General features: G+C 64.2%; 55 protein-coding genes (2 of these 55 cut by a window edge). 24 read left to right on the plus strand and 31 right to left on the minus strand.

The features are described 5' to 3' along the window. On the minus strand, positions 1-439 hold the 5' portion of the coding sequence (locus tag ACSYDV_RS19405) for a hypothetical protein (protein WP_438325589.1). 113 nt of this gene lie to the left of the window's left edge; only the first 439 of its 552 coding nucleotides appear in the window; it begins with the start codon at positions 437-439; the stop codon falls past the left edge of the window. A gap of 189 nt (positions 440-628) precedes the next feature. Here ACSYDV_RS19405 and ACSYDV_RS19410 point away from each other — a divergent pair, with 189 nt between their 5' ends. Beyond that, complete coding sequence (locus ACSYDV_RS19410) at positions 629-1,765, plus strand: beta-ketoacyl-ACP synthase III (protein ID WP_438325590.1); 1,137 nt, start codon at positions 629-631, stop codon at positions 1,763-1,765. 31 nt (positions 1,766-1,796) lie between these two features. Here the strand turns inward: ACSYDV_RS19410 and ACSYDV_RS19415 are convergent, their stop codons facing one another. The 5 genes from ACSYDV_RS19415 to hisB form a co-directional block, all read right to left on the minus strand. Then, positions 1,797-2,885, minus strand: a complete 1,089-nt coding sequence (locus ACSYDV_RS19415; protein ID WP_438325591.1) for a calcium:cation antiporter — start codon at positions 2,883-2,885, stop codon at positions 1,797-1,799. A gap of 63 nt (positions 2,886-2,948) precedes the next feature. Beyond that, on the minus strand, positions 2,949-3,713 hold the full coding sequence (gene hisF / locus ACSYDV_RS19420; protein ID WP_438325592.1) for an imidazole glycerol phosphate synthase subunit HisF: 765 nt from the start codon (positions 3,711-3,713) through the stop codon (positions 2,949-2,951). 115 nt (positions 3,714-3,828) lie between these two features. Then, the gene (gene hisA, locus ACSYDV_RS19425) at positions 3,829-4,575 is read right to left on the minus strand and encodes a 1-(5-phosphoribosyl)-5-[(5-phosphoribosylamino)methylideneamino]imidazole-4-carboxamide isomerase (protein WP_438325593.1); all 747 of its coding nucleotides are present in this window, start codon (positions 4,573-4,575) and stop codon (positions 3,829-3,831) included. Further along, complete coding sequence (gene hisH, locus ACSYDV_RS19430) at positions 4,563-5,171, minus strand: imidazole glycerol phosphate synthase subunit HisH (RefSeq protein WP_438325594.1); 609 nt, start codon at positions 5,169-5,171, stop codon at positions 4,563-4,565. Before hisH ends, hisA begins: the two co-directional genes overlap by 13 nt. Before the next feature lie 8 nt (positions 5,172-5,179). Continuing rightward, a complete protein-coding gene (gene hisB / locus ACSYDV_RS19435; protein WP_438325595.1) occupies positions 5,180-5,767 on the minus strand; it encodes an imidazoleglycerol-phosphate dehydratase HisB in 588 nt (195 codons plus the stop codon). An 87-nt stretch (positions 5,768-5,854) separates the two neighbouring features. On the opposite strand from hisB, the gene ACSYDV_RS19440 reads away from it, so the two are divergent. The 5 genes from ACSYDV_RS19440 to ACSYDV_RS19460 are packed head-to-tail and all read left to right on the plus strand — an operon-like array spanning position 5,855 to position 8,833. Beyond that, entirely contained in the window at positions 5,855-6,337 is a 483-nt protein-coding gene (locus tag ACSYDV_RS19440; protein ID WP_438325597.1) for an SspB family protein, read from the plus strand. Positions 6,338-6,341: 4 nt separating this feature from the next. Continuing rightward, a complete protein-coding gene (locus tag ACSYDV_RS19445; RefSeq protein ID WP_438325599.1) occupies positions 6,342-6,653 on the plus strand; it encodes a hypothetical protein in 312 nt (103 codons plus the stop codon). Further along, entirely contained in the window at positions 6,650-8,047 is a 1,398-nt protein-coding gene (gene fumC / locus ACSYDV_RS19450) for a class II fumarate hydratase (protein WP_438325601.1), read from the plus strand. The genes ACSYDV_RS19445 and fumC overlap by 4 nt, the downstream gene beginning before the upstream one ends. A 40-nt stretch (positions 8,048-8,087) precedes the next feature. After that, a complete protein-coding gene (locus ACSYDV_RS19455) occupies positions 8,088-8,456 on the plus strand; it encodes a hypothetical protein (RefSeq protein WP_438325602.1) in 369 nt (122 codons plus the stop codon). A 26-nt stretch (positions 8,457-8,482) separates the two neighbouring features. After that, positions 8,483-8,833: a VOC family protein gene (locus ACSYDV_RS19460; protein WP_438325603.1), complete on the plus strand. Its 351-nt coding sequence runs from the start codon at positions 8,483-8,485 to the stop codon at positions 8,831-8,833. Between the two features lie 11 nt (positions 8,834-8,844). Here the strand turns inward: ACSYDV_RS19460 and ACSYDV_RS19465 are convergent, their stop codons facing one another. Further along, positions 8,845-9,408, minus strand: coding sequence for a DUF2585 domain-containing protein (locus ACSYDV_RS19465; RefSeq protein WP_438325605.1), 564 nt, complete (start codon positions 9,406-9,408; stop codon positions 8,845-8,847). Positions 9,409-9,460: 52 nt separating this feature from the next. On the opposite strand from ACSYDV_RS19465, the gene gmk reads away from it, so the two are divergent. Further along, entirely contained in the window at positions 9,461-10,123 is a 663-nt protein-coding gene (gmk, locus tag ACSYDV_RS19470; RefSeq protein ID WP_438325606.1) for a guanylate kinase, read from the plus strand. A gap of 184 nt (positions 10,124-10,307) precedes the next feature. On the opposite strand, the gene ACSYDV_RS19475 is transcribed toward gmk, so the two are convergent. The 4 genes from ACSYDV_RS19475 to ACSYDV_RS19490 all read right to left on the minus strand — a co-directional run bounded on the left by ACSYDV_RS19475 (position 10,308) and on the right by ACSYDV_RS19490 (position 14,162). Further along, complete coding sequence (locus ACSYDV_RS19475) at positions 10,308-10,745, minus strand: acyl-CoA thioesterase (RefSeq protein ID WP_438325607.1); 438 nt, start codon at positions 10,743-10,745, stop codon at positions 10,308-10,310. A 1-nt stretch (position 10,746) separates the two neighbouring features. Next, positions 10,747-11,529: an SDR family NAD(P)-dependent oxidoreductase gene (locus tag ACSYDV_RS19480; RefSeq protein WP_438325609.1), complete on the minus strand. Its 783-nt coding sequence runs from the start codon at positions 11,527-11,529 to the stop codon at positions 10,747-10,749. Between the two features lie 104 nt (positions 11,530-11,633). Continuing rightward, positions 11,634-12,803: an acetyl-CoA C-acetyltransferase gene (locus ACSYDV_RS19485; protein ID WP_438325610.1), complete on the minus strand. Its 1,170-nt coding sequence runs from the start codon at positions 12,801-12,803 to the stop codon at positions 11,634-11,636. A gap of 204 nt (positions 12,804-13,007) precedes the next feature. Continuing rightward, a complete protein-coding gene (locus ACSYDV_RS19490) occupies positions 13,008-14,162 on the minus strand; it encodes an acyl-CoA dehydrogenase family protein (RefSeq protein WP_438325611.1) in 1,155 nt (384 codons plus the stop codon). 299 nt (positions 14,163-14,461) lie between these two features. Here ACSYDV_RS19490 and ACSYDV_RS19495 point away from each other — a divergent pair, with 299 nt between their 5' ends. The 11 genes from ACSYDV_RS19495 to purH all read left to right on the plus strand — a co-directional run bounded on the left by ACSYDV_RS19495 (position 14,462) and on the right by purH (position 29,217). Then, a complete protein-coding gene (locus tag ACSYDV_RS19495) occupies positions 14,462-15,331 on the plus strand; it encodes an SMP-30/gluconolactonase/LRE family protein (RefSeq protein WP_438325612.1) in 870 nt (289 codons plus the stop codon). A gap of 281 nt (positions 15,332-15,612) precedes the next feature. Then, positions 15,613-17,811 carry a M3 family metallopeptidase gene (locus tag ACSYDV_RS19500; RefSeq protein ID WP_438325613.1) on the plus strand — a complete coding sequence of 733 codons (2,199 nt, stop codon included), beginning with the start codon at positions 15,613-15,615 and terminating at the stop codon, positions 17,809-17,811. 113 nt (positions 17,812-17,924) lie between these two features. Then, the gene (locus ACSYDV_RS19505) at positions 17,925-18,827 is read left to right on the plus strand and encodes an SPFH domain-containing protein (RefSeq protein ID WP_438325614.1); all 903 of its coding nucleotides are present in this window, start codon (positions 17,925-17,927) and stop codon (positions 18,825-18,827) included. A gap of 10 nt (positions 18,828-18,837) precedes the next feature. After that, positions 18,838-19,041 carry a type II toxin-antitoxin system antitoxin gene (locus tag ACSYDV_RS19510; protein WP_438325615.1) on the plus strand — a complete coding sequence of 68 codons (204 nt, stop codon included), beginning with the start codon at positions 18,838-18,840 and terminating at the stop codon, positions 19,039-19,041. A gap of 2 nt (positions 19,042-19,043) precedes the next feature. Then, the gene (locus ACSYDV_RS19515; protein ID WP_438325616.1) at positions 19,044-19,286 is read left to right on the plus strand and encodes a hypothetical protein; all 243 of its coding nucleotides are present in this window, start codon (positions 19,044-19,046) and stop codon (positions 19,284-19,286) included. Positions 19,287-19,389: 103 nt separating this feature from the next. Further along, on the plus strand, positions 19,390-20,061 hold the full coding sequence (gene rpe, locus ACSYDV_RS19520; protein ID WP_438325617.1) for a ribulose-phosphate 3-epimerase: 672 nt from the start codon (positions 19,390-19,392) through the stop codon (positions 20,059-20,061). A 2-nt stretch (positions 20,062-20,063) separates the two neighbouring features. After that, the gene (locus ACSYDV_RS19525; protein ID WP_438325618.1) at positions 20,064-21,833 is read left to right on the plus strand and encodes a heparinase II/III family protein; all 1,770 of its coding nucleotides are present in this window, start codon (positions 20,064-20,066) and stop codon (positions 21,831-21,833) included. A gap of 193 nt (positions 21,834-22,026) precedes the next feature. Next, positions 22,027-24,858: a TonB-dependent receptor gene (locus ACSYDV_RS19530; RefSeq protein ID WP_438325619.1), complete on the plus strand. Its 2,832-nt coding sequence runs from the start codon at positions 22,027-22,029 to the stop codon at positions 24,856-24,858. 39 nt (positions 24,859-24,897) lie between these two features. Then, on the plus strand, positions 24,898-26,334 hold the full coding sequence (locus tag ACSYDV_RS19535; RefSeq protein WP_438325996.1) for a purple acid phosphatase family protein: 1,437 nt from the start codon (positions 24,898-24,900) through the stop codon (positions 26,332-26,334). Positions 26,335-26,349: 15 nt separating this feature from the next. Further along, a complete protein-coding gene (locus ACSYDV_RS19540; protein ID WP_438325620.1) occupies positions 26,350-27,372 on the plus strand; it encodes a phytase in 1,023 nt (340 codons plus the stop codon). Positions 27,373-27,624: 252 nt separating this feature from the next. Further along, positions 27,625-29,217 (plus strand): bifunctional phosphoribosylaminoimidazolecarboxamide formyltransferase/IMP cyclohydrolase, encoded by a 1,593-nt coding sequence (gene purH, locus ACSYDV_RS19545; RefSeq protein ID WP_438325621.1) that lies wholly within the window; start codon positions 27,625-27,627, stop codon positions 29,215-29,217. A gap of 35 nt (positions 29,218-29,252) precedes the next feature. On the opposite strand, the gene ACSYDV_RS19550 is transcribed toward purH, so the two are convergent. The 6 genes from ACSYDV_RS19550 to ACSYDV_RS19575 form a co-directional block, all read right to left on the minus strand. After that, on the minus strand, positions 29,253-29,804 hold the full coding sequence (locus tag ACSYDV_RS19550; protein ID WP_438325622.1) for a VOC family protein: 552 nt from the start codon (positions 29,802-29,804) through the stop codon (positions 29,253-29,255). Positions 29,805-29,850: 46 nt separating this feature from the next. After that, positions 29,851-30,936, minus strand: coding sequence for a 4-hydroxyphenylpyruvate dioxygenase (hppD, locus tag ACSYDV_RS19555; protein ID WP_438325623.1), 1,086 nt, complete (start codon positions 30,934-30,936; stop codon positions 29,851-29,853). 185 nt (positions 30,937-31,121) lie between these two features. After that, entirely contained in the window at positions 31,122-32,996 is a 1,875-nt protein-coding gene (locus ACSYDV_RS19560) for an ABC-F family ATP-binding cassette domain-containing protein (protein WP_438325625.1), read from the minus strand. A gap of 66 nt (positions 32,997-33,062) precedes the next feature. Further along, complete coding sequence (locus tag ACSYDV_RS19565; protein WP_438325626.1) at positions 33,063-34,610, minus strand: DHA2 family efflux MFS transporter permease subunit; 1,548 nt, start codon at positions 34,608-34,610, stop codon at positions 33,063-33,065. Between the two features lie 4 nt (positions 34,611-34,614). Next, positions 34,615-35,766 carry an HlyD family secretion protein gene (locus tag ACSYDV_RS19570; protein WP_438325627.1) on the minus strand — a complete coding sequence of 384 codons (1,152 nt, stop codon included), beginning with the start codon at positions 35,764-35,766 and terminating at the stop codon, positions 34,615-34,617. Next, on the minus strand, positions 35,763-37,190 hold the full coding sequence (locus ACSYDV_RS19575) for an efflux transporter outer membrane subunit (RefSeq protein WP_438325628.1): 1,428 nt from the start codon (positions 37,188-37,190) through the stop codon (positions 35,763-35,765). The genes ACSYDV_RS19570 and ACSYDV_RS19575 overlap by 4 nt, the downstream gene beginning before the upstream one ends. A 53-nt stretch (positions 37,191-37,243) precedes the next feature. Between ACSYDV_RS19575 and ACSYDV_RS19580 the strand changes: the two genes are divergently transcribed. Continuing rightward, positions 37,244-37,900: a TetR/AcrR family transcriptional regulator gene (locus ACSYDV_RS19580; RefSeq protein ID WP_438325629.1), complete on the plus strand. Its 657-nt coding sequence runs from the start codon at positions 37,244-37,246 to the stop codon at positions 37,898-37,900. A gap of 12 nt (positions 37,901-37,912) precedes the next feature. Here ACSYDV_RS19580 and ACSYDV_RS19585 read toward each other — a convergent pair whose 3' ends face one another. Next, positions 37,913-38,782 (minus strand): oxygenase MpaB family protein, encoded by an 870-nt coding sequence (locus tag ACSYDV_RS19585; protein WP_438325631.1) that lies wholly within the window; start codon positions 38,780-38,782, stop codon positions 37,913-37,915. 14 nt (positions 38,783-38,796) lie between these two features. Continuing rightward, positions 38,797-41,253 carry a TonB-dependent receptor gene (locus tag ACSYDV_RS19590; RefSeq protein ID WP_438325633.1) on the minus strand — a complete coding sequence of 819 codons (2,457 nt, stop codon included), beginning with the start codon at positions 41,251-41,253 and terminating at the stop codon, positions 38,797-38,799. A 133-nt stretch (positions 41,254-41,386) separates the two neighbouring features. Here ACSYDV_RS19590 and ACSYDV_RS19595 point away from each other — a divergent pair, with 133 nt between their 5' ends. Together ACSYDV_RS19595 and ACSYDV_RS19600 are read left to right on the plus strand one after the other, a co-directional pair. Continuing rightward, positions 41,387-42,145, plus strand: a complete 759-nt coding sequence (locus ACSYDV_RS19595; protein WP_438325635.1) for a helix-turn-helix transcriptional regulator — start codon at positions 41,387-41,389, stop codon at positions 42,143-42,145. Positions 42,146-42,193: 48 nt separating this feature from the next. Beyond that, positions 42,194-43,336, plus strand: coding sequence for an acyl-CoA dehydrogenase family protein (locus ACSYDV_RS19600; protein ID WP_438325637.1), 1,143 nt, complete (start codon positions 42,194-42,196; stop codon positions 43,334-43,336). Positions 43,337-43,342: 6 nt separating this feature from the next. On the opposite strand, the gene ACSYDV_RS19605 is transcribed toward ACSYDV_RS19600, so the two are convergent. After that, positions 43,343-44,365 (minus strand): acyl-CoA dehydrogenase family protein, encoded by a 1,023-nt coding sequence (locus ACSYDV_RS19605; RefSeq protein ID WP_438325638.1) that lies wholly within the window; start codon positions 44,363-44,365, stop codon positions 43,343-43,345. Positions 44,366-44,462: 97 nt separating this feature from the next. Next, on the minus strand, positions 44,463-44,924 hold the full coding sequence (locus ACSYDV_RS19610; protein ID WP_438325640.1) for an Lrp/AsnC family transcriptional regulator: 462 nt from the start codon (positions 44,922-44,924) through the stop codon (positions 44,463-44,465). A 124-nt stretch (positions 44,925-45,048) separates the two neighbouring features. Here ACSYDV_RS19610 and ACSYDV_RS19615 point away from each other — a divergent pair, with 124 nt between their 5' ends. Further along, entirely contained in the window at positions 45,049-46,101 is a 1,053-nt protein-coding gene (locus ACSYDV_RS19615) for a Leu/Phe/Val dehydrogenase (RefSeq protein ID WP_438325641.1), read from the plus strand. After that, positions 46,101-46,364: an ACT-like domain-containing protein gene (locus ACSYDV_RS19620; RefSeq protein ID WP_438325643.1), complete on the plus strand. Its 264-nt coding sequence runs from the start codon at positions 46,101-46,103 to the stop codon at positions 46,362-46,364. Before ACSYDV_RS19615 ends, ACSYDV_RS19620 begins: the two co-directional genes overlap by 1 nt. Here the strand turns inward: ACSYDV_RS19620 and hemN are convergent. The 10 genes from hemN to ccoN all read right to left on the minus strand — a co-directional run bounded on the left by hemN (position 46,331) and on the right by ccoN (position 55,661). Continuing rightward, positions 46,331-47,638 carry an oxygen-independent coproporphyrinogen III oxidase gene (gene hemN, locus ACSYDV_RS19625; RefSeq protein ID WP_438325998.1) on the minus strand — a complete coding sequence of 436 codons (1,308 nt, stop codon included), beginning with the start codon at positions 47,636-47,638 and terminating at the stop codon, positions 46,331-46,333. The two genes, ACSYDV_RS19620 and hemN, sit on opposite strands and share 34 nt — an antisense overlap. 65 nt (positions 47,639-47,703) lie before the next feature. Further along, positions 47,704-47,937 carry a hypothetical protein gene (locus ACSYDV_RS19630; RefSeq protein ID WP_438325644.1) on the minus strand — a complete coding sequence of 78 codons (234 nt, stop codon included), beginning with the start codon at positions 47,935-47,937 and terminating at the stop codon, positions 47,704-47,706. Next, positions 47,934-48,089, minus strand: a complete 156-nt coding sequence (gene ccoS / locus ACSYDV_RS19635; RefSeq protein ID WP_438325645.1) for a cbb3-type cytochrome oxidase assembly protein CcoS — start codon at positions 48,087-48,089, stop codon at positions 47,934-47,936. The genes ACSYDV_RS19630 and ccoS overlap by 4 nt, the downstream gene beginning before the upstream one ends. Next, on the minus strand, positions 48,086-50,209 hold the full coding sequence (locus ACSYDV_RS19640) for a heavy metal translocating P-type ATPase (protein ID WP_438325647.1): 2,124 nt from the start codon (positions 50,207-50,209) through the stop codon (positions 48,086-48,088). The genes ccoS and ACSYDV_RS19640 overlap by 4 nt, the downstream gene beginning before the upstream one ends. Beyond that, positions 50,206-50,676, minus strand: a complete 471-nt coding sequence (locus ACSYDV_RS19645; RefSeq protein WP_438325648.1) for a FixH family protein — start codon at positions 50,674-50,676, stop codon at positions 50,206-50,208. Before ACSYDV_RS19645 ends, ACSYDV_RS19640 begins: the two co-directional genes overlap by 4 nt. Continuing rightward, entirely contained in the window at positions 50,673-52,130 is a 1,458-nt protein-coding gene (ccoG, locus tag ACSYDV_RS19650; protein ID WP_438325650.1) for a cytochrome c oxidase accessory protein CcoG, read from the minus strand. Before ccoG ends, ACSYDV_RS19645 begins: the two co-directional genes overlap by 4 nt. Then, positions 52,117-53,064: a cytochrome-c oxidase, cbb3-type subunit III gene (gene ccoP / locus ACSYDV_RS19655; protein WP_438325652.1), complete on the minus strand. Its 948-nt coding sequence runs from the start codon at positions 53,062-53,064 to the stop codon at positions 52,117-52,119. The genes ccoG and ccoP overlap by 14 nt, the downstream gene beginning before the upstream one ends. Beyond that, positions 53,057-53,215, minus strand: coding sequence for a cbb3-type cytochrome oxidase subunit 3 (locus ACSYDV_RS19660; RefSeq protein WP_438325653.1), 159 nt, complete (start codon positions 53,213-53,215; stop codon positions 53,057-53,059). The genes ccoP and ACSYDV_RS19660 overlap by 8 nt, the downstream gene beginning before the upstream one ends. Then, positions 53,212-53,991, minus strand: a complete 780-nt coding sequence (gene ccoO, locus ACSYDV_RS19665; protein ID WP_438325655.1) for a cytochrome-c oxidase, cbb3-type subunit II — start codon at positions 53,989-53,991, stop codon at positions 53,212-53,214. The genes ACSYDV_RS19660 and ccoO overlap by 4 nt, the downstream gene beginning before the upstream one ends. A gap of 11 nt (positions 53,992-54,002) precedes the next feature. Beyond that, complete coding sequence (ccoN, locus tag ACSYDV_RS19670; RefSeq protein ID WP_438326000.1) at positions 54,003-55,661, minus strand: cytochrome-c oxidase, cbb3-type subunit I; 1,659 nt, start codon at positions 55,659-55,661, stop codon at positions 54,003-54,005. A 166-nt stretch (positions 55,662-55,827) separates the two neighbouring features. Here ccoN and ACSYDV_RS19675 point away from each other — a divergent pair, with 166 nt between their 5' ends. After that, positions 55,828-56,169, plus strand: partial view of an OmpW/AlkL family protein gene (locus ACSYDV_RS19675; RefSeq protein ID WP_438325657.1) — the 5' portion only. The gene runs 330 nt beyond the window's last position; 342 of the gene's 672 nt are visible here — the first part of the coding sequence; the start codon lies at positions 55,828-55,830; the stop codon falls past the right edge of the window.

Here is a 56,169-nt window from a genome sequence, read left to right on the forward strand (position 1 = left end):
ATATCCTGCGCTTGTCGGGGTGCAGGTGCGGCAGCGATGCTGCCGCGCAGAAGGCCGCCGGCAACCATGGCCGCGCATGACCGCCGAGCAGCCGTTCGTACAGGAAACGATAGGATGCGAAGTCCGGCAGCCGGTCCTGCCCCAGGTCGAACGCCGACACGGCGATCAGCGGCGCCATGAAAAATTCCAGCGAGTCGAGCCCGCTGTCGTCGGGAATATGCGCGCGAATGTCGATCAGCCGCTGATAGACGCGCGCCTGCACGCGGATCGCGGTTTCCTCGACCATATCGCGCGACCAGCGCGAAATCGCATCGTCGCGTTCCAGCCCGATGTCGAGCGAGCGGCGGATATAACGCTGGGTCGCCGCGGGAAAGCCCGCGAATTCCTTGATTTCCGTAATCGACAGATCGCCTGCTGCCGGTCCCGAACGCGTCACCATGGTCGTGCTCCCGCACGGCGCCCGGAGAGCCATCCCCCCGGAGGCCTGCACTGGGCAGTCTGCCACCAAACAGGTTAGCGTCAAGTTAACCATGACTGCGGGAAATGTTCAGCATCGCGCGGGGGCGTTGCGCCGCACTGCGCACAGGCCTAATCAACCTGTCCGACCCACGACACATATAGGTTCATCATGTCGCACGCACCGCAGCCGGTCATCTCGGCCACCGGCCTGTTCACCCCCGCCGAATGCATTTCCAATCAGGAACTCGTCGCCAGCTTCAACGCCTATGTCGCGCGGCATAATGCCGAACATGCGGATGCGATCGCGTCGGGCGATGTCGCCCTACTCACCGAATCGAGCGTCGAATTCATCGAGAAGGCCAGCGGCATCGCTTCGCGCTTCGTCGTCGACAAGGCAGGAATTCTCGACCCCGCGCATATGGCCCCGCGCCTCGCCGAGCGGAGCAACGACGAACTCTCGATCCTCGCCGAGATCGGGGTTGCGGCGGCGAAGGATGCCCTCGCGCGCGCCGGGCGCGACGCGGCGGACGTCGATGCGGTACTGTGTGCGGCGTCGAACATGCAGCGCGCCTATCCCGCGATGGCGGTCGAAATTCAGGACGCGCTCGGCATCGACGGTTTCGGTTTCGACATGAATGTCGCCTGCTCCTCGGCGACCTTCGGCATCCAGACCGCCGCCGACTATATCCGCGCCGGCCATGCCCGAAGCGTCCTCGTCGTGAACCCCGAAATCTGTTCGGGCCACCTCAACTGGCGCGACCGCGACAGCCACTTCATCTTCGGCGACGTTGCAACCGCGATCCTCGTCGAGGACAAGGCGATCGCGCCTGCTGGCCATTGGGATATTCTGGGCACCAAGCTCAAGACGCAATTCTCGAACAACATCCGCAACAATTTCGGGTTCCTGAATCGCGCCCATGGCGACATCGATCAGTCCAGTGCCAAAACCGACAAGCTCTTCGTTCAGGAGGGCCGCAAGGTGTTCAAGGAAGTCGTGCCCTGGGTCGCCAATCTGATCGTCGAGCAGATGGAAAAGCTGGGCCTTGAGGGCGGCGACATGCGCCGCCTGTGGCTGCATCAGGCGAACACCAACATGAACCGGCTGATCGCGCACCGCGTGCTGGGGCATGAAGCCAGCGAAACCGAAAGCCCCACCGTACTCGACACCTATGGCAATACGTCGAGCGCCGGATCGATCATCGCCTTCCACCTCCACCATGACGATCTGGCGGCGGGCGACACCGGACTGATCTGTTCGTTCGGTGCGGGTTACTCGGCGGGTACGGTGTTTATCCGCAAAACATAATCCGTCGCCCCCGCGCAGGCGGGGGCGAGGATCAAGGCACGAAGGTCGTGAACAGGTAAATCGCAAACAGCATCAGGTGGATCACCCCCTGCAGCACCGTCGTGCGCCCGTTCGCCAGCGTCTGCACCGACACGATCAGCGACAGGAACAGCAGCACGGTCGATTTGGCATCGAGACCCAGGCTGATCGGCAGGTCGGTCACGATCGACAGGATCGCCACCGCCGGAATGGTCAGGCCGATCGTCGCGAGCGCCGAACCGAGCGCAAGGTTGAGGCTGGTCTGCAAGCGGTCGGACTTCGCCGCACGCACCGCCGCAAGCCCTTCGGGCGCAAGGATCAGCGCCGCGATCAGCACGCCCAGCACCGCAGGCGGCGCGCCCCAGTCGGCCAGCAAGGCGCCCATGACCGGCGACAGATTCTTGGCAAGCAGGACGACCGCGACCAGACTCGCGAGCAGCAGCGCGCCCGAAATGGCGGTGCGCTGGGCGCTCGGCGGCGCGGCGTGGGCGTCAGGCACACCGTCGCCGTCGGCATCGCCATCGGGAAGAAAATAGTCGCGGTGCCGCACCGTCTGCACCAGCGCGAAGGTCGCATAGAGGATCAGCGACACCGCCGCGACGAACCCCAGCTGCGTCTCCGAATAAAAGGGTCCGGGCACGCTCGACGTAAAATTGGGAAGGACCAGCGACACGACGGTCAGCACGGTGAGCGTCGCGAGCGCGGCGCCGATCCCGGTACGCTGAAAGCGCTGTTCGTGATGACGGATCGCCCCGCTGAGCAGGCAGAGACCCATGAGCAGGTTCAAAATCACCATCACCGCCGCGAACACCGTGTCACGCGCGAGGGTCTGGGCCTTGCTCGGCTCGGCCTGCATCAGCGTCAGGATCAGTCCGACCTCGATCACCGTGACCGCCAGCGCGAGGATCAGCGTGCCAAAAGGCTCGCCGACGCGGTGCGCGATCACCTCGGCATGGTGGACCGCGGCGATAATGGCGCCAGCCAGAATGACGCCGACGAGAAAGGCGTTGAGCGGCAGCGCAAGGCTCGCCATCGCGGCAAGGAAACCCAGGATCGGGAAGATGTCGTTGGTGCGGTCGGCAAGGCGAAGCTTCTTGGTCATGGGCTCCTATTGCAGCCACAAAACCACATGACCACCCCTCAGACGCAACTAATGTGCGCGGGCTTAATGGGAACGAACAGGCAATCCCGCTGCGGCAAGCCGGGCATGCGCCTCGGCGATCGTCGCTTCGCCGAAATGAAAGATGCTGGCGGCCAGCACCGCGCTCGCGCCGCCCTCGATCACCCCGGCGACCAGATGGTCGAGGTTGCCGACCCCGCCGCTCGCGATCACCGGCACCGTCACCGCGTCGGCGATGGCGCGGACGAGCGCGAGGTCATAGCCATCGCGCGTCCCGTCGCGGTCCATGCTGGTGACGAGCAATTCGCCCGCGCCCAATTCGGCCAGCCGCACCGCATGCTCCAGCGCGTCGATCCCGGTCGCCTTGCGCCCGCCATGGGTGAAAATTTCCCACCGGCCCTCTTCGACGCGACGCGCGTCGATGCTGCCGACCGCGCATTGGCTGCCGAAGCGGTCGGCGATATCGGCGACCAGCTCGGGCCGCGCGACCGCGGCGCTGTTGACCGCAACCTTGTCGGCCCCGGCGAGCAGCAGCGCGCGCGCATCCTCGGCGCTGCGCACCCCGCCGCCGACGGTCAGCGGCATGAAGCAGACTTCGGCGGTGCGCCCGACCATGTCGAGCAGGGTGCCGCGCCCCTGATGGCTCGCGCTGATATCGAGGAAGCACAGCTCGTCGGCGCCCGCCGCATCATAGGCGCGTGCCGCCTCGACCGGATCGCCGGCATCGCGCAAATCGACGAAATTCACGCCCTTCACCACGCGCCCATCGGCAACGTCGAGGCAGGGAATGACGCGGACGCGGACGGTCATGGTGCGATGCCCTCAAATCCGTTCGTGTCGAGCGAAGTCGAGACACCCATCGACCATGCGCTCAGCCGTGAGGCATCTCGACTACGCTCGATGCGAACGGTGATGGGGGCGTTATTCATCCCCGCCCCGCCGCAATCGCTTCGGCCAGATCGAGCCGCCCGTCGTACAGCGCGCGCCCGGTGATCACGCCTTCGATTCCGTCGCCGACATGCGGGCGCAGCGCATGAATATCGCCGATATCGGCAACCCCGCCGCTCGCGATGACCGGAATGGCGACCGTGCGCGCCAGCGCGACCGTCGCCTCGACATTGCAGCCCTTGAGCAAGCCGTCGCGGCCAACGTCGGTGAACAGCAGCGCGGCGACCCCAGCATCCTCGAAGCGGCGTGCAAGATCCTCGACGCGCACATCGGACACATCGGCCCAGCCTTCGGTCGCGACCATGCCATCGCGGGCATCGACCCCGACGACGATCCGGCCGGGCAGATCGCGCGCGGCCGATTTGACGAATTCGGGGTCTTTCAGCGCCGCCGTGCCGATGATCACCCGCTCAACGCCCAGCGCCAGCCAGCGGTCGACCCCCGCGCGGTCGCGGATACCGCCGCCGACCTGCACCTTGCCCGGAAAGGCCGCAATGATGCTCTCGACCGCCGCGCCATTGACGCTTTCACCGGCAAAAGCGCCGTCGAGATCGACGACATGCAGATGCGATGCGCCCGCATCCGCGAACAGCCGCGCCTGCGCCGCCGGATCGTCGCCATAGACCGTCGCACGATCCATATCGCCCTCGGCCAGCCGCACGACCTGCCCGCCTTTAAGGTCGATCGCGGGGAAGATGGTCAGGCCAGAAGCTACGGGCGCCATGCGAGAAATCTTTCCAGTGTCGCGAGGCCATAGGCCTGGCTCTTTTCGGGGTGATATTGAACGCCGACGATATTGTCCTTCGCGACCGCCGCGGTGAAGGTCCCGCCATGGCTGCTCGTCGCCGCGACATCGGCGGCGTCGGCGAAATGAAAGCTGTGAAGAAAATAGGCCTCGCCGCGCGCGATCACCGGGTGAGCGAACGCCGGCTCGACATCGTTCCAGCCCATGTGCGGGATGCGAAGGCCGGGCTGGGGCGCAAAGGCGCGCACCGTGCCGCCGATCCAGCCTAGCCCGGCGTGACGGCCATGTTCCTCGCCCGCATCGGCGAGCAACTGCATGCCGACGCAAATCCCCAGGAAAGGCGCGCCATCACCGCGCACCCGCCGCTCCATCGCCTCGACCAGCCCATCAATGGCGGACAGCCCGTTCATGCACGACGCGAAGGCGCCCACGCCGGGCAGCACGATCCGGTCGGCGCGCGCGACGATATCGGGGTCGGAGGTGACGGCGACATCGCTCGCGCCCGCCGCGACGAGCGCATTATGCACCGAGCGAAGATTGCCCGCGCCATAGTCGATCAGGGCGATGGCGCTCATGACGGGCCCTACAAAACGCCCTTGGTGCTGGGAATCGCATCGCCCTTGCGCGGGTCGATCGCAATCGCCTGACGCAGCGCGCGCGCGAGCGCCTTATAGCTCGATTCGGCGATATGATGATTATTCTCGCCGTACAGCGTCTCGAGGTGCAGCGTGATCCCCGCGGTCTGCGCAAAGCTCGCGAACCAGTGCGGAAACATCTCGGTATCCATTTCGCCGAGGCGCGGCTGCGAGAAGCCCGATTTATAGACGCAATAGGGCCGCCCCGAAATGTCGAGCGCGCAGCGCGTCAGCGTTTCGTCCATCGGCGCGTGCGCCTCGCCATAGCGCGCGATGCCGCGCTTGTCGCCGAGCGCCTGGGCGACCGCTTCGCCCAGCGCGAGCGCCGAATCTTCAACCGTGTGATGCTGGTCGATGTGCAAATCGCCCTTCACCGCCATGCTGATGTCGATCAGCGAATGCCGCGACAATTGTTCGACCATATGATCGAGGAAGCCGATACCGGTGGACACCTGATATTCGCCCGTTCCGTCAAGGTTGACGGTGATGGCGATGTCGGTTTCCTTGGTCGTTCGCTGGACAGTGGCGGTTCGCATGAGCGCTCCCATAGCACCCACTTTTTACCGCGCAAGGTGACTCTCCCCTCTTGACCCGTGCGCGCCGCCCGTTCATCCCCCTCCGCCATGAGTGACGACGTCCGCGACAGCCTGATTCCCTATGACGAAATCGTGCAGGATGCCCTGCGCGCCGTGGTCGGCCGCGTGCTGCGGCAGATTGTGGGATATGACAGCCTTCCCGGCGAGCATCATTTCTACATCACGTTCAAGACGCAGGCGCCCGGGGTGAATATTCCGGCGCATCTGATCGCCAAATTCCCCGACGAGATGACGATCGTCCTCCAGAATCGTTTCTGGGACCTGCATGTCGACGATGATTATTTCAGCGTCGGCCTGTCGTTCAACCAGACGCCGTCGATCCTGACCATTCCCTATGCGGCGATTACCGCTTTTGTCGATCCGTCGGTCGATTTCGGGCTGCAGTTCCAGGTCAGCGACGACGATGCCGTCGAACCCGAACCGCATGACGAGGCCGATAACGATCGCCCCGACGTCACGACCGAGGATGGGTCGAACGTCGTGACCGTGGATTTCGGCAAGAAGCGTTAACGGCATGGCCGATCCCTGGCCTCCGACGCGCTTCTGGCAATATTGGGCCCTCGCCGGGATGCTGGTGCTGACCGCCGCCTTCTGGTGGAGCGTCACGGGCTATGCGCAGTTCGAAAGCGGCGGTACGCGCAGCCAGATCGCCGACGGCCTGCTGCGCTTCAGCCTGCTGATCCTGACCCCGGCGCTCCTTCTCGTCTGGCTGGCCGCGGCATGGCTGCGCCGCCGCGTCGGCGATGCCGGCTATTGGCAGATGCTCGGGCTGGTCGCGATGATCTGGGCAGGCTCGGTGTTGGTGACAAGGATATTGGCGGGATGAGCGACACGCGGCTCGAAAGTGACAGCATCGGCGAGATCGCGGTGTCGGCAGACGCTTATTGGGGCGCACAGACCGAACGCAGCCGCCACAATTTCGCTTTCCCCGCGCATGAACGGATGCCGTTGCCGATCGTCCACGCGCTGGCACGGATCAAGGGCGCCGCGGCACGCGTCAACCGCGCCCACGGCCTCGAAGGCGGGCTCGCCGACGCAATCGCCGCCGCGGCCGACGCCGTCGTAGCTGGCCAATATGACGATCAGTTCCCGCTCGCCATCTGGCAGACGGGCAGCGGCACCCAGTCGAATATGAACGCCAATGAGGTGATCGCCGGCATCGCCAACGAGGCACTTTCCGGAACGCGTGGCGGCAAATCGCCCGTCCACCCCAATGATCATGTCAACATGGCGCAGTCGTCGAACGACAGCTTTCCGACCGCGCTGCACGTCGCGGTCGCGGTCGAGACGACGGCGCGGCTGCTTCCCGCGCTCGCCACGCTGACCAATGCGCTCGCCGCCAAAGCCGACGCCTGGACCGATATCGTCAAGATCGGCCGCACCCATTTGCAGGATGCGACCCCGCTGACGCTGGGACAGGAGTTTTCGGGCTATGTCGCACAGCTCACCGCCTGCCGGGCGCGGATCGAAGGTGCGCTCGCACAGGATATATGCAGACTGGCGCAGGGCGGCACCGCAGTCGGCACGGGGCTGAATGCCCCCGCCGGTTTCGACGTCGCGATGGCTGCCGAACTCAGCCGCGGCACGGGGATCGCCTTTGAACCCGCACCCAACAAGTTCGAGGCGCTGGGGTCGAACGACGGGCTCGTCTTCTTCTCGGGCGCACTGAACACCCTCGCGGTCGCACTGACCAAGATCGCCAACGATATCCGCCTGCTCGGATCGGGCCCGCGCGCCGGACTCGGCGAGCTCGACCTGCCCGCGAACGAGCCCGGCAGCTCGATCATGCCGGGCAAGGTCAACCCGACCCAGTGCGAAATGCTGACGATGGTCGCGGGTCAGGTGATCGGCAATCATCAGGCGGCGACCGTCGGCGGGCTGCAAGGCCATCTCGAACTCAATGTCTTCAAGCCACTGATCGGCGCCAATGTCCTGCGTTCGATCGAATTGCTGAGCATCGGCATGGCGGGCTTCACCGAACATTGCGTCCTCGGCCTCGAACCCAATCGCGCGCGGATCGACGATCTGATGCAACGCTCGCTGATGCTCGTCACCGCACTCGCGCCCGAAATCGGCTATGACAAGGCGGCGAAGATCGCGAAGCATGCACATGAAAACGGCAGCACGCTGAAAGAGGCCGCGCTCGCTCTGGGCGCTGTCGATAGTGCGACTTTCGACCGGCTGGTCGATCCGCGCACGATGCTCGGCCCGGAACCCTGAGCCCGGTTCGCGGATTATAGGGGGAGAAGGAGAGATGGGCATGATCGGTCGGATCGTTGGCGGCGTCCTCGGCGGCGCAATTGGACAGAAAAACGGCAACCACCCCGTCGCTGGCACAGTGATCGGCGCGGCGACATTGTTCGCGGCGCGCCGGCTGATTCCGCAGCGCTATGCGGTACTCGCGGCGACGATGGCGGCGGGCTATCTCACCAAGAAATGGGCCGAACGCGCGCAAACGCGCCGGACGGCAAAAGAGGCCCATACGGCCGACCGCGCCTTGATCGATGCCGGGGTCGTCGACACCTATGCTGGGACGGCCAATGTTCCGCCCGACGGTCAGACGATGGGCGACGCTTTGCCGCCTGCGATCCCGGCCGATGCCAACGGACGCAGCAACGCCATCCACTGACAGGGACCGGTCGAAAGCCGACAGCCATGGTCGTACAACGGGTGACAGCCAATATCGCGGCGGACGACGTCAGCGCCGCGAAGAGTTTTTACGGCGATATTCTCGGCATGGATATCGTCATGGACCATGGCTGGATCATCACCTTTGCGGGCACGGGCAATCAAAGCCCACAGATAAGTTTCGCCAGCGAAGGCGGATCGGGTACGCCTGTTCCGGACCTTTCGATCGAGGTGGACGACCTCTCCCCTGTTCACCGGCGGATAGTCGATGCCGGACTGTTGATCGAATACGGCCCCGTCACAGAGCCATGGGGTGTCGAGCGCTTCTTCGTCCGTGACCCCTTTGGACGTCTGCTGAACATCCTGTCGCACCGGTAACCCGGTCTACGCTACCCGCCTGCCTGCCATTCCTTGATCGCTTCCACCGGCGAGACCAGCATCAGCACATTGAGCGTCAGATTGTCGCGGATCGTCCACAGCGTGAACAGTTCGAACGCGATCGCGATCGAAACCGTCACCCACCAGCGCATCCGGCTCGCCGCCAGAAACCCCAGCATCATGAAAATGGCGTCGCTCACCGAATTGAGGATCGAATCGCCCGCATAGCCATAGGCCATCGTCACCTCGCGATAGCGGTTGATGATGACCGGCGAATTTTCCAGTATTTCCCACGCCGCCTCGATCCCGATGGCCAGCGCCAGCGCGATCCACAAGGGCTGGCGCGGCAACAGCCAGCGCGACAGGCCGTAAAAGATGAAGCCGTGGATGATGTGGCTGAAACTATACCAGTCCGAAATCTGCTGGCTGTTCTGGTTCGACTGGACGACGCCGTGCCACAGGCTGACGGTGCCGCACGGGCAGATCGGCGGACGTCCCATCGCAAACAGGATCGCGGTAAAAATCGCGAGCAGCGCCGCCGCGACCAGCCAGCCCTTACGCGAAATTCCTGCCATACCCCGTCCCCTTCGCGCTTGACCGCTGGCGCAGCTTTCGCGAATAGCCCCCATGGCTGAAAGCGTCCACCTGAACCGCCGCGGCGTGTTGTTCGTCCTCTCCTCGCCCTCGGGCGCAGGCAAGACCACCATTTCGAGGATGATGCTCGAGACCGACGATCATATCGCGCTCTCGATCTCCGCGACCACGCGCCCGCCGCGTCCGGGCGAAATCGACGGGGTTCATTATCATTTCGTCGACACCGACACCTTCAAGAAAATGGCCGCCGACGGCGAATTTCTGGAATGGGCGCATGTGTTCGGCCATCGCTATGGCACGCCGCGCCATCATGTCGAAGATCTGCTGGCGGCGGGCAAGGACGTGTTGTTCGACATCGACTGGCAGGGCGCGCAGCAGCTGTATCAGGAAGCCGGCCCCGACGTCGTGCGCGTCTTCGTCCTGCCGCCGACGATGGAAGAACTCGAACGCCGCCTGCGCAGCCGCAACACCGACAGCGACGAAGTGATCACCGCGCGCATGGAACGCGCCGCGAACGAGATCAGCCACTGGGACGGCTATGACTATGTGCTGATCAATGACGAGGTCGAAAGCTGCTACGGCGAAGTCCAGGCGATCCTGCGCGCCGAACGGCTGAAGCGCCGCCGCCAGATCGGCCTGATCGGCTTTGCCCGCGACCTGATCCGGTCGGTCCCCGATGCGGATAAAAAGCTCTGATTTTTACCCCTCCCCCTTGATGGGGGAGGCAGCGAGACTTGCCAGCTTGCTGGCTAGTCGCAGCGGTAGGGGTGCGGTCTCGGCCTGAAGCGGTGGCGCGATGACGCGCCATCACCCTCATCCAACTTCGCCTAGCCGCTTCGCGACAAGGCTGCGTATCCTTCTCCCATCGAGGGAGAAGGAGTTAGGCCGGCGTCACCAGATTGGCCGTCAGCTCGGCAACCATCTCCGCGCGCAGCGGCTTCGCCTGACCATCGGTCCGGCACACGACCACCGTATCGCAGCTCGCGATCGCACGCCCATTCTGAAACATCGCCTGCACGATCGTCCAGCTCGACGTACCGATCCGGCCGATACCCGTCGCGATCCGGACCGGGTCGGGGAAATTGCCCTCGGCGAGATAGTTGATCTCGACCGCCGCAACCATCGTGCGCTCCCCATTCGCCCGTTCGGTGAGCGGGCTCACCTGCCGGTTGAGCAGCACGCGGCCGCTTTCGAACAGGGCGGCAAAGGCCACATTGTTGAGGTGGCCGTTGATATCCATATCCTGGAACCGCGTCTGAAATTCCGTGCAGACGGGGTAGCTGGCGGCATCGAGCCGCCAGCTTTCCGGTTTGGCCATATCAGCGCGGCGCCATGCGGATGCCGCCGTCGAGGCGAACGTCTTCGCCGTTGAAATAGCCGTTTTCGATCATGCACATGGCAAGATTGGCATATTCGGCCGGGTTGCCGAGGCGCTTCGGGTTGAGCACCGATGCGCCCAGCGCGTCGCGGACATTCTGCGGCGCGCCGGCGAGCAGCGGGGTGTCGAAAATGCCCGGCAGGATCGTGTTGACGCGGATATTCTCGTTATTGAGGTCGCGCGCGATCGGCAGGGTCATGCCGACGACGCCGCCCTTCGACGCCGAATAGGCCGCCTGACCGATCTGGCCGTCCTCGGCCGCGACCGACGCGGTGTTGACGATCGCGCCGCGCTCGCCGTCTTCCATCGTATCGAGCGTCATCATGCCCGCCGCCGACTTGGCGATGCAGCGGAAGGTGCCGACGAGGTTGATCTGGATCAGCCAGTTGAACGCATCGAGCGGGAAATGCTTGATGCTGCCGTCTTCCTTGCTGCGGCTCGCGGTCTTGATCGCATTGCCGGTGCCGGCGCAGTTGACGAGGATGCGTTCCTGACCATGGGCTTCGCGCGCCTTGGCAAAACCGGCATCGACGCTGGCGTCGTCGGTGACATTCACTTCGCAGAAGACGCCGCCGATTTCGGCTGCGAGCGCGAGACCCTTTTCTTCCTGAAGGTCAAAGATCGCGACCTTGACGCCCTTTGCGGCGAGCGCACGCGCGGTGGCGGCGCCGAGGCCCGAGGCGCCGCCGGTGACGACGGCGGATACGGTGGAATCGAGTTTCATGGTTTTCTCCCTTAAGTCGTCGCCCCCGCGAAGGCGGGGGCCGTTGGCAGCCTTGCGCTACCCCGATAGCGGCCCCCGCCTTCGCGGGGGCGACGCTAAATTGTTTACAGCCGTTCGATGATTGTGACGTTGGCCTGACCGCCGCCTTCGCACATCGTCTGGAGGCCATATTTGCCGCCGGTCGCATCGAGCACACCCAGCAAGGTCGCCATCAGCTTGGTGCCGCTGGCGCCGAGCGGGTGGCCCAGCGCGATCGCGCCGCCATGGACGTTCAGGCGGCTATGGTCCGCGCCCAGATATTTCAGCCACGCGAGCGGCACCGGGGCAAACGCCTCGTTGACCTCATAGGCGTCGATATCCTCGATCTTCATGCCCGCGCGCTTCAGCGCCTTTTCGGTCGCGAACAGCGGCTCTTCGAGCATGATCACCGGATCGCCCGCGGTCACCGACACATGGTGGATGCGCGCGCGCGGGGTCAGACCATGGTCTTTCAGCGCCTGTTCCGAACAGATCAGCACCGCCGAAGCGCCATCGCAAATCTGGCTGGCCGAAGCCGCAGTGATCGAACCGCCTTCCTGCAACAGCTTGACCCCGGCAATGCCCTCCAGCGTCGCGTCGAAGCGAATGCCTTCGTCGACCAGATGGACCTGCTTGCCTTCGGGGGTTTCGATTTCGACGCCGACGATCTCGCGCTGGAAACGCCCGGCTTCGGTCGCCGCCTTGGCGCGAAGATGGCTTTCATACGCATAGGCGTCGAGGTCGTCCTTGGTGAAGCCATGCTTCTTGACGATCATTTCGGCGCCCATGAACTGGCTGAACATGATGCCGGGATATTTTTCCTCGAGCCGGGGCGATTTATAATTGCCCATGCCTTCCTTCATATACAGCATCGCGGTCGAGCCCATCGGCACGCGCGACATGCTTTCGATGCCGCTCGCGAGGACCATGTCCTGCGTGCCCGACAAAATGCCCTGCGCCGCGAACATCATCGCCTGCTGCGACGAACCGCACTGGCGGTCGATCGTCACCGACGGGATCGAATCGGGCAGGTTCGAAGCGAGAACGGCGTTGCGGCCGAGATCGCCCGACTGCTGCCCGCCCTGCGATACGCAGCCGGTGATGACGTCTTCGATCGCCTTGGTATCGAAATCATTGCGATCGGCGATCGCGTCGAACACCGCGGCGCCCAGATCGACGGGGTGAATGCCGGCGAGCTTGCCGCCGCGCTTGCCGCCAGCGGTACGAACGGCGTCTACGATATAGGCTTCGGCCATGGGGATATTCCTTTCAAATCCAATTCCCCTCTCCCTTGAGGGAGAGGGTTGCGGAGACTTGGCGGCTCGTCCGCCTAGTCGAAGCTGGGTGAGGGGGGTGGACGTCTCATGACAACGCCAAGGTAAGATCCCCTCACAAGACTTGCTAGGCGGCGAGCCGCCAAGCCAGGTCTTTCTCTCCCTAAAAGGGAGAGAGTTTTCGCGTCAGAGCTTGCGCCCGATCAGTTCCTTCATGATTTCGTTCGTGCCGCCAAAGATGCGCGTCACGCGCGCCGCGCGCCAGGCGCGGGCGATCGGATATTCATTCATATAACCCGCGCCGCCGTGGAGCTGGAGGCACTTGTCCATCACTTCCCACTGAAGTTCGGTGTGCCACAGCTTCGCCCCGGCGCCCTCTTCGGGGGTCAGTTCCTTCTTCAGGTGACGCGCCAGCGCCCAGTCGAGGTGGGCCCAGCCAACCTGCAGCTTGGTCTTCAAATCGGCGAGGACGAAGCGCGTGTTCTGGAAATCGAGGACCGGCTTGCCGAACGCCTTGCGGTCGCGTGTGAACTCGACGGTATCGTCGAACGCGCGCTGCGCCGACGCCTGCGCCGACACCGCGATCGACAACCGCTCCTGGGGAAGCTCGCTCATCAGATAGATGAAGCCCTTGCCTTCTTCGCCAAGGCAGTTGGTGATCGGCACGCGCACATCTTTGAAGAACATTTCCGACGTATCGGCTTCGTCCTGCCCGATCTTGTCGAGGTTGCGGCCGCGCTCATATCCTTCGCGGTCGGCCTCGACGAGGACGATCGAAACGCCCTTCCACGCCGGCTGAACTTCGGTATCGGTCTTGACGCAGACGAGGATCAGGTCGGCATTCTGGCCATTGGTGATGTACGTCTTCGACCCGTTGATGACATAGTGATTGCCATCCTTCTTCGCGGTCGTGCGCATGCCCTGAAGGTCGCTGCCGGTGCCCGGTTCGGTCATCGCGATCGCGGTGATCACCTCGCCCGAAACCATCTTGGGCAGCCAGTGCTTCTTCTGCTCTTCGCTGCCATATTTCACGATATAGCTGGTGACGATGTCCGACTGGAGCGAGAAACCCGTCGTCGCGCGGCCATAATAGGCGCTCTCTTCATCGACGATGGCATTGTAGCCGAAGTCCAGGCCCAGCCCGCCATATTCCTCGGGAACCGTCGGGCACAGCATGCCCAGCTCACCCGCCTTGGGCCAGATATCCTTGGGAACGATGCCTTCCTCGGCCCATTTCGCGGCGTTGGGCGCGATTTCTTTTTCGAGGAACTGCCGCACCGTGGCGCGGAAGGCTTCATGGTCTTCGCCATAGGCGGTTCGCGACAGATTATCGAGCGACATGGTCTTTCCTCTTCTCCAGTGCGACCGGACGACATCGGGGAGCCGGAACGCGCCAACAGCCGCGCGCCCAAGGCACGGCCTTCACCGCACACCTGACCTTACGTTTACGTGCACGTCAAGTAGAAATGCCGTTACGGCATGAGACTGGTTCGTCGCGCCCGCGAAGGCGGAGGCCGCAATCGGCGAAGCGCAAGGTTTCTGGCGCCCCCCGCCTTCGCGGGGGCGATGGATATGTGCGGTGGAACGAATAGGTTTGCAGCCGCTGGGCAGCACCAACGGGTCGCGCTAGGGTGCCGCCCATGGTCGAACTGCTCCTCGACGCCGGCGCTCTGCTCGGCGAATCGCCTTTCTGGCATGTTGCCGAAGCTCGCCTCTATTGGGTCGATATCGAGAGCCGCAAAATCCATCGCACCGATCCCGTAACGGGTGCCGACGAGGCCATGGACCTCGCCGAGCAGGTCGGCTGCATCGCCCCGAGAGCGGGCGGCGGACTTGTTGCCGCACTCGAAAACGGCTGCGCGCTGATCGATAGCTGGGGCGCTACGCCGCGCGCCCTTGGCCCCGCGATACTCGCCGACAAACCCGAACAACGCTTCAACGATGGCTGTATCGACGCCGCCGGGCGGCTGTGGGTGGGCAGCGTGACAAGCGACAAGGCGAACCCCGCGGCGACGCTCTATCGCCTCGACCCCGACGGGTCGCTGACCCAAATCTTCGGCGGCCTCACCACCAGCAACGGCGCCGCCTTCAGCCCCGACGGGCGGACCTTCTATCACGCCGACACCCCGACGCATCGCGTCGACGCTTATGATCTCGACCCGGCGACCGGCGCGCTCGGCGCCGCCCGCGTCCTGCACCAGTTCGAACGCGGCCATGGCCGCCCCGACGGCGCCGCGGTCGATGCCGAGGGCTGTTACTGGTCGGCGCTGTGGGATGGCTGGCGCGTCGTGCGCCTGTCGCCTGCGGGCGAGTTGCTTCAGACGGTCGAGCTGCCGGTCCAGCGCCCGACGATGATCGCGTTCGGCGGCGATGACCTGAAAACCGCGTTCGTGACCAGCGCGGGCAAGAATCTGACCGACGAAGAACGCGTGACGCAACCGCACGCCGGCGGCGTCTTCTCTTTCGGCGTCGATGTGCCGGGATTGGCGCAGGCGAACTTCGGGGGATAGGCCGATCCGCCCGCAAAGGCGCCGCCGCTTTTTTCGCTGTCCTACATTCTGCGGCGGGCATAACATCGCCCTCATGCCCGGCTCTGCCCATCCCGCCTCCCACACCCCCGAACCCCTCCGCACCCCGCGTGGGAGGGAAAATGAGGGGGGACGCAGTGTGTACTTCCTATACTTTGGAATAAAGTTGCGCGGGCGCCGTGCGCTGCTTGCACTCTTTCGTCCTCCCGGTTTAAGGCTGAAAAAGATTTCATTCGAAACCTTTTCCTCGGGAGATTCCAACGATGCCGCGCACCGCGCACCCCCTCGTCCGTCGCCTGTCGATCCTGCTTGCATCGACTGCGCTTTTCACGGGTTATAGTCAGATGACTGTCACTGCCGCCGAAACCGCCGCCGCCAAGCCGGCCACCGCCACCGCGCCCGCCGGCGAAAACCCGCTGCTCGCGCCATGGACCGGCCCCTATGAAGGCGTGCCGCCGTGGGACAAGCTCGACCCCGAACTTTTCCCCACCGCCTTTCCCAAGGCGATGGCTGACGTGAAGGCCGAAGTGCAGGCGGTGATCGACAATCCCGCTGCGCCGACCTTTGAAAACACCCATGTCCCGATGATGCTCGCGGGCGACACAATGGACCGGCTGGGCGCACTGTGGGGCGTGCAGACGTCGAACAAGTCGAACGACCGGGTCGAGGCCATCGACGCCGAATGGAGCCCCAAGCTCACCACTTTCTACACCGAGCTATTCCTCGATCCCAAGCTCTTCGCCCGCTACAAGGCGGTGTATGACAAGCGCCTGACCAGCGGCCTCAACGCGCAGCAGATCCGTATCGTCGAGCGCAGCTATGACGAAATGGTCCGCGACGGCGCCAATTTGTCGCCCGCCGACAAGACGAAGCTGGTCGAGCTCAACTCCAAGCTTGAAAGCCTGTTCTCCGGCTTCTCGTCGAAACTGCTCGGCGATGAAAAGCTCTACACGCTCGTCGCCGACAAGGCCGAACTGGGCGGGCTCGACGCCGGCTTTATCGCGTCGCTCGCCTCGGCTGCCGAAGCCGCGGGCAAGCCCGGCCAATATGCGATCAAGAACACGCGTTCGTCGGCGCAGCCGGTGCTGCAGAACGCCACCGACCGCGCCCTGCGCGAGAAAGTCTGGCGCGCATTCGTCGGCCGCGGCGACAATGGCAACGCCAATGACACCAATGCGACGATCGCCGAGATATTGAAGCTGCGCCAGCAGCGCGCCGAACTGCTCGGTTTCCCGACCCACGCGCATTACCGCATGGCCGACACGATGGCGAAGACGCCGGAAAATGCGATGGGTCTGATGATGAAGGTCTGGCCCGGCGCTGTCGCGCGCGCGAAGGAAGAGGTCGCCGACATGCAGACGATCGCCGACGCCGAAGCCAAGGCCGGCAAGGGCCCGAAAATCACCATCGAACCCTGGGACTATCGCTATTATTCGGAAAAGGTCCGCAAGGCGAAGTACGACCTCGATGAAAGCGAAGTGAAGCCCTATCTTCAGCTCGACAAGCTGGTCGACGGCATGTTCTGGGCCGCGGGCCAGCTTTACGATCTGGGCTTCAAGGAAAATACCGGCACCATCCCGGTCTTCGATCCCAAGGTGCGGACGTTCGAGGTCTATAATCTCAAGACCAACGAAAATGTCGGCGTCTTCTACCTCGATAATTTCGCGCGCGACGGAAAGCGGTCGGGCGCGTGGATGACCACCTATCGCGCCCAGCAGACGCTGGGCGGCGAACGCAACGTCCTCGCCTCGAACAACAATAATTTCACCGAAGCGGCGAAGGGCGAACCCACGCTGATCAGCCTGGACGATGCCACGACGCTGTTCCACGAATTCGGCCACGGCATTCATTATCTGCTGCAGCAGGTCAATTATCCCGCGCTCGCCGGCGTCCCGCGCGACTTCGTCGAATTCCCGAGCCAGGTGAACGAAAACTGGCTGATGACGCCCGAAATCCTGTCGAAATATGCGACCCACTACCAGACGGGCAAGCCGATGCCGCAGGCGCTGGTCGACAAGATCCTCGCGTCGAACAAGTTCAATCAGGGCTTTGAGACGGTCGAATATCTGTCGAGCGCGATCGTCGACATGAAGATGCACGACCGCAAGACGCCGCCGACCGACATCGACAAGTTCGAGCGCGACACGCTGGCGGAAATCGGCATGCCGAAGGAAATCGTCATGCGGCACCGCCTGCCGCAGTTCGGCCATTTGTTCAGCTCGGACGCCTATTCGGCCGGCTATTACAGCTATCTGTGGTCCGAGACGATGGACGCCGACACCTGGGCGGCCTTCACCGAAGCCGGCGGCCCGTGGGATCGCACCGTCGCCGACAAGTTCCGCACCATCCTGCTCATGACCGGCAACGAAACCGACCGCGCCGAGGCCTATCGCGCCTTCCGCGGCCGCGACCCCGACGTGAAGGCGCTGCTCCGGAAGCGCGGTTTCCCGACCGGCGAATAAGTCGAACACGGCAAAGACAAAGGCAAAGGGGGCGATTTCGCCCCCTTTGTTTTGCGGTTGACCATCCGCAAATCTGCTATAAATATGATATCATAATTATATCGGAGGGCAATATGAGCGATTCGAATGCAGCGGCGGGCCTGAATCCGACCCGTGAGGTCCGCGCCGCCACCGCGAGCGGCTATGTCATGCTGCTCATCTGGCTGGCGCTCCTGGCCCTCGCCATCTGGTGCGGCGTCCAGCTGGCGAGCGACAATGCCTCGTCCACGACCATCGCCATGCTCGGGGCCAGCGCCGTCGCCGGCACGTTGATCCTGTGCGGATTCTATCTGATCAACCCCAATGAAGCCGCCGCGATCCAGCTGTTCGGCGCCTATAAGGGGACGGATCGCGAAAGCGGACTGCGCTGGGTGCTGCCATGGCTGACCCGCCACAAGATCGCGGTGCGCGCGAACAATGTGATTTCGGACAAGATCAAGGTCAACGACCTGCGCGGCAACCCGATCGAGATGGCGGCGCAGGTCGTGTGGCGCGTCACCGATACCGCGCAGGCCCTGTTCGACGTCGACGATTACAAGGAATTCGTCATGGCGCAGATCGAGGCCGCGGTGCGCTCGATCGGCTCGCGCTATCCCTATGACGATATCGAGCATCAGGAAGTGACGCTGCGCGGCAATCATGACGAAGTCGGCGTCGAGCTGCGCAAGGCGCTGATCGAACGGCTGAGCGTCGCGGGGATCACGGTCGACGAATGCGGCCTGACCCACCTCGCCTATGCGCAGGAAATCGCCGGGGCGATGCTCCGCCGCCAACAGGCCGAAGCCGTGATCGCGGCACGCAAGAAACTGGTCGAAGGGGCGGTGACGATGGTCGAAATGGCGCTGATCCAATTGTCCGAAAAGGGCGTCGTCGACCTCGACGACGAACGCAAGGCGGCGATGGTCTCGAACCTGATGGTCGTGCTGTGCGGCGAACGCGACACCCAGCCCGTCGTCAACGCCGGCTCGCTCTATTGACGCGGCCATCATGTCCGCATCTGCCAGAAAAGCCTTCGCCCTTCGCCTCGATCCCGCACTCTATGCGGCGATCGAGCGAATGGCGGCGGCCGAATTGCGCAGCGCCAATGCCGAGATCGAGGTGTTGCTGCGTGAGGCACTGGCGCGACGCGGCGTTCAGGTGAAGCCCCCGGTTCCCGCCAAACGCGGCCGTCCATCGAAAGAGAAAGACTGATCATGCTGCACCTCATCACACAAAAGGGCCCATGGTTCCGCGCCAAACGTCATGGTTACGGCACCGGCCTGCCCATCGTCTGGCAGGGCTGGCTGTTCCTGTTGCTTCATATTGCGATGATTGCCGGGCTGGCCGTCCTGCTGCAGGGTCGGCCCGTCGCGATGACCATCGCTGTCGTGCTGGCGGCGCTCGCCCCGATGCCGATCTATCGCGCCAGAACCGAGGGCGGCTGGCGCTGGCGCTAGAACAACGCTCCATGCCGCCGACCGGCGCCCGAACGGGGCCTAATATCGCTGCCATGCGCGGCCCCGCTTGCCCCTCACGGGCTTGATGGTTAAGGCCGATTCCATGACCGCCCATCCCGCCCCCGTCCGCATCGCCCCATCCATCCTCAGCGCCGACTTCGCGCGGCTGGGCGAGGAAGTGCGCGCGATCGAAACCGCGGGCGCCGACTGGGTCCATATCGACGTCATGGACGGCCATTACGTCCCCAATCTGACGATCGGCCCGGCGGTGGTAAAGGCGCTGCGTCCGCACTCGACCCTGCCCTTCGATGTCCATCTGATGATCTCGCCGGTCGATCATTTCCTCGACGCCTTTGCCGCGGCGGGCGCCGACATCATCACCGTCCACCCGGAGGCCGGCCCCCACATCCATCGCACCGTCCAGCACATCAAGTCGCTGGGCAAGCAGGCGGGCGTGTCGCTGAACCCCGCGACTCCGGCGAAGATGCTCGACTATCTGATCGACGACATCGACCTGGTGCTGATCATGAGCGTCAACCCCGGCTTCGGCGGTCAGAGCTTCATTTCGAGCCAGTTGCGCAAGATCGAGGCGGTCAGGAAGATGATCGACAAGACCGGCCGCGATATCAGGCTGGAAGTCGATGGCGGGATCGACGCCGCAACCGCGCCGCTGGCGATCGCCGCGGGCGCCGACGTGCTGGTCGCGGGCACCGCGACCTTCAAGGGCGGCCCCGACGCTTATGCCGACAATATCCGACGGCTGCGCGGCGCCTGAGCATGGCAAAACCGGTGACGGCCCCAACCGACAATGATCCGGGTACCGCCGCTGCCGACGTCCTCGATGACCTGATCGAGCCCGGCAAGCGCCTGATTCGCCTGCCCGCCGACAGGGGCCTGACCCTCGGCGACCGGATCGCCAATCATATCACCCGGCTGACCTGGCGCACCCCGCTCCACGCGCTGCGCCTGAAGGGCCGCTTCCCGCTGAAACTGCTCGGCGTGCCGACCGACCCGGTTCCGGGCGACGCCCGCGCCGGCACCGCGATCCGCGCCGGTCATTTCCTCCATCGCGGGCTGAAGCTCTCGCTTGGCGATCTCGATTTCGCGGCCCTCGACGTTCCGCCGGCTTTCGCCGACTATCTCCACAGCTTTGCATGGCTGCGCGATCTGGCCGCGACCGGCACCCGCGCCGACGGCGTGCCGATCGCCGAAGCCGTGGTGCGCCACTGGCTGGCGACCCACGGCGAAACGGTGGGCGAACCCGCGTGGAAGGCCGACAACAGCGCGTGGCGGATCCTGTTCTGGGCTGCGCACGCGCCGCTGATCCTGTCGTCGAGCGACCTCATATATCGCTCGGCGGTCCTCAATCATCTCGCTCGCGCGGCGCGGCACCTCGACCGCGTCGCCGACAAGACACGCCCCGGCACCGGCCAGATGGTCGCATGGGTCGGGATCGTCGCCGCGTCGTTGCTGATGCCCGGCGGCGAACCGCGGCAGATTTTCGGCGAAGCAGGCCTTCGCAAGGTCCTCGAAACCAGCTTCTACGCCGACGGCGGCAATATCTCGCGCTCGCCGCAGGCTCAGCTCGACGCGATCATGGCACTGTCGATGCTCGCGCAAGTTTATGACATGCGCCGCATGGAAGTTCCGCCCTTCGTCCAGGAAGTGCTGACGCGCGCGGTTCCCGCGCTGCTCGGCCTCGTCCATAGCGATGGCGGCATGGGCAATTGGCAGGGCAGCGGCGCGACCGCCGCCGCTGACATTCAGGCCATCGTCCGCGCCAGCGGCATCCGCACCCGCCCGCTCAAACAGGCGCGCGACTGGGGCTATCAACGGCTGGTCGCGGGCAAGGTCGTGCTGCTCGCCGATGCCGCTCCGCCCCCGATCGCCCGCGTGACCGAGGCGGGCTGCGCCTCGACCCTCGCCTTCGAACTCAGTGATGGAGACGAACGCATCGTCGTCAACTGCGGCGGAGCCGCGCTGACCGGTGCGACGATCCCCGCTGACCTAGCGCGCGGGCTGCGCACAACGGCGGCGCATTCGACGCTGATCCTCGCCGATACCAATTCGACCGCTATCCTGCCAAATGGCTCGCTCGGCAAGGGCGTGACCGAGGTTGAACTCGACCGCCGCGAGACCCCTCAGGGCAGCCGTCTCGAGATGAGCCACGACGGCTATGCCCGCCGCCATGGCCTGATCCACCGCCGCCTGCTAATCCTGTCGCCCAACGGGCGCGAGCTTCGCGGCGAAGATTTGCTGCTCCCCGCGCCGCGCAGCCGGCGCAAGGGCGACAAGGGTTTTGCCCTGCGCTTTCACCTCGGCGCCAATATGTCGGCCAGCCTGACCGCCGACCGGCTCGGCGCGCTGCTTCGCATCAACGGCGGGCCATTGTGGCAATTCCGCACGTCCGACGGCGTGCTGGAAGTCGAGGACAGCCTGTGGGTTGACGGCGACGGCCGCCCGCACCCAACCGAACAGCTGGTCGTCACCGGCACCGCGCCCGCGGGCGGCGCCAGCATCGGCTGGATCTTCAAACATATCGGCTGATCGGCCGGATCCGCAAAATTTCCTGATCCGCCACTTTGCCCGCAATCCTTACCGCTTGCTCGCCCCCCCTTTCTTCTGTGTCAGTACTATGACAGCTGCGTAACACAGCGGTCATAGAGCGCTGTCACTGGCCCCCTCGACCGCCGGTAGCCAACAGGCGCGGGCGACCTTCTCGCACTCCTCGGGGGATTTCATGCACAAGCTTCACACCGTCCGTTCGCGCATCCTGATCGGTACCTGCCTTTCGCTGGCGGCCGCGCTCCCGACCGTCGCCTGGGCGTCCGACATCGTCGGCACCGTGACCGACGCCACCAACACCCGCGCGCTGCAGAGCACCGAACTGCGCATCGCCGAACTCGGCCGCGTCGCCGAATCGAGCCGCGACGGCAGCTTCCGCTTCACCGACGTTCCGGCCGGCACCTACACGCTCGAAGCCCGCTACAGCGGCGCCGAGCCGACGACGCAGTCGGTCACAGTTCCCGAATCGGGCAGCGTCACCGCCAATGTCGTCCTCGGCACCGACGGCTCGATCCTCGTCATCGGTCAGGCGGCAAACCTCGCCAGCAGCCTGTCGCGCCAGCGCGCCGCCGACGGCGTCGAAAGCGTCCTGACCCGCGACGGCATCGGCCAATTCCCCGACCAGAACGTCGCCGAATCGCTGCGCCGCCTGCCCGGCGTGAACATCCTGAACGATCAGGGCGAAGGCCGCTTCGTCTCGGTTCGCGGTCTCGATCCCGAGCTGAACGCCGCATCGATCAACGGCACACGCATTCCCGCTCCAGAAAGCGACGTCCGCTCGGTCGCACTCGACGTCGTCGCCGCCGAACTGATCGAATCGATCGAGGTCAAGAAATCGCTGACCCCCGACATGGACGCCGACACGCTCGGCGCGTCGATCGAGATCAACACCACCAGCGCCTTCGACCGCAAGAAGGACCTGCTCTCGGTCAAGCTCGAGGGCAGCTATAACAATTACGCCGACAAGCTGACCCCTAAGGGCAGCCTCGATTTCTCGACCCGCGTCACCGACAATTTCGGCATCGCGGGCGGCGTCAGCTATTACAAGCGCAAGTTCGAGACCGACAATATCGAAGCCGCCGACTGGAACGTGAGCAACGATGGCATCGCCTATGCCGAGGAAGTTCAGTACCGCGACTATGACGTCGAACGCGAACGCTTCGGCGCCTCGCTCAGCCTCGATTTCCGGGCCGGCGACAGCACCAAGCTCTACGCACGCGGCATCTACAACAAATTTTCGGACCATGAATATCGCGGCGACGTGATCCTGATCATGGACGAACCGCCAGTCGCGGCCAAGAGCAGCGCGACATCGGCTTTCTTCACCGACGCGGACGGCCGCATCGAAGTGCGCCGCCGCATGAAGGATCGCGCCGAGGAGCAGCGCATCAAGTCGATCACGGTCGGCGGCGAAACCGAAACAGGTCCGTGGAAACTGACCTATTCGGGATCGTGGTCGGAGGCCACCGAACGCGAAAACGCCTCGGTCGATCCCACGCGTTTCCGCGCCCGCTTCGACGGCGACGGGGTTGATGTGAACTTCGACTATGCCGATCCGCGCCGACCGATCTTCACCGCGTCGGGCGATACCGACCTGTTCAACGACCCGTCCGAATATGGATTCAACGAACTGGAACTGACCGCACCGTCCGATTCAAAGGACACGGAATGGAGCGCACGAGCGGACCTCGCCCGCGAATTCGCACTTAGCAACGGGACCTTCACGGTTCAGGCGGGAGTCAAATCGCGCTGGCGCGAAAAATCCTATAACCTCGATACGCTGGTATTCGACGATTATGACGGTGACTATACGCTGGCCGACGTGCTCGGCGGTCAGACCTATCGGATCCAGAACCTCGGCCCCTTGCCGAGCCAGCTCGCCCCGACGAAATTCTTCTATGACAACCGCGCCAATTTCGAACCGAATCAGGTGGACACCGACATCAATTCGAACTCGTCGGACTATTCGGTCGATGAAGACGTCCTGGCCGGCTATCTGCTCGGACGGTGGGAAACCGATCAGGTTCGCGTCATCGGCGGCCTCCGCATGGAACGGACCCGCAACGACATCCGGGCGAAGCTGACCCAGCTTTTCCTCGAGGACGAAGTCTATGAAGGCGTCACGCTCGACGAAGATACGGTCATCGTCACCCCCAACCAGTTCAAGCGCAGCTATACCGACTGGTTGCCCAGCCTCACCATCCGCTACGAACCGGCGAATGACCTTGTCCTGCGTCTGGCCGGCTACAAGAGCCTTGTTCGCCCAAAACTGTCCAATCTCGCACCGCGTTTCGACGTCAACGAGGACGGTGAAGCGACCTTCGGCAACCCGAACCTGAAGCCGTACCGTGCTTGGAACATCGACGCTTCGGCCGAATGGTATTTCGGGAAAAATTCGGCGCTGAGCGCCGGCGTCTTCTGGAAATCGGTGAATAATTTCATCGTCGAGCAGCGGATCACCACGCCGGGCAACATCTATGGCGTCGCGTATGACGAGCTTACGACATATATCAACGGCGACAAGGGCAAGATAAAGGGTCTGGAACTGTCCTACAACCAGTCCTTCTCCTTTCTGCCCTCGCCTTTCGATGGCCTTCTGCTCAACGCCAACTACACCTACACAGACGCGAAAGGCACGGTGTTCAATAAAGGCGACATCGCCGATCCGCGACCGATCCCGCTGATGTCGTCGGCTAAGCATACCTTCAACGTCGCGCTCGGTTATGAAAAGGGCCCACTCTCGCTGCGCGCCGCGGGCACCTATCGCGACAAGTATCTCGATGAACTGGGCAGCACCGCGGATCAGGACCGCTATGTCGACCAGCATTTCCAGCTCGACCTGTCGGCGAAACTCCGCGTCACGAAGGGCGTCCGCCTGTTCGCCGAATGGGTGAACGTCACCGACGCGCCCTATTTCGCTTATCAAAACTTCGAAGGCGCCAAGCGCATCCTGCAGTATGAAAAATACAGCTGGACCGCGAAGTTCGGCGTTTCCGCCAGCTTCTGACGACCAGGCAGGGAAGGATAGATGATGACGACTAAGCGTATGTTCGGTCTGTCGCTGCTCGCGGCGACGATGTTTTCGGCCGCGCCGGCCGCTGCCGAAGAACCGGCGACGACGGGTTTTCCCATCATGACGCAGACGGAGGATGGCGCGCCCATCCCTCGCTCTGCGGGGCTTCCCTATGCACCCAAAAACCTTGCCGACCGCATCGTACTCACGCCCGGCGCCGACCCGGCGCGCGAGATGGCAGTGGCCTATCGTACCGACACCGCACAGACCGAGTCCCAGGCCCAGATCGCGGTGTCGGTCGACGGGCCCACGCTTGAGGAAAAGGCCATGCTCGTCAGTGGCAAGGCGATGCCGGTCGACAGCAGCTATGGCCGCGCCCTCTATCACCAGATACGTTTCACCGATCTCGCGCCCGACACGGTATACACCTACCGGGTGAAGGGGGCCGCGGGCTGGAGCGAATGGTATCAGTTCCGCACGGCGGCCGCCGAAGCGAAGCCCTTCCGCTTCCTCTATCTCGGTGACATCCAGAACGGCATCCTCACCTATGCCAGCCGCGTGATCCGCCAAGCCTTTCACGCCAACGGCGACATTCGCCTAGTCGTCCATGCCGGTGACCTTGTCAGCCAGCGCGACGACCTCGATCATGATGATGAATGGGGCGAATGGAATCAGGCCGGCGGCTATAATTATGCAATCGTCCCGCAAGTTCCCGCGACCGGAAACCACGAATATGTCGATGTACTGAAACCCGACGGCACCGAAAGCCGCAGGCTCGGCCCCTATTGGCCGGCCCAGTTCGCGCTACCCGCCAATGGCGCGAAGCCGGTCGAGGCGACGACCTATTTCACCGACTATCAGGGTGTGCGCTTCATCGTACTTGACGGTACTGCGGCGATCGACCTCGGGTCGATGGAGGCGCAGACCAAGTGGCTCGACCAGACCCTCGCGTCGAGCAAAGCGAGCTGGAACGTGGTGCTGTTCCATCAGCCGGTCTTCACCTGCGCCCGCCCGAACGACACCAAGGAAATCAAGGCGGCATGGAAGCCGGTGTTCGAAAAGCGCAAGGTCGATCTGGTGCTGCAGGGGCACGATCATTGCTACAGTCGCCTGACCGCCGAATCCGGCCGCGAAGCGGGTGCAAAGGCGCGCGCGGGCGGCGCGATACAGGGGCCGGTCTATCTTGTGTCGGTGACCGGATCGAAAATGTACCGGCTCAACGATCGAGCACCGAACCAGCCCGACAAGATCGCCGAGGCCACCGAACTCTACCAGATCGTCGACGTCGATCCGAAGCGACTGAAATTCCGCACCTTCACTGCATCTGGCAAGCTTTACGACGGCTTCGACCTTGAACGGACCGCCGCCGGCAACCGTCTGAGCGAAATCACCGACCCGACACTGGCTGCGCGCACATGTTCGGGCGATATCGGCCCCGATGGCGGACGCTGCGTCGCATCGGGCAAATAGATACAGGGGATAGTGATGAAGCGAACATCAAATCTGTTTACCGCCGCGGCACTTACCGCCGTGCTCGCCGGCTGCGCTGCGAGTGAACCGGTGATCCACGGCCTGCCCCCGGCGCCGGTTACGGCGAGCGGCGAGACTGCGCCCGTCGGAACCAGCCGCGCCGATGCTGCCGACGATCCGGCGATCTGGATCGACCCAGCCAATCCGGGCCGCGCACTGGTGATCGCGACCGACAAAAAGGCGGGCCTCCACGTTTATGATCTCGCCGGCAAGGATCTGGCGTTCATCAAGGGCGGACTGGTCAACAATGTCGACGTGATGGGCGACATCATCGTCGCCAGCGACCGTAACGATGGCGTGAATGCCCATCTCGCGGTCTTCCGCCTCGACGGCGCTAAACCCGCACTCACCGCGATCGGCCGCGCGCCTGCGGGCGCTGGCGAAGCCTATGGTCTGTGCCTGGCCCAGACCGCGCCCGGCGCGCCGCTGACTGCGGCACTGATCGTCAAGGACGGCACGGTGCGCGTCGGGACGCTGACCGTTGCCCCCGGCGCTGCACCATCTTTTGCCGTTCAGTGGGAATATAAGATCCCGACCCAGTCCGAAGGCTGTGTCTTCGACGGCGACACGCTTTATGTCGGCGAGGAAGATGCCGGCATCTGGCAGTTGCAACGTGAGGGCACCGGGGCAACCGCGCGTCTGGTCGCTCCGGTCGACAACCAACGCCTCGTCGCCGATGTCGAGGGCCTCGCGACGATCGACCACAAGGGACAGCGTTACCTGATCGCATCGAGCCAGGGCGACAATGCGTTCGCCGTCTTCCGCCTGCCCGGCGTCGATTATATCGGACGCTTCGCGGTCGCTGCCGGGACGTTCGGTGCGACGAGCGAAACCGACGGGATCGCTGCTGCCGCGGGCAATTTCGGCGGCGACTATGCGGGCGGACTCTTCATCGCGCAGGACGGCGACAACGCACCCAAGGCGCAGAATTTCAAGCTGGTCGGCTGGGACCGGATTGCTGCGGCGCTGGGGCTGTAACGGCACAGGAAATTATTCGCGCAGGGGCGCACGGATAAGGGCTTTGGTAGCTTCGTTGCCATTCGATCGCTCTGTGTCTTCTGCACCTCTGCGCGAAACCTCTCTTTGCTTTGCTCTTTTTCCCTCTCCGCGTTTCCGCGGCGCCGCATGAACGGTTTTCTGGGCTCGGCCGTACCGCTCACGCCTTGCCCTGAAGCCGCGGCGCGCCTAGGGGGGCTGCGTCTTTCCACGCCATAAGCAAAGCCCCTTTCCATGACCGATCTCGTTCCCGTCCGCCGCGCGCTTCTGTCCGTCAGCGACAAGGCGGGTCTCGCCGACCTCGCCGCCGCGCTCGTCCGTCATGGTGTCGAACTGGTTTCGACCGGCGGCACTGCAAAGGCGCTGCGCGAGGCGGGCCACAATGTCCTCGATGTCGCCGACCTCACCGGCTTTCCCGAGATGATGGACGGCCGCGTCAAGACGCTGCACCCGACGGTTCATGGCGGCATTCTCGCGGTGCGCGACGATGCCGCGCATGTCGCATCGATGGAAGAACATGGCATCGGCGCGATCGATCTGGTCGTCGTCAACCTCTACCCATTTGCGGCGACGGTCGCGAAGGGCGCGGCCCGCGACGAGATCATCGAAAATATCGACATCGGCGGTCCCGCGATGGTGCGCTCGTCGGCGAAAAATCATGCCTTTGTGAACATCGTCACCGAACCCGAGGATTATGCCGCCGTGATCGCCGAGATGGACGCGAACAATGGCGCGACGACGCTGGGCCTGCGCAAGCGCCTCGCCGCGACCGCTTTCGCCCACACTGCGACCTATGACGGGATGATCGCCAGCTGGTTCGCCTTCGCCGATCAGGGCAAGCTGTTCCCCGACACGTTGCCGCTCACCGCCAAGCTTCAGACCGAACTGCGCTACGGAGAGAACCCGCACCAGAAGGCCGCGCTCTACCTTCCCGCCGGCCCCGCATCGCGCGGCATCGCGCAGGCGCAGCAGGTGCAGGGCAAGGAACTCAGCTATAACAATATCAACGATGCCGACGCGGCGCTCGAACTAGTCGCAGAATTCCGCGACGCCGGGCCGACCTGTGTCATCGTCAAGCACGCCAACCCATGCGGCGTCGCGAGCGGCGCGACGATCGCGGAAGCCTATGACGCGGCGCTGAAGTGCGACGATGTGTCGGCGTTCGGCGGCATCATCGCGGTCAACCGCCCGCTCGACGGCCCGACCGCCGAGGCGATCAGCGGCATTTTCACCGAAGTCGTCTGCGCCCCCGATGCCGACACCGATGCGCGCGCGGTGTTTGCGAAGAAAAAGAATCTGCGCCTGCTGCTCACCGGCGAGCTTCCAGATCCGGCGCGCGGCGGCCTGATGATGAAGACGATCGCGGGCGGCTGGCTGGCGCAGAGCCGTGACAATGGCCACATCACGCGCGACGATCTGAAAGTCGTCACCGACCGCGCCCCGACCGAAGAGGAGCTGACCGATGCACTCTTCGCATGGACGATCGCCAAGCATGTGAAGTCAAACGCAATCGTCTATGCCAAGGGCGGTTCGACCGCGGGTATCGGCGCGGGCCAGATGAACCGACGTGACAGCGCGCGCATCGCCGCGATCAAGGCGCGCGAAGCCGCTGAAACGCACGGCTGGGCGGCCCCACGCACAGTCGGCAGCGCGGTCGCCAGCGACGCCTTTTTCCCCTTCGCCGATGGCCTGCTGGCGGCGGTCGAGGCGGGTGCGACCTGCGTCATCCAGCCCGGCGGCTCGATCCGCGACGATGAGGTGATTGCGGCCGCGAACGAAGCCGGCCTCGCGATGGTGCTCACCGGAATGCGCCACTTCCGGCATTGAGAGTTGGTCCCCGGCGAAAGCCGGGGAACACAAGCCTATTCGTTCGCCGCGGTGTGCAGCCAGTCGGCGTGGCGTGGCGCCTTTTTCGTCCTGCTCCATTCGTCGAGCATCAGCGGTGCGACCCGGCGCAGTTCGGCATATTGCTCAGCCGTGCCGATATCGCACGCCAGTTCGACGCGATGACCGTTGGGGTCGAAGAAATAGATCGACTTGAAAATGCCATGGTGCGTCGGGCCGAGTACATCGACGCCGCTCGCCTCCAGATGCGCTTTTGCCGCAACCAGTTCATCGAAACTGCCGACCTTGAACGCCAGATGCTGGACCCATGCCGGCGTGTTGGTGTCGCGCCCCATATCCGGTTGGTTGGGTAGCTCGAAAAACGCCAGGATATTGCCGTTCCCCGCGTCGAGAAAGACATGCATATACGGATCATATTCGCCGGTCGACGGCACATGATCCTCGGCAAAGGCGGTGGTGTAGGTCATGCCCAGCATGCGCTCATACCACTCGACCGTCTCCTTCGCATCCTTGCAGCGGTAGGCCGCGTGGTGAACGCCGCCGAGTTTAATGGGCGATTGGCTGGTCATTTACCCAACTCCGTTCGTGCTGAAACTGCTCCACGGGGGGGAGCGATCAAGCTTCTTCTTTGACCTCGAGCGCGCCGCGGCGAATCTGGTCCATTTCCATCGATTTGAACAGCGCCGTAAAATTGCCCTCGCCGAAGCCTTCATCCTTCTTGCGCTGGATAAATTCGAAGAAGACCGGGCCGATCACGGTCTGGCCGAAAATCTGGAGCAGCAGGCGCGGGTCGCCTTCGGTCGTCGACCCGTCGAGCAGGATGCCGCGCGACTGCAATCCCTCAACCGACTCGCCATGGCCGGGCAAGCGCTCTTCGAGCATTTCATAATAGGTCGCCGGCGGCGCGGGCGCGAACGGATTGCCCAGCTCTTTCAGCTTGTCCCACGCAGCATAAAGATCGTCGCAGCTGAATGCGATGTGCTGGATGCCCTCGCCATTATAGGCGCGCAGATATTCCTCGATCTGACCGCCGCCGCCCGCGCCCTCTTCGTTCAGCGGAATGCGGATCTTGCCGTCGGGTGCGGTCATCGCCTTGGACGTCAGCCCCGTATATTCGCCCTTGATGTCGAAGTAGCGGATTTCGCGGAAACCCGCGATGCGCTCATAGAAAGCCGCCCAATGCGCCATCCGGCCGCCATAGACATTGTGAGTCAGATGATCGATCAGCTGCATCCCGGCGCCGACCGGGTGGCGATCGACACCCTCTTCATAAACGAAGTCGATGTCATAAAGGCTGAGTTCGTCGCCGTACCGGTCGGTCAGATAGATGATCGACCCGCCGATGCCGCGGATCGCGGGCAGACGCAGTTCCATCGGGCCGGTTTTGACCTCGACAGGTTCGGCCCCCCGCGCGATCGCCTCGGCATAGGCCTTGGCCGCGTCGCGCACGCGCCAGCCCATGCCGCACGCCGACGGACCATGCTCCGCGGCGAAGTAAGCTGCAGGCGACTTGGGTTCATAATTGGCGATCAGGTTGATGCCGCCCTGGCGCCACAACTGGACATCCTTTGACCGATGATGCGCGATCTGGGTGAAGCCCATCGCCTGAAATACCGGTTCGAGAATCCCCTTTTCGGGTGCCGAGAATTCGACGAATTCAAAGCCGTCGAGGCCCAGCGGATTTTCGAAAAGGTCGGCCATGATCGCATTCCCATCTAGTTTCAATTGAAACTAATATGATGGAATGAGGGGTGCGAGTCAACGTGCGAGCGGCGAGTCCCTCGCATGCGCGTCGCCTCGCGTAGGCGGGGGCCGTTGTCGGCCTTGTTATCCTTGGCGGCGTACAAACTCCAGCAGCCCCGCCTGCGCAGGGGCGACGAGGAAGGTCAGGCGGTCGCCGCCTCAAACGCCTCCAGCGCTTCGCTTGCCGCCACCCAGCGCGCTTCAGCAGCTTCCTGCGCCGCGACGATCTTGCCGCGACGCTGCGACAGCTCGCTCATCGTCAGGCCCTTATATTCGTTCGCCGCGCCCTGCGGGTCGAACATCGCGCGGTCGATGGCGGAGAGAACGACCTCATATTTGGCGAGATCGGCCTCGGCGTCCGAAACCTCTTTCTTGACCTTCGCTGCGGCTTCGCGCGCTGCGGCGGCCGCTTTGCGGTCTTCCTTCTTGTCGGCCTTCGACATTTTTTCCTTCGCCGGGCCCTTGCCGAGGATCATGTCGACATAATCGTCCATGCTGCCGTCATATTCGCGCGCGGTGCCGTCATCGACGAGCACCAGCCGGTCGGCAGTCAGTTCGAGCATATGGCGGTCGTGGCTGACGAGGACCACGGCGCCTTCAAAGCCGTTGAGCGCCTGAACGAGCGCCTCGCGCGCGTCGACATCAAGGTGGTTGGTCGGTTCGTCGAGGATCAGCAGGTGCGGCGCCTCGCGGGTGATCAGCGCCAACGCGAGGCGTGCCTTTTCACCGCCCGACATTTTGGCCACTTGGGTCGTCGCGCGATTGCCCGAAAAGCCGAAACGCCCGAGCTGGGCGCGCACCGCGCCCTGCGTCTTGCCCTCCATCACCCGCGTCATATGCGCGAGCGGGGTATCGCTGCCGTCGAGTTCCTCGACCTGATATTGGGTAAAATAGCCGACGCGCATCTTGCCCGACGCCGCCATCGCGCCAGCCATGGGGCTGAGCTGCGCCGCGAGCAGCCGCGCGAGCGTGGTCTTGCCATTGCCGTTACGCCCGAGCAGCGCGATTCGGTCATCGGGATCGATCCGCAGGTTGAGCCGCTGGAGCACCGGTTTGTCGGCATAGCCGACGCTCGCCAGATCGAGGGTGATCAGCGGCGGCTTCAACTCGTCGGGGCTCGGGAAATCGAAGGCCAGCGTCTGGTCCTCCGCAAGCGCCGCGATCGGCTGCATTCGCGCCAGCATTTTGGCGCGAGATTGCGCCTGCTTCGCGGTCGACGCACGCGCGCTGTTGCGTGCAACATAGTCCTGCAGCTTGGCGCGCTGCGCATCCTGCGATGCCTTTGCCGCCGCGAGCTGCGCTGCGCGCTCCGCGCGCTGACGCTCGAACGCATCATAGCCGCCCGCATAGAGCATCACCTTACCACCTTCGAGGTGGAGGATATTGTCGACGACATTGTTGAGCAGGTCGCGCTCGTGACTGATCACCACCAGCTGGCCCGGATAGGCGCGCAGGAAATTTTCGAGCCACAGGGTCGCTTCAAGATCGAGGTGGTTCGACGGTTCGTCGAGCAGCAGCAAATCAGGTTCGGAGAAGAGCAACGCCGCGAGCGCAACGCGCATCTTCCAACCGCCCGAAAAGCTGTCGAGCGGCCGCCCCTGCATATCCTCATCGAACCCCAGCCCGATCAGGATACGCGCCGCGCGCGCCGGCGCGGTATAGGCGTCGATCGCGATCAGCCGCTCGTGAATATCGCCAAGCTTGTCGGGATCCTGTTCGGTTTCCGACGCGATGAGCAGTTCGGCGCGTTCGGTATCGGCGGCAAGCACCGTGTCAAACGGCGTCGCCGTCCCGCTGGGCGCTTCCTGCGCGATATAGCCGACGCGGGTGCGGCGCGGCATGTCGATGCTGCCTTCGTCGGGCTCGAGCTGTCCGATCATCACCTTCATCAGCGTCGATTTGCCCGCGCCGTTACGGCCGATCAGCCCGACGCGGCTTTTCGCCGGCAGGCTCGCCGTGGCGCGTTCGAGGATGGCGCGCCCGCCAAGGCGTACAGTGATTCCGTTGATCGTCAGCATGGGCGCGCGCCTAGCATGTTGCGACGCACAACCCAAGGGGTGTGCCACGCTTGTTTCGAAGCGCCCCTAGTGCGAGGCGCCCATCGATACTTTTTTGGGTAGCGGCGCGAACCATACCGCGGTCGCAGCGAGAACAAATACCACCCCTGATGCAAGAAACAGGTGGAGCACCCCAAGCGTGGACGCTTGCACCTCGACCAGTCGTTCGATTGCGGCGCGCGCTTGTTCGAGCGTCATCCCGGCACGCTGAAGCATGTCCATAGTACCGCCGGTATCGTTCATGCCGGAAACAAGTTCCGACCGAGCGACGCGGCTTTCGACATCCCACGCCGTCGTCGCAACCGCAGTGCCCATCGCGCCGCTGAGCGTGCGCAAAAAGCTCATCAAGCCCGCCGCCGACGTCTGATCCTTGGCGGGAACGCTGGAGAGCGCAAGCGCGGTCAGCCCGACGAAGAAGAAAGGCATGCCGAAGCCCTGCAGCAAATGCGGCAGCGCCAGCGTCCAATAATCGACGTCGGCGTTCCAGCTGGCGCGCAGCACTGAGACGAAGGCCATCCACAAAAGTGCGGTGCAGATGGAGATGCGAATGTCGATCTTGCCGATCAATCCCGCCGCGACCGGCGACAGCAGCACCGCGAACACGCCGATCCACGCGACGACATAGCCCGTCTCGGTCGCCGTATAGCCCGCGACCTGCTGCAGCCATAAAGGCGTCAGCACGACCTGCGAGAAAAAGGCGCCAAAGCCCAGCGATATGGCGACGGTGGAAAAGGTGAAACCGCGAAAGCGGAAAACGCGAAGGTCGACGACCGGATTGGCATCGGTCAGTTCCCAGATCACGAAGGCGGCGAAACCGATGACCGAAATGACCGCGAGCATCACAATCCACGTCGATTCGAACCAGTCATGCTCGCGCCCGGTATCGAGCATCAGCTGGAACGCCCCGACCGACAGGACGAGAAGCACCAGCCCGACGACGTCGATGCGCGCCTTCTCACGCTTCGTCTCAAACTTGCCAAGGAGACTGCCGACGCCAAAGGCGCAGAGCGCGACCACCGGCAGGTTGATGAAGAAGATCCACGGCCAGCTCCAGTTATCGCTGATCGTGCCGCCGAGAATTGGACCGAGAATCGGCGCCGTGGTCGTCGTCATCGCCCAGATCGCTAGGCCGACGCCTGCCTTTTCCTTGGGAAAGATACGCAGCAGCAGGATTTGCGACAGCGGCATCAACGGTCCCCCTGACAGCCCCTGCAGGATGCGAAAGGCGATCAGCGCGTCGAGCGTCTGCGAAATTCCGCAAAGGAAGGAGAAGAGCCCGAAGCCGAGGATCGAATAGAGGAACCAGCGCACCGTTCCGAACCGCATCGCGAGCCAGCCGGTCAGCGGCACGCTAATCGCATCGGCGACCGCATAGCTGGTGATCACCCAGGTCCCTTGCGTCGGCGACACGGCAAGGCCGCCGGCGATGTGCGGCACCGACACGTTGGCGATCGTCATGTCGAGCACGACGACGAAATTGGCGAGTGCAAGCGCGAAGGCCGCCGCGAACAGCTTGACGCCGCTCAGCGGTGCGGGTTCGCTGGATGCTCCGGCAGACAGGGCGGCGCTGGCCATCCCCTCAATTCCCGCGCGTGTCGATCGTGGCTTCCATCGACAGCCCGACGCGCAGTGGATGCGCCTTCAGCTCCTTGGGGTCGAGCGCGATGCGCACCGGCAGGCGCTGCACCACCTTCACCCAGTTGCCCGTCGCATTTTGTGCGGGGATCAGCGAGAAGGCCGCGCCGGTGCCGCCGGCAATGCCGACGACCTTGCCGTGAAAGACGACGTCGCCGCCATAATAGTCGGAGGTGAGTTCGACCGGCTGGCCGATGCGAATATCCTCGAACTGGCTTTCCTTGTAATTGGCATCGACATAAGCCGTATCGATCGGAACGACGGTCATGATCGGCGCGCCCGCCGCGATCCGCTGTCCGACCTGAACCTGCTTGTTCGTCACAATGCCATCCACCGGCGCGCGGATCACCGTGCGCGCAACGTCGAGCTGTGCCTTTTCGAGGCGCGCCTGCGCCGCCGCGACGTCGGGCGCGGTCTGGATCGTCGTTCCGCGCACCAGTGCTTCGGCGGCGCCTAGGTCGCCGCTCGCCGATCCGCGTGTTGCTTCGGCCGAGGCGATACCGGCCGCCGCGAGATCGCGAGCCGCCGTCGCCGAGGCGAGCGCCGCGCGCGCCGCGCTCAGTTCCTCGCCCGATACCGCGCCCGTTCCGGCGATGCTTTCGCGCCGCACCAGTTCCGCGCGCGCTTTGGCAACCGTTGCATTGGCGTCGCGCAGCCGCGCTTGCGCTTGCGATACGTCGGCGCCGCGCGCCGAAACCCGCGCGCGTGCGGCGTCGGCATTCGCCCCCGCCTGCCCGTAACGCTGTCGTGCCTGACGCAATGCTGCCTCGGCATCGGCAAGCGCGAGCTTCGCGTCGGCATCGTCGAGAATGACGAGAATATCGCCCTGCTTCACCGCCTGCGTTCCCGCGACCCGCACTTCCTTCACCGGCCCCGAAACGAGCGCGGTGACGACGGCGGAATCGGCGCCGACATAGGCATTGTCGGTATGAACTCTTCCGGACTGCGTCAGGAAATACCACGCGCCCCAGATAAGAGCGGCCACGAGCACGACGAGCGCGAGGATGCGAAGCATCTTGTTGCGTTTGGCGCCGCGTGCTTCGTCGGTGGCGGGGAGAGCCTCGGTTTCGGTCGCAGCCGTATCTTCGGCCATCATCTGTCTCCTGTGATATTTTGCGCCTGATATCCGCCGCCGAGCGCGCGGATCAGTGCGATGTCGAGCGACAATTGCCGCGCCTCAAGGTCGGCAACCGCGCGATTCAAGGCCACGAGGCTGTCCTCGGCGGTAAGCTGCTCGAGCTGGTTCGACAGGCCCGCGCGATAGCGCAGCCCCGCGAGTTTCGCCGCTTCATCGGCCGCTGCCCGTGCCTCTCGCCGGCCGGCAAGCTGGCGCGCATTGGCGCTGCGGCTTGCGACCAGATCGGCAACATCGCGCAGTGCATTGACCAGCGTAAGATCATAGGTCGCAACGGCCGCATCATAGTCCGCCCGCGACCCGCGATATCGCCCCTGCAGGCGCCCGCCGTCGAAGATCGGCAGACTGATCGCGGCGCCGCCATTGCCATATTCCGAACCCGATTTGAACAGGTTGGACAGCCCGAGCGACTGGAGTCCGACCAGCGCCGACAGGCTGATATTGGGATAGAAATCGGCGCGCGCGACATCGATGCGTTTTGCCGCCGCTTCGGCGCGCAGCCGCGCCGCAACGATATCGGGACGCCTGCCGATCAGGCCAATCCCCACCTCGGGCGGCAGTCCCACCATCGCATGGTCAAGCGTCGGCCGCGCAATGGATTGCCCGCGATCGGGGCCTGCGCCGACGAGCGCCGCCAGCCGGTTGCGCGTCGCTGCAATCGCTTCGTCGAGCGCGGCAAGATCGGCGCGCGCCGAGGCAGCGCGGCTTTCGGCCTGACGCTCAGCCGCCCGATTTTCGATTTCGGCGCGCGCCCGCGCCGCCGATAGCGCGGCGCTCGCACTTCGCACGCGCACCGCTTCATTCGCGACGTCGCGCGCGACATGATATCCGGCAAGATCGGCATAGGCCGACGCGATGCCGGTGGTCAGCATCAATCGCGCCTGCGCTTCATCGACCCGCGCGGCCTCGGCCTCCGACGTAGCTGCGGCGAGCGCCGCACGATTGCGGCCCCACAGGTCGAGGTCGAAGGCAAAGGTTGCGGCGACGTGGCCGGTGTCCTGAATGCCATCGGGCACGAAGGCTGGCGGAATGCCCATATTCTTGCTTTGCTGGACGCCGCCAGCGCCGCCCTCCGCGCCAACGCGTGGCAGCAGCGCCGCCCCCGCTTGCCGCGCCATGGCATCCGCGGCGCGCACCCGCGCCGCTGCGATCGCGACATCGGGCGAAGATTTCAGCCCCTCATCGATCAACGCATCGAGTTGCGCGTCGCCAAAGCTCCGCCACCAGCCCCCGGCGGGCCACACCCCTTTGGCGTCGGCAAAGGAGGCCGTCGATGCGAGCGCTTCGGGCGCGGCCGGAACCGGCGCCGGGCCCAGATCGGGAACGGCAGCGCAACCCGCAAGCAGGCCGAAAACAGCGGTTGTAAGATAAATGAACCGGGCCATGGAATCCAACGATACTATCTGGTATCATGCGCATCTGAACTTTGGAGAATGCGTTGTCAATCGAAATGATACCAAGCGGTACGGTAACCTTGGACGATGCCGCTGCGGCGCGGCGCAAGGCGTTCGTCGACGCGGCGCGTGAGTTGTTCTTTGCGAATGGCTATGCAGGCACGACCATGTCGTCGATCGCCAGCAAGGTCGGCGGATCAAAGACGACCTTGTGGAGCTATTTCCCGTCGAAAGAGGATCTGTTCGCCGCCGTCGTCGACGATATCGTCGGCCATTATGGCGCGGCCTTGCAAGTCGACCTGCCGCTCGACCAGCCCGTCGTCGATGTGCTGCGCCATTTCGGCAACGTGTTGATGAACACGCTCCTCTCGCCGACGATGCTCGCCCTGTACCGCCTCGTCGTCGGTGAGGCTGAGCGCTTCCCGCATCTTGCCGAAACCTTCTACGATCGCGGACCGCGTCGCGGCAAGGCGCGGACCGCCGCATGGATAAGCGAAAAAATGGTGCTGGGCGAACTGCGCATGGGCGACCCGATGCAGGCGGTTTATCATCTGTCCGGCCTGTGTCAGTCGGGGGTCTATTATCAGGCGGTCCTCGGTCTTCCCGAAGGACGCGACCGGAATCGCGAGCGCGTCGCCGCCGAAATCGACGCTGCGGTCGATACCTTCTATCGCGCGTGGAGACCCGACACCAAAGGGTGAGAGTGCGTGCTGTCAGCCCTGGCGGCGATACAGATAATCATGCGGCAACCCCATCCGCACGCTGGCCTGACATGGCGGCGATTGCGGGTCGATCCGCCGGTCGGCAAGCCGCCCGGCGAGCTTGAGTGCCATGCGGTCGAGGCGCGTCAGGTTGAAACGCGCGCCAAGGTCGAGCCGCTGCCGGACATGATCGGGAAGCAGCGACACCGACGCCCGCGCAATGGCGCGGTGCAAAAAGCGCGGCACGTTCGGCGCAGCGCGGCCCGACTGGATGATATCCAGAAATTCGAAGATAATCGGATGCGGTTCGAACCGCGGTTCGAGCGATGCCATCATGTCCATGAAGGCATCGATGGTCGGCGGCGCATGACGTGCGCCAAATTCGCGCCCGATCGCATCGCTGTCGCGCATGAAGCGATCCTTGTCGGCGTCGCTCAGCGGATGCACGAAACGATCATAAGCCATCAAAAAGCCGTAGGATGCGGTCGCTGAAACCCAATCGAGCAGCACCGGATCCATCGCGCGATATTTTTCGCCGTCCGGGGTTTCGCCCTTCACCTTGCCGTGAAGCCGGTTGACGCTGCCGATCGCCGCTTTCGCCGTGCTCGCGGGGCCATAACAGGCCAGCATGGCGACCACCCCCGTCCGCTTCGACCGGCCGATCGGGTCGGCCTTATAGGTCGAATGGTCCCACACCCCGCTGCGGATGCGCGGCTCGGCAAATTCGAGCAACACGGCGGCAATGCCGCCGATCCCCAGCGCGATCTGGTTTTTATAGACGCGCCACTGGACGCTGTCGGGCGCAAGCAGCGCAGGCTCGCCAACGGGGGCGGTGAAATCGACCGCCGTCCCCATATAATTGTCCTGCAATGCCTGCTGCACCTCTGCGTGCTCCTTCAGAAATCCAGACCGACAGTCAGACCATAGGTTCGCGGCTGATTGGCAAAACGCACGACGACATTGGCGTTGCTCGACACCGCCGACCAGTAATATTTGTCGAACAGGTTTTTCGCCCACAGCGACACCGACCAGCCGCTTTCGTCGCGAAGACCGACGCTCGCGTTGACGGTCGCATAGGCATCGACCTTGTAGAGATCGATATCCTCGAAGATCGTGTTCGACTTGCTCTGGTATCGCGCACTGATCGCGCCGATGACATCGATCGTGTCGGTGGCCGGCGTGTCATAAGCCAGCGTGATGCTGCCCTGGAATTTCGGGCTATAGATGAACTCGGCCCCGTCGAAATTCTCGGGCTGCCCGGCCGCATTGGTGCCATCATAATCGATGACGCGCGTCTTCAGCCACAAGGCGCTGGTCGAAAGACTGACGCCCTGCGCCGGCCGGACGATCAACTCGCCCTCGACGCCATAGGCCTTCGACTTCGGCACATTATCGAGCCGCGACAGCGCGGTGTAGATCGGATCGGCGAAATAGGTGCTGATCTGCTTGTCGCGATAATCATAGTAGAATGCCGACAGATTGGCCTGCACCATGCGGTCGGCGAGCGTCGCCTTGACCCCGACTTCATAGGCGGTCAACTGCTCCTGTTGCACCGATGCATTCTGCTGCGCGGTGCTGGCCGTGTTAACCGGCGTCGTCCCCGACTTGTAGCCGCGCGAGACCGAGGCATAGAGCAAGGTATCGTCGTTCGGTGACCAGTCGAGCGCGACGCGCCAGGCGACATTATCCTCGTCGAGCACCGACTTCACCTCGCCGAACATGTTCTTGGCGGGGTCGAAGGTGTTGCACTGGCCCTGCGTGATTTCCGGCGGGGTTCTGCCATAAGTCTGGGTATAGAGCGCGCGGTTCACGACATTGACGTTGGGCAGCATATTGCCGTTCACGTCGCGCGAGCAGCCATTATAGTGCTGCTTGTCCTGCGTGTATCGGATCCCCGCGGTCAGCTTCAGCTGCTCGGCGAGTTGCCAGTCGCCATTGGCAAAGACACTCCACGTCGTCGTGTTAATCCGGCCGATATCCTGAAAGGTACGAAACGCCTGCGACAGTTGCAGCGCGGTGTAACCGCCCGAATTGAACGGCGTCGCCAGGAGCGGAATTCCGGCGGCACGGATCAGCCGCGGATTGGCGTTCTGCCCCAATATCGTGCGGTTGGAATCGAGGATGCGGTCTTTCGCATAATAGCCGCCGACGAGCCATGTGACCGGTCCCGATTCGCCCTCGACATGCAGTTCCTGCGCAAAGCTCTTGATGCGGCCGACAGTGTTCTGGAGCAGGATTTCGAACGGCGCACCGCTCCAGTCGGACAGCGCGTTGCGCTTGAAATCATTATAGCTGGTCAGCGAGACGAGCTTCATCGTGTCGGAGAGATCCTGATCCCAGCGCAGCTTGAGGCCCCAGAAGCGATTATCCTCGGCGAGCGGCCCCTTCAGCCCCAATCCCGTACCAATGTCTGCCGACCGCTCCGCCTCCGGCGCCCAATCGGCCTGCCGGGCATTGGTCGGGAAATTATTGGCCAGATAGGTGGCGAGCCCCGGCGTATTGAAGAAACGCGAATTGCTCGTGCCGCCGACCGGATTGGTCGCAGGCGTAAAGCCGATCCCCTGCCCGACGACCGTGTCGGACTTGTTCTGCCACCATGTCACCGACAGATCGAAATGCGTGCCCGGCGCCGGATCGAAAGCAAGCGAGCCACGCACGCCCAGCTTCTCGACCTCGCCCTGCCGCTCGCCGCGCGAATTGCTGATCTGCCAGCCCTTGTCGCTGTTCTCGCTGCGGAAGGCGACGCGCGCCGAAAGGCCTTCGGCGAGCGGACCCGACAGATGCCCGCCGATATTCCACGTCTGATAATTGCCGAGGTCGGCGCGGATGCTGCCCTCGAAACTGTCTGTCGGCTTGCCGGTGATGAAATTGATCAGCCCCGCCGTCGTGTTGCGGCCATAAAGCGTACCCTGCGGCCCCTTGAGGATTTCGACGCGCTCCAGGTCCATGACCGGGCCGGTGTTCATGATCGGATAGGCATAGGCGACTTCGTCGACATAGGTGCCGACGGTCGAGGTCGACGACAGGTTGATCGTGTTGAAACCGATCCCGCGCAGCGTATAGGTCGGAACCCCCTGATAGCTTTGCGACACGGTGAAACTCGGCGCCACCGCGGTCAGATCGCGGACGTCGGTAACCCGCAGATTCTCCAGCGTCTCGCCATCCACCGCCTGGATCGCCATGCCGACATCGTTAAGCGATTCCGCGCGGCGCTGCGCGGTGACGATGATCTCGCCTTCGACCGGCGCGGCGCTTGCAGCCCCGCCCGCCTCAGCATTGGCGGCGAAAGCCGGAGATGCGAACGCAAAGCTTGCCGCGGTGCCCGCGAGCAGAAAAAGTCGATATGCCGTCATGGTCAATCCTCCCTCAAACGGCTTTTCGCGCGGCTCGTCGTTGTGCGAGCGTCGTTCCAGCCGGACCCTGACAGATGAGAAGATTGCCCGGCGATCAACAAGCTGTCATCTGTGTCAGGATGGTTTTGGGGAAATGGTCCGCGTGACAGATTATCAGGCGCTATGCTGGTCGAAGCTTCCGGCGATGATTGCGGACGTACAGGCCGCAGGCGATGCGATCGGCCTGCCCTACATCGCCGCGCAGGCCGATCTGGGCGACCCCGAACCCATGGCCGACGAAGCCGGCCGCCCCTATGCCGTCACCAGCTTTGCATGGATCGACCCCGCGCATGAATATTGGCACGACCGCAAACTTGCACTGCATATCCCCTTCCTGACCGCCGCGCGGCTGGTCGCCGAGCCCTTTTACTATAGCGACGGAGCCCTGCAGAGCTGGCGCCCGACCGGCCTGCTCGACGCGGTCGATTGTCGGCAGGTTCGCGAAAGCCCGCATCTCGGCGAAGCGATCATCGCCCCTGTTCATTTGCCGCGCGGCCTTGTCGGCGCCGTAGTCTGGTGTTCGCGCGAGCCGGTGGGGGTCGCCGCACTGTTCGCCGACCATGCCGAGCGGATGCATATGCTCGCGCTGCGGCTGGTCGCGACGCACAATGAAGCGCGCGACCGCCCGCGCAACGCAACCGTCCCGCAAACGCTGACCCGGCGCGAAGTGCAATGTCTGCGCTGGGCGGCGGCGGGCAAGACCGACGGCGAAATCGGGATCATATTGTCGCTGTCGGTATCGACGGTGCGCTTTCACCTGCGCAACGCGGCTGCCAAGCTTGGCGCGACCGGGCGGGCGCAATCGATCCAGCTTGCCGCCGGACTGGGCTTTGTCGGAGCGCGCGCCGCCTGATGCATTCGTCAGCTTGGCCCGTCCGCCCCGCGCCCTAAAGATCGCAGGATGGACATGTTGAACGACACGCTGAACGACCCCGGGCTTCGCGCTTTTCGCGACGAAATTCGCGCCTTCTTCGCCGACCATCTTCCGGGCGAGCTGCGCGAAGCGGCCGAACGCGCGACGAGCGTGTTCATGGACCCCGCGGTCTCGCTCCCGTGGCAGCGGATCCTCAACGCCCGCGGCTGGGCGGCACCCGACTGGCCAGAAGCCTTTGGCGGCCCCGGATGGAATGAGGTCGAACGCTATATTTTCGCAGCCGAATGCGCGCGCGCCGGCGCGCCGAACCTCGCGCCGATGGGGCTCAAAATGGTCGCGCCGGTGATCATGCATTATGGCAGCGCCGACCAGCAGGCGCATTATCTGCCGCGCATATTGTCGGGCGAGGATTATTGGTGCCAGGGCTTTTCGGAGCCCGGCGCGGGATCGGACCTTGCCGCACTGCAGCTGCGCGCGACCGCCGACGGCGCTGATTATGTTCTCAATGGCTCGAAAATCTGGACCACGCACGCCCATTTCGCGAACCGCATGTTCTGCCTCGTCCGCACCTCGAACGACGGCAAACCCCAGGCGGGGATCAGCTTTCTGCTGCTCGACATGACGTCGCCCGGCATCACCGTCGAACCCATCCGCACCCTCGCCGGGGACCATGAGCTCAATCAGGTCTTCTTCGACGATGTCCGCGTGCCGCAAGCGAACCGGCTCGGCGCAGAAAATGAGGGCTGGTCCGTCGCGAAGCATCTGCTGACCTTCGAGCGCGGCGGCAAATATGCGCCGGGTTTGATCGGGCGCCTCGAACGGCTGCGCGCGCAAGCGGAGTTCGACCCCGTACAGCGCGCGCGCGCAACCCGCGAGGCGATCAACCTGCGCGCGCTTCAAGCGCTCGAAATCAAGGCGATGCGCGGACTGGGGGGCAGCACAGCGCTTTACGCCTCGGCGCTCAAGATCATGGGCACCGACAGCGCGCAGCGGATCGACAGTCTGGCGTGCGATATCGCCGGCCATACGGCGTGGGCCGAGGCCGACGGGCAAACCCCCGCCGAACTCGCCATCGCGGTACCGCGCTACCTCAACGATCGCGCGGCGAGCATCTATGCTGGGTCGAACGAGATTCAGCGCGATCTGGTCGCGCGCATATTGCTCGGCTGATCGCGGTCAGGCGGCGTCGGCGAAACGCGCCAACTGACCCGCCGGACCGATGGCTGCCGCAATCGCCAGCGCGCGCTTGAAATAGCGCCCCAGGCTGAGTTCATCGGTCAGCCCCATCGCGCCATGGATTTGAACCGCGCCCTCGCCCACGATACGAACGGCGTCGCACACTTCGACACAAGCCGCGCTCACCGCCGCGTCGCGCTCGGCGCCGTCCAGCGAAAGCACAGCAATCTCGGTCAGGGCGGTCGCCTTCATCAGCGCCAGTTGCATATCGGCGACACGGTGGCGCAGCACCTGAAATGCTGCGATCGCCGTCCCGAACTGCCGCCGCTGACCCAGATAATCGACGCTGTCACCCAGCATGCATTGCATCAGCCCGACCGCCTCGGCGCAGCGCGCCGCGAGCATCATATCGTTGACCCGGGCGGCGTGCACCGCCGCCGCATCGCCTTCCGCCAACGGCTCGATATCGGACGATGCAAGCGCAAAGCTCAGGTCGGCGCTCGTGCTGCCGTCGTGCATGATGCGCGTGCGCCGCTCGACTTTCGCATGGCCGGCCGCGATCAACAGAATCGCCGCGCTATCGGCGAGGACGAACACATCGGCCTCCGCCGCGCCGGCGACTAGCGCCGCCGTGCCATGCACCGTCCAGCCGCCATCGCTCCGCTCGACCTGCACCCGGCACGAGGCCGCCGCCGGGCAAATGATCGCTGCCCGCATCCGCCCGTCTGCCAGATCGGCAAGCGCGGCATGACCGGGCACCGCCTCTGCAATCAGCATCGTCGCCGCAGCGTGCGGCAGCCAGTCTGAGCCCGCAAGGGCAGGGCCAAGTTCGGCCATCACCAGTGCAATATCGACCGGTCCGCCGCCAAAGCCACCGGCCGCCTCGGGCACTGTAATTCCGCCGAGGCCCAGTTCATCGGACAATTGCTGCCAGCCCGGCTGCGGATTGTCGGCCAGAAAGCGTTGCAGGCTGTCGCGCAGCATCTGCTGCGGCGCGCCTAGCGGCAGGTCGAGACCGGTCATGTCGGCGTCCCTGCGCCATGCTGCGATATGTCGTGTGTCATGCCCGATCCATGCGGCGACCAACGGAACGCCGCTAGCTGACGAGCGTGGCAGGTGGTCAAAGCGGCAGTTCGGTGGTCGATTTGATCTCGGACAACGCGACGGTGGAATTGATCTCCTGAATCCCCGGCAATTTGCTCAGCCGTTCGAAGAAGAAGCTTTCATAAGCGTCGATATCCTTCGCAACGATGCGCAGCATGAAATCCATCGCGCCCATCAGCACATAGGCGTCCAGCACTTCGGGAAAGGAGCGAAGCGCCGCGCTGAATTCATCGAGATTGGCGCGGCCGTGCGCGTTGAGCTTCACCTGAGCAAAGACATGGGCGTTGAGCCCGACCTTGCGCCGGTCGACGATCGCCACGCGCTTGCGAATAAAACCCTCGCGCTCCAGCCGATCAATGCGACGCCAGCAGGGCGATGACGACAGTCCGACGCGCTCGGCAATCTCGGCCGTCGTCTGATTCGCGTCCCGCTGCAATTCGCGGAGGATATTCCGCTCAAAAGGATCAAGTTCGGTCATTTTATCCTTATATGATAAAAATTGTGGTTTTAATATCCCATGATCGCCGCGAATGGCAATAAAGCGAGCAAGATTGCCCGCGGCGCAAATGCGATAAGGTCGGCATTGCCCAAAGGAGAATGTCATGGTTGCCCGTCTTGCCCGTTTGCACCCGCCCGTGGAATGCGTCCGCCTGAACGATCCGAAAAGCGGGCTCGATGGGATCATCGCCATTCATTCGACCGCTCTGGGGCCGGGCGCCGGGGGATGCCGCCTCTGGAACTATGCCGACCGGGACGCGGCGCTCGCCGATGCCGTCCGGCTCGCAGAGGGCATGAGCTATAAAAATGCACTCGCCGGATTGCCGCTGGGCGGCGCCAAGGCGGTGCTGCGCAGGCCGGTGGGCGATTTCGACCGCGCCGCGCTATTCCAGGCATTCGGGCGCGCGGTCGAGGAACTCGGCGGCCGCTATGTCACCGCCGAGGATGTCGGCACTTCGGTCGCCGACATGCAGGAAGTCGCCAGCACGACGCGCCACGTCGCCGGGCTTCCCCCCGCCGAAGGCCGGGCCGGCGGCGATCCGTCGCCATGGACTGCTCGCGGGGTGTTCGATGCGATGCAGGCTGCCGCCGCCTTCGCGTTCGATCGCGATCTGTCCGGGCTGACGGTCGCGGTACAGGGCACCGGCAATGTCGGTTCCGACCTCTGCCGCCGCCTCGCCGATGCCGGCGCGCTGCTGATCATCGCCGATCCCAACCCGGATCGGCGCGACCGGCTGGCGCACATCCTCGATGCCCGGGTCGTCCATGTCGACGACATTGCGGGAGTGGAGGCCGATATTTTCGCACCCTGCGCGCTCGGCGGCGCGCTCGATCAGGACAATGTCGGCCGACTGAAGGCAAAGCTGGTATGCGGCGCCGCGAACAACCAGCTTGCCAGCCCGGAAATCGCAGCGCTGCTGGTCCAGCGCGGCATCACCTATGCCCCTGACTATGTGGTCAACGCCGGCGGCATCATCAGCGTCTCGGCCGAATATCTGGGTGAGGACGAAAGCGACGTCGCAGAACGCGTCGCAGGGATCGCGCCGCGGGTCACCGCTATCCTCGAACGCGCCGCCCGCGAAAAAAGATCGCCGGCGGTGATCGCCGACGAATTGGCCGAGCAGGTCATCGGCAGCGCCCAGCGCGCGGCGGCTTGATGTCCCGGTTCCAAATCGACGCATTGGTCGACCCGCAATCGCTGCCGCGCATCGCCGGCTTCTTCGCACAGCGTGCGATCATACCGGCCGAGATGACGATGCGTGTTGCAGGCGAGCGGATGGAAATCGAGGTCGTGGTGCCGGACCTCGAACCAGCGCGCGCGGATATCATCGCAGCGAAACTGGGCGAGGTTTTTGCGATCCTCGATGCGCGCGTTGCCGCGCCGGTTCAGGCGGCGGCGGGCACCGCGCCCCGATGCTGATCAAATGCGGCGGCGATCGGCCGGGCGTAGGGCTGGGATCCCGCGCACAAGATCAGTTCGTGGTCGTCCCATCGGATCAGCTTCCGCTGCTCAAAGCCCGACAGCGCGTGCCGCGCCGCGGCGACGCGGTCCGGGCCGAACCGTGCGCGTCCCTGACAGAGGATCGCCCGGATGATATGGCCGCGCCATTGATCCTCGGCATCCAGCCGCACCCCGCGCGTCGCGGGCAGCATTCCTGACCCGACCAGGTCGCGATACAGCCCGGCCTTTTTCTCATTCTGCACGATCAGTTCGGGCAGTTTGCTGATCGCGCTGGCGCCGAAACCCAGCAGAACGGGCGCATCGTCGGCGGTGAAACCCTGAAAATTCCGGTTTACCCGGCCCGCTTCGGCAGCGATCGCCAAACTGTCGCCGGGCTTGGCAAAATGATCGAAGCCGACCGGAACATAACCCGCTCCGGTCAACCGTTCGAAACCATACGCGGCCTGCTCGAAACGCAGCCGGTCATCGGGCAGGTCGCTGGCGTCAATCCGTCGCTGACGCGGAATCATCGCGGGAAGATGGGCGTAGCCGAACAGCGCGATCCGGCTGGGCGCAATGCGCATCGTCTCGTCGAGCGTCGCGCCCAAGTCCGCCATGCTTTGTCCGGGCAGGCCGTACATCAGGTCGAAATTGATCGCGTCGATCCCGCGCAGCCGCAGCGCAGCGACTGCGGCTTCGATATCGGCGAGCGGCTGCACGCGCCCGATCGCCTGCTGGATTTGCGGCGCAAAGGTCTGGACCCCCATGCTGACCCGGCCGACGTTCGACGCCGCAAGAACCAGCGCCCATTCGGCGGTAAAATTGCGCGGATCGATCTCGATCGAAATATCGGGTTTGCTGGCGTCGAAGGCCGTGAGAAGGCGGTCGAGCAGGCGCACGAAGTCAACCGGCGCGATCGCATTGGGGCTGCCGCCGCCAAAAGCGATATGTTGCACCCGCCCCCGTCCGCCAAGCCGTTTGGCGACTGCGCCGATTTCGGCGTGCAGTGCCGCCAGATAATCGGTCAGCCGCTGCTTGCGCCCCGCCGCGCCAGTGTTGCATCCGCAATACCAGCAAATCTGTTCGCAAAAGGGGATGTGGACATAGAGCGACAGCGGCGTCGCCGATTCCACTTGGTCGAGCGCCCGCGCATAATCCGCCGCGCCGACATCGTCGCCAAACTCCAGCGCGGTCGGGTAGCTTGTGTATCGCGGCACCGGCCGTTCGAGCAATTCGGGATAATAGGTCCACATGCTCATGATCTAGGCGCTCCGTCCCGCCGCAACATTGATTCAGGTCAACGCAGCGGCAGCGGCGGTCATATGCAGCAATTTTTCTTCGGATCCTTGCTGCGCCGGTCGCTCGCGACATGACAAGCCTTGGCGCAATCGCGATCCCTGCCCCGGTCGGGCGCGGTGGGATCGGGCGGCACGACGATCATCCGGGCGGCCGCCCCGCAGCCCGGAACGACCAGAAGCTGCGCGTCGCTCGCCAGTGGTGCGAAGGCCAGCGCGGCGGCGGCTGGGGCCGCTCCCCAAACGCGCCGCATCATCGCGTCTCCTCCTCTTCATCCTCGACAAAGATGCGCAGCGCGGCGCCGTCGAGATCGTCGAACTGCCCCTTGCGCAGCGACCAGAAAAAGGCGGCGAGCCCCAACAGGCCAAGCCCAAGCGCGATAGGAATAAGGAAGATCAAACCGTTCATCGGATCGCCCTTTTCAGCCGCAACGCATTGCCGACAACGATCAGCGACGACCCCGACATCGCGATCGCCGCGACCAGCGGCGTGACATAGCCGAGGAAGGCCAGAGGCACGGCGATGAAATTATAGCCGATGGCCAGGGTGAAATTCTGCCGCACGATCGCTTGCGTCCGGCGCGCCATGCGCACCGCCTGTACAACCGGCATCATCCGGTCGCCGAGAAAGATGCAGTCGGCGGCATTTTTTCCCGCATCGCTTGCCGACCCCGGCGCCATCGACGCATGACCGGCGGCAAGCGCAGGCCCGTCGTTGAGGCCGTCGCCGATCATCAGCACCTTATGCCCCGCCCCCGCCTGCCGCGCGATCGCGGCAAGCTTGTCCTGCGGGCTCATCGCGGTCTGCGCTGTCAGGCCAAGGGTACGCGCGACCGGCGCCACCGCTTCGGCGCGGTCCCCCGACAGGATCGTCGGCGCGATCCCCTCGGCGCGCAACGCATCGATCGTCGCGCGCGCGTCAGGGCGAAGCTGGTCGGAAAAGTGGATCGTCGCGACCGGATCGCCGTCGATGGAAAGCTGCGTCGCCAGTCCGTTATCGCCAGTCGAGGTGGCGGGACGCCCCAGCGTGACCCGGCGCCCCTGCCATGTCGCTTGCATCCCGAACCCCGGCGTTTCGGCCAGCGCCTCGACCGGCTCCGCGTTGACGCCCATCGCGGCGAGGTCGCGCGTCAACGCCGCGCTCAGCGGATGGCGGCTTGCCTGCGACAGGGCGAGCAGCAGCGGGCGGACCGTCTGCTCGACATCGTCCAGGTTCGTCGCAACAGGCCGGCCGAGCGTCAGCGTCCCCGTCTTGTCGATCAGTGCGCGGTCGACCTCGGCCAGCCGCTCGAGCGCCGAGCCATCCTTGATCAGCACGCCGACGCGCATCAACGCCCCCGCCGCGACGATCTGTGCTGCCGGCACCGCAAGGCCAAGCGCGCAGGGACAGGTGATGATCAGCACCGCGACCGCGATCAACATGCTCTGGTGCCAGCCCGCACCCGCGATCATCCAACCAGCGAAGGCAAGCAGCGCCAGCGCGTGGACCGCGGGGGCGTAGAGCCGCGCGGCGCGGTCGGCGATGCGCACGTAACGCGACTTGCCCTGCGCCGCCTCGCCCATCAACCGCGCGATGTCGGCGATCGCCGTGTCGGCGCCTGCCGCGGTAATCTTCACCCGTACCGGTGCGTCGAGATTGAGCGTGCCGGCATGGACACGGTCATCGACACCAACCCGCTGCGGCGCACTCTCGCCAGTAAGCAATGACAGATCGATCTGGCTCGTGCCCCCAATGACAAGGCCATCGGCAGCAAGCCGTTCGCCCGCCGCGACGAGCATCACCATCCCGGGTTCCAGCGCGGATGCGTCGACCCAGCGGTTTGCGCCATTGGTTTCCATCACCATCGCGCCCGAGCCCATGTTGCGGAGCAGCGCGGTCACGCCGCCGCGTGCGCGGTCGCGCATCACGCTGTCGAGCCAGCGCCCGCAGAGCAGGAAGAAGATCAGCATCACCACGCCATCGAAATAGGCGTGCGGTCCGCTCGTCGCGGTCTCGTATAGGCTGAGCGCGGTGGTAATCGACACACCGATCGCGATCGGCACATCCATATTGGTCTGCCCGTGGCGCAGCGCACCCCATGCCGAACGGAAGAAGGGCCGCCCCGCATAAGCAACCGTCGGCAAGGCGATCAGCGCCGACAGCCAGTGAAACAGGTCGCGCGTCGCCCCGGCAGCCCCCGACCAGACTGAAACCGAGAGCAGCATGATATTCATCATCGCAAAGCCCGAGACGCCCACCGCTAGCAGCAGCTCGCGGCTGGTCGCGGCCTCGGCTTCGGCACCCTCATTGGCATCGCCGATCGGATGCGCTTCAAACCCCAGCAGCGAAAAGGCGCCGATCAAATCGGGGGTTTCGGTGTCGGGCGCGCACGACAGATGCACCCGCTTTTCGGTGAAATTGACGCGCGCCGCCGTGATCCGATGGTCGCGGACCAGTCCTTGTTCGAGCTTGGCGATGCAGCCCGCGCAGCGCATGGCGGGAACCGCAAAGTCGCGCTCGACAAGCGAGGGAACCGCGGCGGCGCTCATCGAAGGTCGATCCTATAGCGCGCTTCGTTGGCGGCATGCCGCACTGAAAGGTCGAGCCGCCAGCGCCCTGCGGGCAGCGCCTCGGCCGACCGCAGCGTCCCGTCCATACCCGCCTCGAAGCGCATCGGCCGCGACGGCGCGCGGCCGAGCGGATGGGCGATCGTCGCCGTGACATCCATGTCCTCGAGCAACCTGCCATCCTTGCGGAACACCATCCGGACATGGCGATCGCGCTCGACGCTGATCGCCCGTTCCCACCCCAGCCGGTCCTGCGCGTCAGCGCGTGCGAGCCATTCGTTATACTGCTGGCTCGCGACATAGCTGTTCTCGACGACCTTGCCGCCAAAGGTCGACATGGCGAAATGCGCCATCACGAAATTGACCGTCATCACCACCCCGAAAAAGGCGACGAGGATCGCGGTCATGTGCCAGCCGGTGAAGGCGCGGCGTGTCGGCTTGTCGATCATTGTCCTGTCTCCGGCCGGTCGAACTGGATGGTGTCGCTGTCACCGCTCTCCTTGCCGTCAAGGCCGCGTGTCGCGATGGTGAAATCCTGCCGCGCCGGCCCCTTGCCGGGAGCGGCAATGAACAAACTCACCGGCGTCACACTGTCGGGCGGCAGCGATATTTCGACCCGCTGCGCGGCCTCTTCGCGCGACCCCGCCTCCGTCCACAGCTGTGCGCCGTCGAGCCCGGTAACCGTCACTTCGACGCGCCGCGGCCGCGTTTCCATATTGCGCAGCTTCAACGTATAATTGTTGCGGATCATCCCATCGGACAGCTGGACATAGAGCGGGCTGCGCTCATGCTGGACGGCAAGGTCGAGCCGGGTGCGCTGGCCCAGCGAGAAGAGCATCGCCGCGCCGATCGCGCCCCATATCCCCAGATAGATCAGGGTACGCGGGCGCAGCAAGGTCTTGCGGATCGGCTGCGCGGTGCCGCCCGCCTTTTCGGCGGCGGCATCGTCGAGCGTGCAATAATCGATCAGCCCGCGCGGGCGCCCGACCTGCGCCATCACGCCGTCGCACGCATCGATGCACAGCGCGCAGGTGATGCAGCCGATCTGCGGCCCTTCACGAATGTCGATCCCGGTCGGGCATACCGCGACGCACTGGTTGCAGTCGATGCAGTCACCGAACGCGCCGGGATGCGCCTGCGCCTTCTTCACGCTGCCGCGCGGTTCTCCGCGCCAGTCCTTGTACGTCACCAGCAGCGACTTTTCGTCCATCATCGCGGTCTGGATGCGCGGCCAGGGGCACATATAAACGCACACCTGCTCGCGCAGGAAGCCGCCGAGGATGAAGGTCGTAGCGGTCAGCACGGCGACCGTTCCATAGGCGACGAGCGCCGCATCGCCGCTCCAGAATTCACGGGTCAGCGTCGGCGCGTCGGCGAAATACATGATCCATGCGCCGCCGGTCCAGAAAGCGATGGTCAGGTAAATCCCATATTTGATCGTCCGTCTGGCGATCTTCGTCGCCGTCCATGGCCCGTTCGCAAGCCGGATCTGCGCGTTGCGATCGCCATCGACCAGCCGGTCGACATGCTGGAACAGGTCGGTCCACACCGTCTGCGGGCAGGCATAGCCGCACCACGCACGACCGACCGCGCTCGTGACGACGAACAGGCCGACCCCCGCCATGATGAGCAGGCCCGCCACATAGTAAAATTCATGCGGCCAGATTTCGATCTGGAACATGTAGAAACGCCGGTTCGCGAGATCGACGAGCACCGCCTGATCGGGCGCATAGGGCCCGCGGTCCCAACGGATCCATGGCGTGCCATAATAGATTGCGAGCGTGATCCCCATGATCGCCCATTTGAAGCGGCGGAAGGGACCGTCGACCTTCTTGGGGTAGACGCCCTTCCGCGCTTCGTAGAGCGAAGGAGGAGGACTGGCGAGTTGATCAGTGCTGGCCATTGGCTCCCGGCTCTTTCACTTCGCTTGCCGCCGACGCTGCCACCGGCGCGGGCGCCAATTTCTCGCCGCCGCCGAGCGAATAGACATAGGCGGTCAGCATCTTGATCGTCACCGGATCGAGCCGCTCGCCCCAGCGTGGCATGACGCCATTGCGCGGCGCATCGATCGTGGCGGTCAGGCTGGCGCGATCGCCGCCATACAGCCAGATTGCGTCGCTCAGCTTCGGCGCGCCGACCTTGCGGTCACCTTGGCCGTTCGCCCCGTGGCAGACAGCACAATTGTCCGCAAAAACCGTCGCACCGCGCGTCGCCGACGCACTCGGCTTTTCCTGCCTGCTGATGACACGAATATGGCTGACGACATCGGCGATCGCTTTCGCATCGAGAATTCCGTCGCGCCCGAATGCGGGCATCAGGCTGGTCCGCGTCACCTTATGATCGGGATTTCGAATGCCATGCTCGACGGTATAGGCGATGCTGGCGAGGTCGCCGCCCCACAGCCAGTCATCGTCGGTCAGGCTGGGATAGAGTTTCGCCACGCCAGCCCCGCCCGCGCCGTGACACTGGACGCAGTGCACCTTGAACGCGGCGCTGCCGCCCTGCACCGCGGCGCGCATCAGTTCGGGCTTGGCAGTCAGATCGGCCACGGGGGTCGCGGCGATCGCGTTCACGACCGGCGCGCGGCGCACGGCGTCGGCGCGCATTTCCTTTTCCAGTTCGCCGCGACTGGTCCAGCCGAGGACGCCCGTCGTCGCGCTGTTGACCAGCGGCCACGCCGGATAGAGAATGACATAGACGAGCGCCCAGACGATGGTCGCATAGAAGCTCCACAGCCACCAGCGCGGCATCGGCGTATCGAGTTCCTCGATCCCGTCCCATTCATGCCCGACCGTGCTGGTCCCGGTCGCTTCGTCGATGCGTTTATGATCAACCATGTTCGTCGTCCTTGAAGATCATGTTCGCGGCTTCTTCGTTGCGATGCCGCGCGCCCTTGCGAAACGGCCAGATGACGAGGCCGAGGAACAGGATCGCCATGCCGAGCAGCCCCCAACTGTCGGCAAAATGCCGCAGATCATTATAGTTCATGGCGCCTTCTCCGGCTGCGCAGCGGGCGCGGCTCCCTGTTCCTGCGGCGCCGCCTTTTCGACATCGACCAGCGTTCCCAGCATCTGGAGATAGGCGATCAGCGCGTCCATTTCGGTGATCCGTGCCGGATCGCCATCGAAATCGCGCACCTGCGCCTTGGGATATCGTTTCTGAAGTTCGGCGCCGCCACCTGCGTCGGGATCGGCCTGTGCCTTCACATCGTCGTTTGCCGCCGCAATCGCAGCCTTGCTGTAAGGTACGCCCAACCGCGAAAGTGCCGTCAGGTCGTTCCGCATGTCGCCGGTCTTGAGATCGCGTTCGGCAAGGAAGGCATAGGGCGGCATGATCGATTCAGGAACGACAGCGCGCGGATCGATCAGATGCGCGCGATGCCATTCGTCCGAATAGCGACCGCCGACGCGCGCGAGGTCGGGCCCGGTGCGCTTTGACCCCCATTGGAAGGGATGATCGTACATGCTCTCGGCGGCGAGGCTGTAATGGCCATAGCGTTCGACCTCGTCGCGGAACGGACGGATCATCTGGCTGTGACAGGTATAGCAGCCCTCGCGCATATAGATGTTGCGCCCGGCAAGCTCGAGCGGGGTGTAAGGCCGCATCCCGTCGACCTTCTCCACCGTATTGTCGATCCAGAACAAGGGCGCGATCTCCACGATCCCGCCGATCGTCACCGTGATCAGCGCCAGAGCGCCGAGCAGGGTGACGTTGCGTTCGATACGCTTGTGGCTGAAGCGCTTTGCGGCTTTTTCACTGGCCATTGCCTGGCTCCTTATTCGGCGGGAACGGGCGCGAGCGGACGGTCCGCTGCGGCGTTGTAAGGCGTTTCGGTCATCGGCTTTTCGGCGCGGACACGGCCAGCGAGCGTTGCCCAGACGTTGAAGACCATGATCAGGAAGCCGGCGAGATACATTGCCCCGCCTGCCGCGCGGATCAGATACATCGGATGCATCGCCGCAACGCTTTCGACGAAGCTGTAGACGAGATAGCCGTCGGCCCCATATTCGCGCCACATCAGGCCCTGCATGATCCCCGCGACCCACATCGACGCGGCGTAGAAAACGATCCCCACAGTCGCGAGCCAGAAGTGCCAGTTGACCATCCGCAGGCTGTAGAGGCGCGGGCGCCCCCACAGACGCGGCACGAGGTAATAGACGCAGGCAAAGGTGATCATGCCGTTCCAGCCGAGCGCGCCCGAATGCACATGTCCGATCGTCCAGTCGGTATAATGCGACATGGAGTTGACCCATTTGATCGACATCATCGGGCCTTCGAAGGTGCTCATCCCATAGAAGGCGAGCGCCATCACCATCATGCGGATGATCGGATCGGTGCGGATCTTGTCCCACGCGCCGTTCAGCGTCATCAGACCGTTGATCATCCCGCCCCAGCTCGGCATCCACAGCACGATCGAAAAGACCATGCCCAGCGTCTGCGCCCAGTCGGGCAGCGCGGTGTAATGAAGATGGTGCGGTCCTGCCCAGATATAGAGGAAGATCAGCGACCAGAAGTGCAGGATCGACAGGCGATAGCTGTAGACCGGGCGTTCGGCCTGCTTGGGCACGAAATAATACATCATCGCGAGGAAGCCCGCGGTCAGGAAAAAGCCGACCGCATTATGCCCATACCACCACTGGGTCAGCGCATCCTGCACCCCGGCGAAGGCGGCATAGCTTTTCGACCCCAACAGGCTGGCGGGCAGCGCCAGATTGTTGACGATGTGGAGCATCGCGATGGTGATGATGAAGCTCAGATAGAACCAGTTGGCGACATAGATATGCGGCTCGCGACGCTTGACGATCGTGCCGACGAACACGACCAGATAGGCGACCCAGACGATCGTCAGCCACAGGTCGACATACCATTCGGGTTCGGCATATTCCTTGGCCGCGGTGACACCCATCAGATAGCCGGTCGCCGCGAGCACGATGAACAGCTGATATCCCCAGAAGACGAAGCGCGCGAGCGTCGGGAAGGCGAGCCGGGCGCGGCAGGTGCGCTGCACGACATAATAGCTGGTCGCGATCAGCGCATTGCCGCCAAAGGCGAAAATCACCGCCGAGGTGTGGAGCGGCCGCAGCCGCCCGAAGGTCGTATATTCCAGATTGAGGTTCAGCGCCGGAAAGGCGAGCTGGAGCGCGATGAACAGCCCCGCCGCCATGCCCGCGACACCCCAGAACAGCGTCGCGATGACACCCCAGCGGATCGGGTCATCGTCATAAAGTCGCTGATCAGGGGAGGATTGCAGCGCGCCCCGCGCTACCGCGCCATAATCGGCGCGCGCGAGCGAGAACCAGAGCGCAGCGAGGCAGGCGACTGCGACGATAACCATGTGCACGGCGAAAGGCGCGTCGACGGCCAGCGCAGCCGCCACCAGCGCCAGCAGGGTCAGCGCCAGCCAGCCCCCCGCCTTGAAAACCAGACCGTCGATCATCGCAATACCCCGTTTGGCGCAGCCCTTTGCTGCGTGGATGGGGTCGCCATGAGCGTTTGAACCGGCAGATACATTGACCTGGATCAACGATTTTCTTGCGTCGCATCAATGCGGCGTCCGGTGCACCGGATCAGTAGGGCTCCATCAACCAAGGAGCCAAATCATGATGCCCAAGTCTCTCCCCCTTATCGCTCTGATCGCGGCGTGTGCGCTGCCCGGACAGGTCGCCGCGAAAAGCGGTGATGTGCAGGTCAAGATACTCGCCACGCTCGTCGCCCCCGACGGCAAGCTCAAGGATGTGAAACTCGACGCGATCGGGCTACCCGCGGGCGTCCAGACCAAAGCCGACGACAATGTGATCCCTACGATCGCGATCGAATATTTTGTCGCCGACCATATCTCGATCGAAACGATCGCCGGGGTGACCCAGCATGATGTCGTCGGACGCGGCCCCCTCGCCGGCGCGGGGCTGGTATCCGATGCGAAGATTGTACCCGCGACGCTG

The organism is Sphingopyxis selenitireducens, assembly GCF_051550705.1.
GTDB lineage: Bacteria > Pseudomonadota > Alphaproteobacteria > Sphingomonadales > Sphingomonadaceae > Sphingopyxis.

Coding starts and splice junctions, on each gene's coding strand:
- ccoS (WP_438325645.1), bottom strand. CDS start 48,089: ATGAACGGTTTGATCTTCCTTATTCCTATCGCGCTTGGGCTTGGCCTG.
- ACSYDV_RS19475 (WP_438325607.1), bottom strand. CDS start 10,745: ATGGCCAAACCGGAAAGCTGGCGGCTCGATGCCGCCAGCTACCCCGTC.
- hisH (WP_438325594.1), bottom strand. CDS start 5,171: ATGAGCGCCATCGCCCTGATCGACTATGGCGCGGGCAATCTTCGCTCG.
- fumC (WP_438325601.1), top strand. CDS start 6,650: ATGAGCGACACGCGGCTCGAAAGTGACAGCATCGGCGAGATCGCGGTG.
- ACSYDV_RS19660 (WP_438325653.1), bottom strand. CDS start 53,215: ATGAACTATAATGATCTGCGGCATTTTGCCGACAGTTGGGGGCTGCTC.
- ACSYDV_RS19640 (WP_438325647.1), bottom strand. CDS start 50,209: ATGAGCGCCGCCGCGGTTCCCTCGCTTGTCGAGCGCGACTTTGCGGTT.
- ACSYDV_RS19445 (WP_438325599.1), top strand. CDS start 6,342: ATGGCCGATCCCTGGCCTCCGACGCGCTTCTGGCAATATTGGGCCCTC.
- ACSYDV_RS19600 (WP_438325637.1), top strand. CDS start 42,194: ATGGACATGTTGAACGACACGCTGAACGACCCCGGGCTTCGCGCTTTT.
- ACSYDV_RS19480 (WP_438325609.1), bottom strand. CDS start 11,529: ATGAAACTCGATTCCACCGTATCCGCCGTCGTCACCGGCGGCGCCTCG.
- hemN (WP_438325998.1), bottom strand. CDS start 47,638: ATGTGGACCTATTATCCCGAATTGCTCGAACGGCCGGTGCCGCGATAC.
- ACSYDV_RS19615 (WP_438325641.1), top strand. CDS start 45,049: ATGGTTGCCCGTCTTGCCCGTTTGCACCCGCCCGTGGAATGCGTCCGC.
- hisB (WP_438325595.1), bottom strand. CDS start 5,767: ATGCGAACCGCCACTGTCCAGCGAACGACCAAGGAAACCGACATCGCC.
- rpe (WP_438325617.1), top strand. CDS start 19,390: ATGACCGCCCATCCCGCCCCCGTCCGCATCGCCCCATCCATCCTCAGC.
- ACSYDV_RS19460 (WP_438325603.1), top strand. CDS start 8,483: ATGGTCGTACAACGGGTGACAGCCAATATCGCGGCGGACGACGTCAGC.
- hisA (WP_438325593.1), bottom strand. CDS start 4,575: ATGGCGCCCGTAGCTTCTGGCCTGACCATCTTCCCCGCGATCGACCTT.
- ACSYDV_RS19415 (WP_438325591.1), bottom strand. CDS start 2,885: ATGACCAAGAAGCTTCGCCTTGCCGACCGCACCAACGACATCTTCCCG.
- ACSYDV_RS19465 (WP_438325605.1), bottom strand. CDS start 9,408: ATGGCAGGAATTTCGCGTAAGGGCTGGCTGGTCGCGGCGGCGCTGCTC.
- purH (WP_438325621.1), top strand. CDS start 27,625: ATGACCGATCTCGTTCCCGTCCGCCGCGCGCTTCTGTCCGTCAGCGAC.
- ACSYDV_RS19505 (WP_438325614.1), top strand. CDS start 17,925: ATGAGCGATTCGAATGCAGCGGCGGGCCTGAATCCGACCCGTGAGGTC.
- ACSYDV_RS19645 (WP_438325648.1), bottom strand. CDS start 50,676: ATGATCGACAAGCCGACACGCCGCGCCTTCACCGGCTGGCACATGACC.
- ACSYDV_RS19490 (WP_438325611.1), bottom strand. CDS start 14,162: ATGTCGCTCGATAATCTGTCGCGAACCGCCTATGGCGAAGACCATGAA.
- ACSYDV_RS19500 (WP_438325613.1), top strand. CDS start 15,613: ATGCCGCGCACCGCGCACCCCCTCGTCCGTCGCCTGTCGATCCTGCTT.
- ccoG (WP_438325650.1), bottom strand. CDS start 52,130: ATGGCCAGCACTGATCAACTCGCCAGTCCTCCTCCTTCGCTCTACGAA.
- ACSYDV_RS19530 (WP_438325619.1), top strand. CDS start 22,027: ATGCACAAGCTTCACACCGTCCGTTCGCGCATCCTGATCGGTACCTGC.
- ACSYDV_RS19535 (WP_438325996.1), top strand. CDS start 24,898: ATGTTCGGTCTGTCGCTGCTCGCGGCGACGATGTTTTCGGCCGCGCCG.
- ACSYDV_RS19495 (WP_438325612.1), top strand. CDS start 14,462: ATGGTCGAACTGCTCCTCGACGCCGGCGCTCTGCTCGGCGAATCGCCT.
- ACSYDV_RS19510 (WP_438325615.1), top strand. CDS start 18,838: ATGTCCGCATCTGCCAGAAAAGCCTTCGCCCTTCGCCTCGATCCCGCA.
- ACSYDV_RS19565 (WP_438325626.1), bottom strand. CDS start 34,610: ATGGCCAGCGCCGCCCTGTCTGCCGGAGCATCCAGCGAACCCGCACCG.
- ACSYDV_RS19605 (WP_438325638.1), bottom strand. CDS start 44,365: ATGACCGGTCTCGACCTGCCGCTAGGCGCGCCGCAGCAGATGCTGCGC.
- ACSYDV_RS19455 (WP_438325602.1), top strand. CDS start 8,088: ATGATCGGTCGGATCGTTGGCGGCGTCCTCGGCGGCGCAATTGGACAG.
- ccoP (WP_438325652.1), bottom strand. CDS start 53,064: ATGGTTGATCATAAACGCATCGACGAAGCGACCGGGACCAGCACGGTC.
- hppD (WP_438325623.1), bottom strand. CDS start 30,936: ATGGCCGACCTTTTCGAAAATCCGCTGGGCCTCGACGGCTTTGAATTC.
- ACSYDV_RS19560 (WP_438325625.1), bottom strand. CDS start 32,996: ATGCTGACGATCAACGGAATCACTGTACGCCTTGGCGGGCGCGCCATC.
- ACSYDV_RS19630 (WP_438325644.1), bottom strand. CDS start 47,937: ATGATGCGGCGCGTTTGGGGAGCGGCCCCAGCCGCCGCCGCGCTGGCC.
- ACSYDV_RS19590 (WP_438325633.1), bottom strand. CDS start 41,253: ATGACGGCATATCGACTTTTTCTGCTCGCGGGCACCGCGGCAAGCTTT.
- ACSYDV_RS19610 (WP_438325640.1), bottom strand. CDS start 44,924: ATGACCGAACTTGATCCTTTTGAGCGGAATATCCTCCGCGAATTGCAG.
- ACSYDV_RS19485 (WP_438325610.1), bottom strand. CDS start 12,803: ATGGCCGAAGCCTATATCGTAGACGCCGTTCGTACCGCTGGCGGCAAG.
- ACSYDV_RS19515 (WP_438325616.1), top strand. CDS start 19,044: ATGCTGCACCTCATCACACAAAAGGGCCCATGGTTCCGCGCCAAACGT.
- ccoO (WP_438325655.1), bottom strand. CDS start 53,991: ATGGCCAGTGAAAAAGCCGCAAAGCGCTTCAGCCACAAGCGTATCGAA.
- ACSYDV_RS19525 (WP_438325618.1), top strand. CDS start 20,064: ATGGCAAAACCGGTGACGGCCCCAACCGACAATGATCCGGGTACCGCC.
- ACSYDV_RS19550 (WP_438325622.1), bottom strand. CDS start 29,804: ATGACCAGCCAATCGCCCATTAAACTCGGCGGCGTTCACCACGCGGCC.
- ACSYDV_RS19595 (WP_438325635.1), top strand. CDS start 41,387: ATGGTCCGCGTGACAGATTATCAGGCGCTATGCTGGTCGAAGCTTCCG.
- ACSYDV_RS19575 (WP_438325628.1), bottom strand. CDS start 37,190: ATGGCCCGGTTCATTTATCTTACAACCGCTGTTTTCGGCCTGCTTGCG.
- ACSYDV_RS19620 (WP_438325643.1), top strand. CDS start 46,101: ATGTCCCGGTTCCAAATCGACGCATTGGTCGACCCGCAATCGCTGCCG.
- ACSYDV_RS19410 (WP_438325590.1), top strand. CDS start 629: ATGTCGCACGCACCGCAGCCGGTCATCTCGGCCACCGGCCTGTTCACC.
- ACSYDV_RS19540 (WP_438325620.1), top strand. CDS start 26,350: ATGAAGCGAACATCAAATCTGTTTACCGCCGCGGCACTTACCGCCGTG.
- ACSYDV_RS19570 (WP_438325627.1), bottom strand. CDS start 35,766: ATGATGGCCGAAGATACGGCTGCGACCGAAACCGAGGCTCTCCCCGCC.
- gmk (WP_438325606.1), top strand. CDS start 9,461: ATGGCTGAAAGCGTCCACCTGAACCGCCGCGGCGTGTTGTTCGTCCTC.
- ACSYDV_RS19440 (WP_438325597.1), top strand. CDS start 5,855: ATGAGTGACGACGTCCGCGACAGCCTGATTCCCTATGACGAAATCGTG.
- hisF (WP_438325592.1), bottom strand. CDS start 3,713: ATGACCGTCCGCGTCCGCGTCATTCCCTGCCTCGACGTTGCCGATGGG.